This window comes from Paractinoplanes polyasparticus (assembly GCF_019710575.1).
Classification (GTDB): domain Bacteria; phylum Actinomycetota; class Actinomycetes; order Mycobacteriales; family Micromonosporaceae; genus Actinoplanes; species Actinoplanes polyasparticus.
The window spans coordinates 1-53,361 of record NZ_JAHWFK010000012.1; the positions used below are offsets into that span (position 1 = coordinate 1).

A 53,361-nucleotide genomic window follows, 5' to 3' on the forward strand; every position below is an offset into this window, starting at 1 on the left:
CCAGCTGAGGATTAGCCGGAATGAGCTGGTTGAACGGGCTCGTCGAAGAGTAGAGACGACCACCAATACGCGGATCCGCTGCGGCCGACTGGAATTGCGACCCCGCGGCCGCAGTGCCGGCGCCGGCCGCCTCGGCGCTACGAGGGACGAAAGTGGCCGCGCTTGCCACTGCGAGCATGGTTGCCAGCACCGGGCGAATCTTGTGCAGCCTCTGACGACGCAATTCGTTACCCTCCCCCATTCCAGCCGCGACTCGGCTGGGCATGTGAAAGAGATTCAGGGTCGGGCGGTGCACCTGCGGTTCCCCGCCGGGTGCGCTCCGGTAGCAGCAGACGCCGTCCCGTCACCTGGCCTGCGGAGGCTTCGTTGATCAACGGTGACGCTTACCGTTCGCCGGATGACAACTGGCCGCCCGCGCCTCGGCGTATACGTTGACGCGGTGGTCGACGTCGACCACGGCACTGTCCGGACCAATGGGCCCGCCCTGGGGTTTCTGACGTTCGTCTGCGAGGTCGGATCAGATTTCCCCGGCCTGACGATATTTGCGCGGCAGTCGAGCAACGGCGGCGCCGATTTCCCGCTGCCGACCAATCCTGCCGTCGCCGGCCTGCCCTACTATCCAGCCGTTTCACCGGGTGCCCTGGCGACCAACGCCCTGGCCACCGCCCGCGCGATGTGGCGGCATCTCGACAATGTCGATCACCTGTGGGTGTTCGGGCCGCATCCCTTCGGGATCCTGCTCGTGGCCCTCGCAGCTGTCCGGCGCCGGAGGGTGACGCTCGGCGTTCGGCAGGAGACCATGCCCTATTTCGTCAGCCGCATGCGGCCGGGAGCCCGCCACACCGGGCTGACGCTCGCCTTACGGATGATGGACGCATGTTGGCGGCTGCTGGCGCGAAAGCTGCCGACCACGGTCGTCGGCCCAAGCCTCGAGGAGGAGTACGGAGGACCGCGGGCGAATCTGCACCAGATGAGCGTTTCGCTCATGCGACGCAGCGACCTCCGGCCGGCCGTCCCCCTGCCTCGGCTGACCGGTCCGATCAATCTCCTGGCGGCGAGCCGGCTGGCACCGGAGAAAGATCCGATGATCATGCTCGACGCGCTCGCCATGTTGCACTCGCGTCACCCCGGACGGTTCCGGCTCACCTGGGTAGGCGACGGCGAGATGCGGTCGGCCATCCTCGAGAGGGCGGCCGAGCTCGGTCTCGAGAATGTCCTTTCGCTTCCGGGTTTCGTGCCGATCGGCCCGGAGCTGATGGAGTATTTCCATCGCGCCGATCTGTTCGTCCTCTCCTCGATCACCGAGGGCCTGCCCCAGGCGCTCATCGAGGCGCAGGCGAACGCCCTCCCCATCGTGGCAACGGATGTCGGCGCGGTCGGCGTGGTTCTCGACAACGGCCGGGCCGGCGTCGTGGTGCCGTCCGGCGACGCGGCGGCGCTGGCCGAGTCGCTGGAAAAACTGGTCGACGACCCCGACCGCATGTACGGACTGGTCAAACGGGGGCGAGAACTCGCGGAAATGCGAACCTTGGAAAAGACTTCCGCGGCGGTGGCCGCCTTCCTCGCCGCAGACACCCGGACACATGCTGAGGTCTGAGACCCGACCTCCTCGGGCGAAGAATATCGGGACGCTCAGCCACGACGAGGGGTTCCTCGATCAACTCCGATGAGCTGCGATCGGTAGCCGTACGGCGAGGTGTGCGAAGGCGCCGAGGGGCGGGCCGAACCGGCCACAACCAACCAGAAAACCCACACCCCAGGCCAGCTGCATAACGGCGAAGACCACGGGCAGCAGCGCACAGTCGCGCAGGCGCCGGCCGCGACCGATCTCGCGGCCGGCGATCATCGCCGCGGCCGCGATCCAGATCGCGACGCCGGCCCGCGGCAGTAAGCCGTAGGGTCCAGGCAGGAACGCCAGGACGGTGACGAGCGCGAACGCCGGTGGCAGGACGTGTGACCGGCGCATGCTCGTCGGATGGCGACGACTGGTTTTGGCCCGGTACTGCCCGTAACGCCAATACTGACGAGCCAGTGACGGCAGGCTGTTCCGGGGAACGTAGGTAGCCGCCATCTCGGGAAGACACACGATGCGGCCGCCGGTTGCCCGTACGCGGGCGGCGAGTTCGCCGTCCTCGTTGACCGGCCAGTCTTCGTCCCATCCCTGGACGTTCTCCAGGGTTGTCCGGTGCAGGATGCCGGTGAACCCGGTGTCGACCTCCCGTTCCGGGCCGGCCTTCCGGAAAGTGGCGCCGCCGATACCCATCGGGGTGTTGAGCGCGATGCTCACACGCCTGGACCATCGGCCGTCGCCGGCCGCGAGCGCGGGTCCGCTCACCCACGCGACGTCCCCGGCTTGCAGGCGACTCACCCCGACCGCCAGATACTCCGGTGGATACAGGGAGTGCGCATCCATTCGCGCGATATAGCTACCTCGGGCCGCCCGTAGACCGATGTTGAGCGCGGTCGGAATCTGCCGGGCCGGGTTGGCCAGAACCCTGATGCGCTGATCCCGGGCCGAGACCTTCTCGACGATCTCACGGCTCCCGTCGGTGGATCCCCCGTCGATGACCAGGATCTCAAGTCCGCCAGGCACCTTCTGGTCGCAGATCCTCGCGAGCGAGGCCTCGATGTGTGACGCCTCATTGAAGACGGGCACCAGCACCGATACCGCCGGATCGCCATCGCTCCGGAGCATGTCATCCTTTCCGTCTGAGTAACGCCTGTTGCAGATTTGCCGTGTCGGACCACCGCGGCAGAAGCGATTGGTACGGCAGGCCGAAGGTTCGGTGGACGAGTGCGATGGCCACGGCTCCGCACAGCAGATAAGAGATCGCCGAGGCGAGCGATGCCCCGGACGCGCCGAACGGCGGGATCAGCACCACGTAGAGGACGATCGCGACAGCGAATCCGACACCGTTCACCGCCGACTCGAGAGTCGGCCGCCGCTGGGCGACCAGAGTGGTGCCGAAGATGTTCAACGCCATCACTCCGAAAGCGCCAACGGCCAGGATCCGAAGGTCGAGCACAGAATCTTCGAATTCGGGGCCGAAGACCATCACGCAGAGCACCGGGGCGGCCAGTACGGTGCCGACCGTGACGATCAGCACGAGGACGGCACAGATCCGGAAGATGCGAGCCGCCTGCCGACCGGCGTCCTCGGCCGAGGCCCGCAGCAGGTCGGGCCGGAAGGTCAGGCTCACCGCCCGGGACAGGTGGAGAATGGCGTCGAACCAAGCCACGGCGACGCTGTAGGTGCCGACATCGCGGGCGCTCCCGAGCACGCCGAGCAGCCAGTTGTCGATCCGGTAGGTGCCGGTCATCATGACGCCGCCGAGATGGCTGCGGACTCCGAACCTCAAGATCTCCCGGAGCAGTCGCACCGATGGAATGGCGAATCCGGATGTACGGCCGACCTGGATGACGACCAATGCGGCGGAGACGGCGAGTCCGATGACCCAGTCCATGACGGCGACGCGCATCGTCATGCGGTCCGCCACCACAAAAAGCACGTTGCAGGCCAGGGTCGCCAGCGGTGCGCTGACCCACGCGACGGCGGCCACTGCCAGGTCGTACGAGCCTCGGGCCAGATACAAGAAGTTGAGCTGCAGGATCCAGATCGGTATCGCGCTGATCGCGAGCAGGATGTCGGTGTTCTCCAACGGAATCCCGGCGAGCGGGACGGCTCGGAAGACGATCCAGGCCGTGATCGCGCCGAGCGTGCCCAGCACCACCGCGAGCAACACACCGGCACCGGCGAGAGCAGCTCGCTCGCCCGGGCGCGCCCCACTTATGTTGATCAAGGCCTCGTTGGCGCTGAGGCAGGCCAGGAACGCGATCAGGCCCGTGGCGCTCATGAGGAAGGCGAGCTCGCCGCGGCCGCTGACGCCGAGCATGCGCGCGGTCAACACCACGTTGATCAATCCACCCGCCGACGCGGCGATGTACGACCCGTACGTCTGAATCGCCGCGCGCAGCATCGGCGGCCGGTGGTCCACCACCGGGGTCTGTGCGCTCTTCACGAAGCCGGGCACGATTCGGTGACCGGCATGCTTTCCACCTGGTGTCCGCGAAACCGCTGTGTTCCGGCCCGGGCCAGCGACAGCAGGATCGGTCCGAGGGCCAGCAGAAGCCACAGCCGGAGGTCGCGCGGAATGGTGATGAACGCGGCCGACCCGAGCATCGACACGGCGGCGACCGCCGCGGTGCGGCTCAGCACCGCCAGGTCGCGACGACCGGCAGCGACGAATTCGCGAGCGGCACGCGGAAAGCACCAGATGCAGAACACGGCAATCGCGAGGAACAGCACGAGGCCGATCACTCCGGTATCCGCCCAGAGCTGCAGGTAGGTGTTGTGAGCCACCAACGGTTGTTCCGCGAGAACGGAAGAGTTCTTCACCTCGCCGATCTGCAGCGCGACGGCCGGTTTCCGAACTTGAAAGTTGGCTACCCCCACACCCACGATCGGGTTCTCCTGCGCCAGGTGGATCGCGGCCGCCCACAGATCTTCACGACCGTTGCCACCGTCGCCGGACGCCTTTATCCGCTCCCAGGCCGGCGGGAAGCAGAAGAACCACAATCCGGCCGGGAGGATCACGCACACCGACGCGGCAAGCACCCGTCCGATCACGTGTCTGAAGATCACCAACGCCGCGACCAGCGCGACGCCGGCCGAGATCGGCACCATCCGCGACGCCGTTCCGGCCGCGGCCACCGCCATGACCAAAATCGCTACGACGGTGGCGGACCGGAGCCAGACCCGGCGGACCGCACAGGCCAGACCGAAAGCCAGGATCACCGCAGCGACGAGGCCCGCACCCAGATAGTTGGGGTCCCCGGCGCCGCCCGACACACGATTGTCCAGACTGGTCAAAGAGTTCGCCGATGCGGAGGCGGTCGATCGCAAAACGACCAGACCGGTCACGGCGGCCAGCGTCGCCGACGCGACAAATGCGCCGGCCACGAGCAGCACATGCCTGGTGGCGGTGATACGGGTCAGGAGCAGTACGAAGTAGGCCAGCGGGATCGGCCACCACCGGTACTCCTGGAAGGCGGCCGTCGTGTCCGAGGCCCAGAGCATGGTCGCCCCGAACCACAAGAACATCGCGACGATGAGGGCGAGCAGCCAACGGAATTCGCGAAGCCGTTCGTCCGTGATCGACCGGCGCCGGATCGCGTCGAAAGCCCACGCCGCGACAGACAGCAGGAAGCCCGCTCTCCACAGCGCGCCACCGATTGCGCTGGCGGGGACGAACACGGCCGGCATCCAGCACAGCAGGCCCGCGGTCGGCTTCAGGAAGCAGCAGGCCGCAAGGGCCAACGCGCCCACTGCACCGAACGCGATCCGCTCATCGAACCCGACCAACCCGCCGAGGGCCACCGCTGCGCAGGTCACGACGGCGGCCGAAGCCACGCCCTGGAGTTGTGCGGGACGCCAGCTGAGAGCCGACGTCACCTGTTCCAACCATTGTCGTCCGGCGCCTGGGCCGGCACCCGCATTCCGTCGTCGGGCCTGCTCCCGCGGGCTCGGGCCCATACTGCGGCGATCGCCAGGCAGAGTCCGAGGACGACCGACAGCGCAATCTTGTACTGCGTCGGCAACCCGACCGGAGAAGTCGGCGGAACCGCGGGCTGAGCCATCGACAGCGAGGGATCGCCGCCCCGGGCGATCATCTGGAGCCGCGTCCCGGTGATCGGATTCAGTTCGCTCCTCGTGCTCGCGGGCAGACTGGTGCGCAGCGCGAGAAGGGCAGTGGCCCGCTGCTTGATCGTCGAATTCCTTGTTGCAAGGGCGCTCTCAACGTACGTCGTTGCCAGACGGGCGGCGGCAGAGGGCGAATCCGCCTGCGCCTTCACGTTGACGACATAGCTCTCTCCGAGCGGCTCCAGAACGATGCTTCGATCGACGGATACAGAGCTCCAGGGCGAGCCCAACCTGGCGGCAGCAGCAGCGTTGGCAGCCGGTGTGTCGAGCAGCGCGACGGCCGTCTGCAGCGATCGTGCGGGATCGGCGGACCCGCTGATCAGTCCCAATCCGGCCAGGTCAGCATCCGCCCCGGCCGGCGCGACCAGGACGCGAGCGGAAGCCTCCCACCGCTGCGGCACGATGTACACATAGCCGGCCGTCGCCGCGACACATGCCGTGACGATCACGGCAATGAACTTCCAGTGGCGGACGATCTCGTCCAGCAGCGGTGCCGACACCGGCGCCGTGTCAGGGTTCGAGACCGACCGGCCTCGAGCCACCGTACTCGGCTTGTCCTTGACTTGTTGGTTGATCACTAGGGCGCGCCTACTCGACTAGGTTCGGGGGGAAGGGGAGTCGTCTCGCTGGAGAGCACACCGGGGTTGCCCCGGAGGGCCAATGCTCGATAATCGCCGGCGTGCTGCCATTGACTATCGAATACCAAGGTCCGGAGGGTCTCCAACAGAATGACAAAATCAACGGAGAGCGAGCGATTCTTGATGTAGTAGAGGTCGTAGCAGACCTTCAATGCCGATCCGACTTCGGAACCCGCGTAACCGCCACGCACCTGGGCCCAGCCGGTCAGGCCCGGCCGCACCAGATGCCGTACGTCATAGTAGGGAATCGTCAGCCGCAAATTTTCAACCAGGTCCGGTTGTTCGGGTCGCGGGCCGACGATGCTCATGTCACCGCGAAGCACGTTGACGATCTGCGGTAGCTCGTCAAGGTGAGTGCGACGCAGGAACCGCCCGATCCGAGTGACCCGCGGATCCGACCGGGACGACCATTGCTGGCGCTCGCCGGCGGAAGGCGTGGAGCGCATGGAACGCAGTTTCAGGATCTCGAAAGGCCGTCCCCGCTCACCGACCCGGATCTGACGGTAAAGGGCTGGACCGCCGTCGAGTTTCACCAGAAGAACGAGAGGGATGACTACGGGTATGGCGACGAGGCCGGCGACGAGACAGACGACCACATCGATGATCCGTTTGCTCCAGGGGATTCCCTGTCGATAACCCGGGTGCAAAACCGATTCGAGCCAACGTGGCTCGATCGCCGCCAGCGGCGTCAGCCCGAACATGTCCTCGCAGAACGAGGCGAGTTCCAGCACCCGGACCTTCGGGTCGGGACAGCCGGCGGCCAGAAATTCGAAGACGGAGCGACGGGCTTCTTCCGAGGAAACCAGAAGGAGGTCGATCCCGTTCCTCTCGACAATCGCCGGCAACTCACTTCGGGGCCCCAGGTGGTAGTCGTCACCATCGACCGGATCGCCCGGACACTCACTGACGTACCCCACGATGTGCCCGGACGAAGGATGGACCGCCAGCTCTTGCGCCAGCACCGCCGCCAACTCCGGGTGGCCCAGGAGCGCGATGCGGACCGCCTTGCTTTTCGGCTGCCGGCGGAAAGACAGCAGGACGATGCCCAGGCTGCCGACCAGGCAGAGCAGCGCGAGCTCGCGCGACGGAATGTGCACCCGCTGCGCGAAGAGGCCCGAGAACAGCGTCATCAGCAGGATCATCATCGGCGCGCTGGCCGGCACCAGCCGCTTCGCCAAGGGCAGGAAATAGGCGAAGGGACGACCCCAGCGAATGATCAAGACGGATGCGCACATGGCGGCCGTGACAGCCGGAGTCTCGTACCAGGTCAGCGATTGGGTCATGGCGGCCAGCCCGATCGTGACCACCGAGACGAGCGGCGCCATTTCGATGCCTTCCACGCCCAACGCACTGCGGAATCGTTCTCGCAAAGCGATGTACTCCTGGTTCCGATTCTGGGGCACGGCTCGATGAATGGCTTACGAGCCGGGCGTCGACGCTTTCGAGGAATTGTGCATGCCGACGCCGCCGGCAATAGCCAGGTCGCCTCATGTTCACTCGGCCGGGATCAGCCGAACCGCCGACTCCACCCATGACCGCTTAGCGCCTTGAGCGCTTGACTCCGGCCGACGGGTTACGGTCGCCGGTAACGCCCGGGGTGTGACCAGCCATGTCGGTTAAACGCGAGCAACCGCCGTCGGCAGAGACCGGACGGAATTTCCGAGGCTGAACCAGTCGATCGTCGCCCGGAGTCCGTCATCCAGTGCAGAATCGCGGGCTTCGGGCATCAGCGCGCGCAACCGGCTGTTATCCGCCTGCGAATTTTGGACATCGCCCGGCCGGGGACCGGAGAATTGGAGATCAATTGATCGTCCGATGATCGATTCAATCTTCTTGGCGAGGTCGATAATTGTCGTTCGATTGCCGAAGGCCAGGTTGACCGGCGACGGGCTGGCAACTTTCTTCAGAGCCGCGTCAGCCAGAACCTTCACCAGCGAGCCAACGTACGTGAAGTCCCTGGACTGACTCCCGTCGCCATAGATGACGAGGGGCCGTCCGTGAAGAGCCGCGTCGATGAAGGACGGGATGACCGCCGCATACGGATGATCCGGCGTTTGAAGCGGGCCATAGACGTTGAAGAATCTGAAGGCAGCTACGGGGAAATGGTATGTCGAGGCGTACGCCAGCGCGTACGACTCCGCGGCCAGTTTGTTGGCAGCATAGGGACTCGCCGGCGCCGCCGCGTCATCCTCGTTGATGGGCAACTTCTGGGTCTGGCCGTACACGGCCGACGACGAGGCGAAAATAAAAGCCTTGTGGAAGTTGCGACAGGCTTCCAAAATCCCGACAGTCCCGTTCATGTTCACTTCATGACTCGAAACGGGGTCCATGATTGAAAGAGGAACAGAGGGTTGCGCGGCGAGATGAACAACGGCGTCGCTCCGACTGACGAGTTCAGCCACGGTGTCCCGACTGAGAATGGTGTCCTTGACCACCTCGACACGAAGAAAATCGATGTTGGAGGCGTTTCCGGTACTGAAATCATCGAGAACCGTGACGCCTCCGACTTCGGGTCTCGAAAGAAGCTCGTTGCACAGATTGGCACCAATAAACCCGGCCCCGCCAGTTACCAGAATTCTCATTCTTCAATCCCCCGTCGAAGCTTCAAAGGTCGAGCCCTGACCCGGAGTAGATCATTCTGATCGCACCGGGCCGTTACTATTCAGGTGCCTTTGCCAGTCATATTCGCGACAGCTCTTTCCAGACCTCACCGACCGAGAGACGGGTGGTAATCGCTCACGGACGGTCTACTTCAAAGTTGATCAACGAGGCCTCGCCAACCCGGTGACGGACGATACGGCCGAGCGAAGCGGAGCCGCCCGGAATACACCGGTGAGGGCTAACCCGACCATCTGCCCCGAAGGGCGCCACGGTCACAAAGCAAAGGCGTTCGGCCATCTCGGTCTCGACTCACCCGCGCGATCGGCGCCGACCCGTACAGACCAGGTTCACCACGGCCTCGAAGCCGCTGTGCCCACCGAGCTTCCGAACGCGTTTCGCAGATTCTTGTCGACGGCGCATGGGCCGGCCCGAGGCGGCGACCGATCTGCTGCTTGGCCAGGCTCGTGGCAACCAGGCGAGCTGCCCGGTGGCGGCTGCAGGGCGGTCGCGGCGATGGCCGACCATAACCGCCCGACGGCGCATCTATCGGGATCGAGGCTTCCAACAGGTAGCCGGCAACCGCCGATGCACGGCGCCGACCGTCAGACCGTGAGCTCGTCGAGGTGGGTGGTCATCTCGGCCGGGGTCAGATGGCCGACCAGCACATCTACGGAGAGACCACCGACCAGCGCGTGCGTTCGGCGGGCGCTGATCACGTCGCCGTCGCTGGAGTTCAGGCAGGCCGAACCCCCGAGCGGGGTCGCGCGGGCCAACGCCGCGCAGGCTGACCTGGACCTCCAGTATCTCGAGCAGCACGAGGCCCGGCACGCCGCCGCCCGCGCCTGGAAGCGGGAGGCCGAAGGCGCCGCTGCCGCCCGCGCCTGGAAGCGGGAGGCCGAAGGCGCCGCTGCCGCCAAAGCGGCCGCGGCGGTTCAGGCAGCCGGCGGGCGTACAAGCTCGAGACACAGGTGGCGGCCGACAAGAAGGCCGCCAAGGAACGCAAGAGCTGGAGAACGCCGGCCCCGTCGCATACACGGCCCGATCTCCTCGTGCTGGAGCTTCCTCCAGAACAACGGCCACTACTAACTACTTGACTGCCGTCCGAGGCTTCGCGTTCAGGGCGCGACCGGTCAGGGTGAGCAGGAGCAGGCCGACCAGCACCAGGGCGGCGACGATGCCGGCCAGGACGTAGGACCCGGCGGCCAGCAGCGCGGCGAAGGCGCCGACAGCCAGCAGTGAACCGAACGCGCCGACCGACAGGATCGAGCCGATCGACGCCACCGACAGGATCGAGAGCAGCGAGCCCACGGACGCGACTGAGAGGATCGAGCCGTAGGAGCCCACCGACAGGATCGAGTCCTTCGAGCAGACGCTCAGAATGGAATTGCTGGACCGGTACGACAGAATGTTTGTGATGCGCGTCATTCACCCATCATGATTCGCGCGGGCGTCCCGTAAAGCGCCGGAAAAGTCAGCGCGGCGGCCCCGGGATCCTGAAACAGCAGGTCACGAGCCTGAGGTGACGCAATAGCTGACTGCCGAATCAACCAGTTGGTGGATGCGGATTCCACCGGCTCTCGGCATTCCGGCGGCGCGGCGGCCCGGCCCACGGCGTGCCGGTGCCGTCCGATAACCATTCTTCGTGTTTCGATTACCCGCGCTACCACCTTGCGCAAGGCCAAGCTTTCGATGCCGAAATGAGGTCCGTCGGGTCGTGAACACACGATTGCAGGCCACGCCTGCTCTCCAGCGGTTGGCACGTCCGAGCGGAACCCGTACGAGTAAACGTGAAATTCTTGCCTGGGCGCTGGCCGCTGCGGCTTTTCATGCGGTAATGCTGCTTGTCGTGGGGCAGCCACTGCTCTCCAACGACAGTTACCAATACTTCAGTGTCGCTTCCAACATCCTGGGCGGACACGGGGTGACGACCGACATCCCGTTCTTCGAAAGCGAGCTGCGGCACGGGGTGATTCCGGCGCCCGTGACGACGGCCCCGCCCGGCTATCCGATCGCCGTCGCCGCCCTGCAGGCCCTCGCTCTGGGGCCCCGATCGGCGGCCGTGGTCGTGTCGATCGTTTCCGGCGCCCTGACGGTGGCGACGCTCGGCCTCATCTGCCGGCGCCTGCAGATGGATTCGGTCGTAGCCCGCTATGTCCTGTTCGCCTTCGCCGCCAATGCCAGCACGCTGACGTACTCGATCAGCGCCCTCTCGGAGTCTTTGTTCACCCTGCTCGTCACCGTCGCGGTATTGGCCGTCCTGATCTCGCGCAGAGTTGCCGGCGACCGCACCGCCTACGCCATTGCTGCGTTGGGTGGCACGGCCGCGGGGGTCGCGACATGGGTGCGGTACGCCGGCCTGTTCGTCCTTGCGGGAATCGTCCTCGCCCTGTTGATCGTCCTGGCCACCGCGCGCACGCGCCGGGCCGTCAACAGTCTGCTGGCGGTGGTTCTCCCGGCCGGGTTGATCATCGCGCCGCTGATCGCCCGGAACGTCCTTCTCGCGGGCACCTGGCAGGGCGGGAACACAGTGGCCGGCGCGGACGGGGCCGCGCGGACGCTCCTGAAGACAGCCGCCGGACTGGTTCGATTGGCCGGCGGCGATGGAACGAGCACCGTCGCCGTGGTCGCACAAGTCACCGTCGCGGTATTCGCCGTCGCCGTCCTGGCGAAACTGCGCAATTGGCCCCGCGATCCTGACTTGAACGTGGCGGCGACGGTTATTGCCGTCTATATCGCGGCGATCGTTGTGGCCGCCCTGAGATCGCCGATCGATATCGGCGCCCGCCTGCTGTTTCCGGTGCTGCCGCTGATCGCGCTGACGGGAGGAATGCTGATGGGGCGCATGCCGAAACGGCGCCCCCGGCCGGCATGGGCAGCCCTTGGCGTCTGCGCCTACCTGGTTGCCGGTTGCACGACCATTGATTTGCCCTACCGTCCGCCCCACGACGGCGTGGACCAGAAATTGGCCGCACCGTTGGCGGACGGGTCGCGCGTCAGGGATTGGCTGGCCGCCCGAATCGGGCCGGAGGCGCCGGTGATGGCGGCGGACAGCCAGGCCACGTCATACGCCCTGCACCGGCCAGTCGTCGGCATGTCCGAGTCTCGATACAGCGCCTTCAGGTGGGACGAGGCAACCATTGCGAACGTGATGAGAAAATACCGCTGCCGGTACTTGATCCTGTACCCAGATCTTGACGAGGGCAGCGGAAAAACAGTCCAGTCAGAATCACCCTTCATCGAGTCCCTCCTGGCCGGTCGATCCGTGGCCGGATTTCCGGTCGCGACGCGAAGCCGGGAAGTGATCGTCTTCGAGCGCCGCGGGAGTTAGCGCCTCAGCATCCCTCCGGCGCCGTGGGCGGGCCGCCGGCCACCAGGTTCTTGTTGGTCTCGGTGGGGGTGGCGAGGCGGTCGAACGACGGCCCGAGCACCACGTCGACGGTCTTGTCCGTGCGGCGAGGGTCGAACCGCATCGCAACATCGCCGTGCAGCCCGGCCCGCACCAGCGCCGCCGCGCCGATCGAGGCCGGGCCGTAGCGCACGACGGTCGTACCGGCCGGATCGGTCGGGCCCTCCAGCACGGTGAAGGTGCGGGCGCGCAGATCGGCCATCGTTGCGGCCAAGCGGGCGGCGGGCACTCCCCCGTCGTGCACCCGCAGTTGCACCTCGGCGGGGCTGCTCGGGAGCGCCAGCGAACAGGTGAGCGACGGCGCGGCGGCCACCGGCAGCGGAATCGGCGTCGGCGTGGAGCGCGGCCACGCGAACGCCACGCCCGCGGTGGTAGCCACAACGGCGCCGGCCACAGCCACGGCGGCCAATTGGCGGCGGCCGCGCTGACGGCCGCGGGCACGTACGGAGACGGCCGGCAGCACGCGCAGGTCGTGAACCTCGGCTTCCAGGTCGCGCAGGCGTTCAGGTACGGGTCGGGGCATCGCTGATCTCCTGATCGTGGTCGTCGAGCAGCCGGGCGAGAGCGGTCCGGGCCCTGGACAGCCGCACCTTGACCGTGCCCTCCGGGGCTCCGATGCTCGCGGCGATGTCGTGGACCGGCATGTCCAGCAGGTAGTGCAAGGCGATGACCTGCCGCTGCGCCTTAGGCAGCTGCTGCAGCGCGGCGACGACGGCAACCCGGTCCGGCGAGGGACCGGCCGTCATCACGTCCGGCGTCCCCATCCGCGCCCGGGCGGTGAGCCGTCGACGCAGGCTGCGCCACCGGTTGACCAGCAGGCGCCAGGCGACCCGGCGAACCCAGGCCTCCGGTTCCTCGTACGCGCTGACCCGGCCCCAGTGTTGCCAGGCGCGCGCGAAGGCCTCCTGGGCGACATCTTGCGCCTCGGCCCGATCACCGCACGCGGCGTAGAGATAGAGCACCACCCGCCGGATCGTGACCGCGTAGAAGGCGTCGAAGTCGGCGCTGTCATTGGCTTGCACATCAATGAACACACCGCAGCCCTCGATCCGGTTACACCCGAAGTGAGGAAATCTCGCCGGGCACGCGCCACACCGCGGACGACTCCTCGCCGTCGACCCACACCTCGGCCACGAACAGGCCAGGCCCCACACCCAGAATCGAACTCAACTCGGACTCACCGTCCGGGGCCGGGTCCAACTCGAGCCAGCCCACCGGCTCCAGGTCAGCGGTGCACAGCAGTACGCCGTTCGCCTCGACCTCACCGGCCTGCAACACGATGTAGTCGTCGGAGACGAAGCTCCCGTACATGTCGATGCCACCGTCGTCGAAGTCGAGCTCCGCCCCGCTGAGCTCGGCGACCGTCCGCAGGCTCGGCCATTCCAGCACCGTCGCCACATCGTCGAAACTGGGGTGCGGCGTCAACAGCAACCGCGAACCCGACGGATCGAACCCCGAGACAACCACATCTTCCCGCAGCGGCTCGACCACCAGCCGATCCCCCGAAACCCGCACCACGAAGCTGGCGCTGCCGTCCTGCCCCATCCCCGCATCAAGCACGATCGACCCGTCATGCGGATGCGGCACCGCGAAGATCCCGGCGTCGGCCACACCCAGCACGACGGTGTCCACCATGGCGCCACTGCTCAGGTCAACGAGCCGAACGAGATGGTCACCCTCAGAGTCGTACGAGGTGCCCTGATCCTCGACACTCTCGTCCACCGGCGCCGTGACCACCAGCCGCCCGTCCCCCGTGAACACCGCAGCGTCAGCGGACCCGATGCCAACTTCGAGTGCCCGCCCCTCGAGCTGAACCACCAGCCGGTCGCGGTAGCCGAGCACCACCACCCCCAGATCCGGAGTGGCATTCAACAGCCCGGCATCTTCCACAGCCTCGACGTCCCGCCGCCGAACCACCCGCAACTGCCCATCCAGCGCACAGACAGTCCCGCCATCCAGCCGATACCGGGCCCCCACCCCCAAACCGACCGGCACCAGCTCATGCCCCGGCCGAAGCCCCTCGACCCGATGAACAAGTTCCGCGGAGATCCTTCGCACCGCCGCATTCTGCCCCACCCCACCCGCCGCCGGCACACCTGCAGAGGGCTCGACCCCTGGGCAGTAATACGAAATCGCGCTTTCCGCGAACAGAGGGCCGCCAGAGTAGTCCTGCTGTCGGCCTATTGGACCCCGGTGAGGACGCCTTTCATCCAGCGAGGCGCTCGCCGAACTGCAATCTCACAGCCTGCCGGCAGCGTGGTTGCCGAACCTTCGCCACCGTAGGACAGTGAGCGTTCACCACCGCTCCGAGTTGGCCGACGAGTTGCCGTAGGAGATGCGGTGGACGACGTCGACTTCGTCGTCGTTCAAGCCGCTGACGCTGCCATGGTGACCGAGCGCTATGCGACCGTAGGTGAGCTTCCAGGACGCGGATTAACGCTGAGGGTTTGCCCATCATGATTCGGCTGGCATCGTGTCGGCATGAGCGAGCGTCTGTACGACCGAACCAGCCGAACGATCGCCGTGAGCGACATCCGGCCCGACGTCCTGGCCACGATCGAAGCCCACACCGCCGAGCGGCTGTTGGAACCCGTGGCGGAGACGGCCGTCGCGTGCGTGGCGACGCACTCGGTGAGCTCGCGCAAGCCAAGCTTCCTCGCCCGCTTCGGCGGCCGGAAGTCCGAGGCTGAGCACCACACCTTCGCCGTACTGACGCCGACGACCTTGATCGCGGCGACCACAGGCGAGCAACGCGGTACCACCGTGCTGTCGACCCGGCTGGCCGACGTAGACCTCATCGAACAGACCGACCCGGCGTACGCCATCGACTCCAGCATTCATGTACGGGCGCGCTGGAGTGGATCGGACGCCTCGTCGTACGTGATCGCCTTGGGCGATGACCCGGCGGGGCAGGCATTCCACGCCGCTCTGCGCACGGCCGTCGCCGCCGTCAAGCGCTCCTGACCAGTCACGAGTCGCCTGATTGGCTAGGTTGCTCTCACCTCATCCGATCCTCGTAGGGGAGTGGCAGTCGTGCGGCAACAGCGCAAAACCTTCCAGGCGATCGAGGTCGGCGACGGCGGCGACGGGCGGTGGGCCGCCCATGCCCGTGGCCTGTGGCAGGAGATGGAGGGCCTGCTGACCGAGGAGGGCCGGACTCCGGAGGGCGCGGATCGTGTTCGGGCGCTGTTCCGTACGCACATGCCGGAACTGGTCCCGGTTCTGGACCGCCTGGCCGGTCAACTCGACCGGCCCGAGGCGGAAGCCTTCCTCAGCCACGCGGCACTGCGGCCGTTCTCGCAGGGCTGCACCCAGATCGGCAGGAACGGCACTCTGCTGCGCAACTACGACCTACGGCCCGACCAGTGCGAAGGGACCATCGTCTCCTCCTGCTTCCTGCGCCCCGTGATCGGGATGCAGGACATGCTGTGGGGGTTGCTGGACGGGATGAACGACGCCGGTCTCGCGGTCTCGCTCACCTGGGGCGGACGTTCCGTCTACGGACGCGGCTTCGCCATTCTCATCCTCGTGCGCTACCTGCTGGAGACGTGCGACACCGTCGACGAGGCGGTCGACAGGCTGCGGTTCCTACCCGTCGCTGTCCCCCAGAACCTCACCCTTGTCGATCCCAAAAAGGCGATGACGGTGTTCGTGGGGCCGGACATCTCGCCGACGGTGGCACCGGACGCCTGCGCCGCCAATCACCAGCACCTGCCGGTGACCGACGAGCAGGAACGGGCCATGCGGACGCAGGAGCGGCTGCGAGCCATCCGCGCCGCGGGCACGGATGTGGCGGCGATGCTGAAGCCGCCGCTTTATCGATCCGTCGACGAACAGGGGTCGAGGACGCTCTACACAGCCCGCTACCAGCCCATCGAGGGCCGTGTGACGTACTACTGGCCCAGCGAGTCCTGGCCACAGTCCTTCGGTGACTTCGCGCCTGGATCCCGCACTGTGACTTTGGGCCGGGCCGGCTGAGAGGCTTTCCGCCCGCGACATCTGGGGCGACCTCAGCCTGCTCACTCTGGCCAGAGCCAGATTTGCCCTGGAAGACGGCAGACATTCCTGCGACGCGCGGGCTTGCTGACATTCCACCGATTGTTGAACGACTCCACCGCCATTGAGCTGGGGTTTGTTCACCCGACGCAACAGACCGCACCGTGGGGTTTCAGGGGGCTCGGCCCCCTGAGCAGATATGACGAGGCGACCTGGTTCGCGCTGTCCGCGAACACAGGCCGCCTCGACTGGTGGAGGTGCCGGGAATCGAACCCGGGTCCTTCGTTGTTTTGTCAGGGCTTCTCCGAGCGCAGCTCACTGTGCCTCTACTCGGCCCCTGGAATCACGTGAGCGAGTTCCTGTGACGGGCCCAGTCGCTGATTAATCTCGCCGCAAGGTCCCCGCGACCGGGACCTGTTGGCCAACCTCCTAGCTGATGCCGGAAATCCGGGACGGAGGTACTCCCGGTCCGACAGATTTAGCTACTCGCCTCAGGCGGCGAGTGCGAAATCGTTGCGCTTAGTATCGGCGCTTGTTGTTTTCCGACGACCGATTCTCGAGACGACGTCGGCTTCCTCGGCTCGCTTCCCCTGTCTCCACATTCGAAGTCGAAACCAGTCACCCCCTGGGACAATCCACTGCGTAACAACTGTGCCATCTTACCTGATGCGGCAAGTGCCGCCCACCGCATTACAGCCCGCCGGGCGGGCGTCGCCGCGGCCGTCCTTCGACGTTCGGAAGCCGAAGTCGGCGCTGCGGCCCGGGTCCAGCGTGCCTCCGGTGATAACGATGCTGTCGCCGGTGAGATTCCCGGTCGCGTTCCACACTCCGCGCAGCCTGAGGTCGCGCAGGTCGGCGTGGCTGACCGTGACCTTCCAGCGGACGGGGCGGTCGCCCTCGTTGGTCACCCGGCCCATCGCGACGTAGCCGGACTCCCAGCTCGCGGTCACGGCCAGGGTGGCTTCGACCTCCGTCGGCGGGGGCGGTGGCGTCGTCTTGACCGGGGGCTTGGTGGTCGGCTTGCGGGTCTTCTCCGGTACGGCCGTGGTGGCGCGCGTCGCCGTCGGCTTCTTCGACGGCGTGGGTGACTTGGACGGCGTAGGGGAGACGGAGGGCGACGGCGGATCGATCGTCACGCGCGCCACGGAGGGCAGCACGACCGTGGGCGGCTTGGCTGCCTCGGCCGGGCCGACGGCCCGTACGGCCGTCCACACGACCAGCAGCACCAGGACGGCCACGGCGAAGCTCAGGATGAACCGGGCTGTTCCGAACACGCGCACGGAGTGCTTGGCAGCCACCCTGTGATCCCTCCCCCACGACGGCACCGGCGATGATCAAAAGTGCCGGCGGGGAAGGGTACCTGCTACTCCATGCCTTTGGCACGCCTGCCCACGGCGCGACTGATTTCCTTCTGCGCGTCGCGGCTGGCCAGGTCCTGACGCTTGTCGTAGCTCTTCTTGCCGCGCGCCAGGCCGATCTCGACCTTGGCGTACCCGTTGTGGAAGTAGACCTGGAGCGGCACCAGCGTGACACCGTCGTCGCGCAGCTTGTTACGCATCTTCAGGATCTCGTCGCGGTGGAGCAGCAGCTTGCGGACCCGCCGCGGCTCGTGGTTGGTCCAGGTGCCCTGGGTGTATTCCGGAATGTGCAGACCGTGCAGGAAGATCTCGCCGTTGTTCTCGTGGCCGAACGCGTCGGTCATCGAGGCCCGCCCGGCCCGCAACGACTTCACCTCGGTGCCGGTGAGCACCATGCCCGCCTCGAACGTGTCGAGGATGGCGTAGTCGTGGTAGGCCTTGCGGTTGGAGGCGACGACCTTGCGACCTTGTTCGCGTGGCATGCCGCCGAACCCCCTGTGGATGAGTGATGGAACTTCACAATGCTACTGAAGACTCAACACAGACAGCGCGGCAGATAGTTCGCCGGGTTGCGGGGCGCTCCGTCGAAGCGGGTTTCGAAGTGCAGATGGTTGCCGGTGGAGGCGCCGGTCGTGCCGACCAGGCCGATCACCTCGCCGCGGCGCACGTACTCGCCGACTCTGACCAGGATCGCGGACTGGTGCCCGTAGCAGGTCTGGAAGCCGACGCCGCTGATCTTGCCGTGGCTGAGGCACGTGAAGTTGCCGTAGCCGCCGGCCCACCCGGCCCGGATCACCCGTCCGAAGGCAGCCGCGCGGATGGGAGAGCCGCCACCTGCGGCGATGTCCATGCCGGCGTGCAACTGCCACACACGGTAGTACGGGTCATAGCGCTGTCCGTAGTCGCTGGACTTCCAGCCGGTGACCGGCATGAGCAGCCGGCCGCCGCCGTACTTCGCGTCCCCGGATTTGAGCGAGTACCCGCGGAGCGCCGCCGCGATCCGCGCCTCCTCGGCCTTGGCCGCCTCGTAACGGGCCAGGACGACGGAGCGCTGGGCGTTGGCCACCTTCAGCGCGGCGTAGCGGGTCTGCGTGAGCTTCTCGAGGGCCAGGCGGGCCCGCTCGGCAGCCGACTGCGCTGCTCGGGCGGCGGTGAGGCGGTCGCGCGCGGCGGCCTCGGCCTCTTCGGCGGCGCGCTTGGCGAGTCCGGCCCGGTCCTGTTCCGTACGGGCCTCGCGCCTCGCCACGACCAGGGTGCCCACGTCCTCCTGCTGGCTCTGCATGATCTGTTCGACGATGCTGAGCCGGGCCATCATGTCGGCCGGGCCGGACGCGTCGACGAGGACGTTGAGCCGCGCGAAGTTGCTGCCCATGTAGCTGGCCGCGGCGATCTCGTCGACCCGCTCGCGGGCGTCGTCGACGCGCTCCCGGGCCTGGACGAAGCGGCCGGCGACCTTCTCGTAGGCCGCCCGGGCCGCCTTCGCCTTGCGGCTCGCGGACGTGGCCGAGGCGAGGGCGGCCGCGACCGCTCCGCGCGAGGTGGCGACCTTCCGCTGGGCCGCGGGCATCGCGGCGGTCGCAGTCTCGAGGTTGCGGGCGGCGGAGCGGGCCAGGTCGGTGGCGTGCTCGAGGACGGCCTCGGCGCGCTGGACTGCCTTGCCGGCACGGTCCCGGTCGTCGCCCGGGGCGGCTTGGGCCGGGTGGGGTGCGATCAGCAGCAGACCTGCGAAAAAAGCTGGAAGAGCATATTTCCGGCGATGTCGACGTTTGGGCCACACGAAGAGCACCGTAACCCTACCTTCGGCGTCTTACCTCCCAAAACGCCCAACGGCCGCGTCTCCCGGCAGGGAGGCGCGGCCGTTCTGTGAGTCAGCGTCGAGGGTGTCAGACCTTGAGGTAGAAGCGGAGCGTGATCCACGCCGTGGCCGCACTGACCAGAGCGCCGACGCCGGCCAGCAACGGCAGCATGAGCCACACGTTGCCGTTGTCGATCGGCGTCAGGATGTTCGTGAGTGCCTGGAGCTTGGTGTCCAGCAGCACGATCTTGCTCACGAACAGGAAGATGAAGCCGAGGACCGCGCCGATGATGCCGGCCACCACCGCCTCGAGCACGAACGGGGCCTGGATGAACCAGTTCGATGCACCCACCAGCTTCATCACCGCGACCTCGCGGCGCTTGCTGTACGCGGCGACCTGGATGGTGTTTCCGACGAGCAGCAGCGCGGCCAACGCCATCACCCCTGCGACCACCAGCGCACCCACCTGGATGGCGTTGAAGATGTTGAACACCTTGTCGAGCAGCGCACGCTGGTCGATGATGTCCTGAATGCCCTGCATCCCGGTCATCTGGTCGGTGAACGTCTTGTAGGTCTCCGGGTCCTTCAGCTTGACCCGGAACGACTCGGGCAGGCTGTTCGGGCCGACCGACTTGACGAACTCCGGCGAGTCCTTCCAGAGCTGCTGGAACCGCTCGAGGGCCTCTTCACGGGTCTCGTAGGTCTTCTGGGCGACCAGCGGGTTGGCCGAGATGGCGGAGTCGATCGCCGAGCGCTGGGCGTCGGTGACGTCCGAGCGCAGGAAGATCGAGACCTCGATCTCGCCGTAGTAGAAGTTCTTCATCTGGTCGACCTGCATGTAGAGCAGCACACTCGCGCCCAGCATGGTCAGCGAGACCGCCATGGTGATGATCATGGCGACCGTCATGGTGACGTTTCGCCACAGGCCCACCAGGACCTCGTTGAGGACGTACTTCAAGCGCATCGGGGGGTTCCTTCCGGGACTCCGCGCATTACTTCTTCAGGGGGAAACGGGCGGAGCTCAGCCGTAGACGCCGCGAGCCTGGTCGCGAACGATACGGCCGCTTTCGATCTCGATGACCCGGCGGCGCATCTGGTTGACGATGTTGGAGTCGTGCGTGACCATCACGACCGTCGTGCCCGTCCGGTTGATTCGGTCGAGCAGTCGCATGATCTCGATGGAGGTGTCGGGGTCGAGGTTTCCGGTGGGCTCGTCGGCGAGCAGGATCAGCGGGCGGTTCACGAACGCCCGGGCGACCGCGACACGCTGCTGCTCACCACCGGAGAGCTCGTGGGGATAGCGGTGTTCCTTGCCACCGAGACCGACCAGTTCGAGAACCTCGGGCACGACCCGCCGGGACACGGCCTTGGTCTTGCCGATGACCTCCAGAGCGAAGGCCACGTTCTCGTACGCGGTGCGGTTGGGCAGCAGACGGAAGTCCTGGAACACGCAGCCGATGGAACGACGGAAGTGGGGGATCTTCCACGACCGGATCGAGGTCACGTCCTTGGCGTTCACCATGACCTTGCCCTGGGTCGGGGAGACCTCATGCAGCAGAAGCTTGATGATCGTCGACTTGCCGGAACCGGAGGGGCCGATGAAGAAGACGAACTCACCCTTCTCGATACCGACGCTGACATCGTCCAGCGACGGCCGAGACGCCTTGGGGTACGTCTTCGTCACGTTCTCGAGCTGAATCACGGGAAGGCAGTCTACGCGGTGTAACGGAAACGCCAAGTCCGCCGGGTCCGCGAATCTGCATCAACAGTAAAGAAAACTTGGACCGTACGGACGGCGCCTGACCGAACGTTCAGGCGCCGTCGCCGTCCGTGCCGAGCCGGTCGCGGACCGGGTCTCAGACGGCCTTCTCGGTCTGCTTGCGCCAGCGGATGCCCGCCTGGATGAACTCGTCGATGTCGCCGTCGAAGACCGACGACGGGTTGCCCGTCTCCTGCTCAGTGCGCAGATCCTTGACCATCTGGTAGGGGTGCAGAACGTACGAGCGCATCTGGTCGCCCCATGATCCAGTGGTGTCCTGCTTGAGGCCCGCCATCTTGGCCTCCTCCTCCTGACGCTTGCGCTCGAGCAGCCGCGCCTGGAGCACGCGCATGGCCGAGGCCTTGTTCTGAAGCTGTGATTTCTCGTTCTGACACGTCACGACGATGCCGGTCGGAATGTGCGTGAGGCGCACAGCGGAGTCGGTGGTGTTAACGCTCTGTCCACCGGGACCGGACGAACGGTAGACGTCGACCCGCAACTCGTTCTCGGGGATCTCGATGTGGTCGGTCTGCTCGACCACCGGCATCACCTCGACGCTGGCGAAGCTGGTCTGCCGGCGGCCCTGGTTGTCGAACGGGCTGATGCGCACCAGGCGGTGGGTGCCCGACTCGACGCTGAGCGTGCCGAAGGCGTACGGGACCTTGACCGCGAAGGTGGCCGACTTGAGCCCTGCCTCTTCCGCGTACGAGGTGTCGTAGACCTCGGTGGGGTAGCCGTGGCGCTCGGCCCAGCGCAGGTACATACGCATCAGCGACTCGGCGAAGTCGGCGGCGTCGACACCGCCGGCGCCGGCCCGGATCGCCACCAGTGCCTCGCGGGAGTCGTACTCGCCGGAGAGCAGGGTGCGGACCTCCAGCTCCTCGACGGCCTTGTGCAGCGCGACGAGCTCGTTGCCGACCTCGTCGACCGAGCCCTGGTCGCCCTCGGCCTCGGCCATCTCGAGCAGGAGGGCGGCGTCGTCGAGCCGTGAGCGGAGGCGCTCGATGCGGTCGATGTCACCGGAGATGTAGGAAAGGCGGCTGTTGACCTCTTGAGCGCGGGCCTGGTCGTCCCACAGATCGGGCGCGGACGCCTGCTCTTCGAGGTCTGCCTTGTCCCGGCGCAGCTTGTCGACGTCCAGGACGTTCTCGATGTTGCGCAGGGTGGCGTCGAGTGTCTTGAGTTGCTCGGGATAGTCGGCAGCAGTCACAACACTCAAGACTACGCCGCCCCGGCCGGAAAGGGCCGGGGCGGGCGCACGTCCGTCAGGTCGTCGGGGCGACCTTGAGCCAGCTCAGTGCGGCCTTGTGATAGGCGACGGCAAACTCGAGGGCCGCGGCGCCGTACTGGTCGCCCGCCTTCTTTGCTTCCTTCGCCTGCTCCTTGGCCATCGCCATGGCCTCGGAGTGGTACTCGCTGGCACCGGTGTAGAGGGTCTGCAGCTGATTGCCGCTGTGCTGCTCGCCGAAGGCGACCCGCAGCGCGATCGGGTTGCGCAAGGCGTCCCGGCCCGCGGGCTCGGCAAGCCACCGGCTGAAGGCTCGTTTGCCGGCGGCTGTGATGGCGTAGGGCTGGCTGGATCTGGGGCCGGGTTTGCCGAGACGGACGTAGCCCATTTCGGCGAGAACCGGCAATTCGCGGTAGACCTGGCTCCGCGTCATCGACCAGTATGGCCCGAGGCGGCGTTCGGCAGCCGCCATTAGCTGACCGCCGGTCATCGGCCCCTCGTGAAGCAGGCCGAGCAGAGCGGCAGCCGTGGGATTGATTTGAGAGTCGGGCATGCCTTCTAAGCTGCCACTTTGTCGCGCCGACGTCCAGGATTTCGCCCGATCCGTCCAGTTTGCGTCTCCACAAGCGACTGTCCCGCACAGACTGTCCGACCACGAGGGTCGAGACGGCGCGTTCTGCCGAAAAAATGCAGCCTGAGCAGCTAAAATGGCCCTAGCCAAACGGTCAGACGGCGATGCCGGGCATGAACCACCCGAAAAATGGACAGATCAACAGTCGGAAACGGCAGCGTTCCCCTTAATTCCGACAATCGACTCCGTTTCGCCGCGCGAGTGCCCTGTGGACGGCCGTCCGGTCGCGAAGAATCGCCGCGTACCCTGAGCCGCATGACAGAGCAGGAGGTCGCACCGGCCCCGCAACCGTCCGCGGCCGCCTCGTCGAGCGGTCTCGTGCTGGCCGGCGTCACGCTGGTGTGGATGGCCGCCATGTTGTGGTCGGCCCGCGCCACCATCACCGGCCGGGTCGACGTCGAGATGGAGGTCACGTCCACGGCGTACGCGTTGCCCGGCGCCATCTCGGCCAGCCTCATCACCGGGTCCACGGTGGCGCTGGCCGCACTCTCCCTGCTGGGCCGCCGGCGCGAGACCGGTGCGAGCACCCGCTTCGCAATCGCCACGGGCAGCGGCCTGATCATCGGCGTGCTGGGCGCGCTGACCATCGTCACGATCAACACCGAGGGCTGGCTGTACGCGGTGGTCGGCGGCACGGTGGCGGCCGCGGCGACCATCGGCGGCGCGCTGGCCGGCTTCCGCATCCCCCGCGTCGTCACCGCGATCGGCTGGGCCTCGGTGGCCGTCTTCCTCGTCGGGCTCGTGCTCAACCTGTTCCAGGGCCCGCTGCTCGACGCGTTCAGCTCCAGCCAGGCACAGTCCCGGGCCGACGCGTCCCAATGGCTGTCGTACGGCCAGGGGTTCCTCAGTGGCCTCGCGGCCGGCCTGATCGCCTACTTCGTGCTGCGCCGCGCTCGCCGGCGCTCCGACGGGCTCGACGTGCCGTGGCCGCTCTACGGCCTGGCCGGCGCCGGCGCCGGGCTGCTGCTGGTGATCGCCGAGATCCTGACCCGCACCGCGGGCAGCCGCGTGCTCGACCTGGCCGGCAAGGTCAGCGAGCTGGAACTCGTGGTGCAGCAGATGCTCAGCGGCGCCCGCCTCAACAGCGCTCTGATCGTGCTGTTCGTCGGCGCGATCACGGCGACGATCGCTGTAGGCCGCACCATCGCGCCCGCGCCGGACGACGCGGAAGAGGAGGGGACGCCGGCGGCGGCGTCCCGGGAAAAGCCCTAGACGAGCTCGTCCAGCTCCGACACGGCATACCACTCCAGCTCGTGATCCTCGGCGCTGTCGACCGTGAACTGGGCGTCCGGGTCGCCCGCGGCCGCCTCGTCGACCACCTCGGCCGCGGCGCCGACCGTCTCGGCGGCGTCCGCACTGTCCACGTGGATCGCGGCGACCTCGCTGAGCGACACCGGCTGCGGCAGCCGCACGGTACTCGAACCGAGCTCGACATCCTCCCGCACCAGCGCCGTCGACGGCACGTCGGCCGAGATGACAACGCGGCGGCGCGGGGCGCGCGGATCGAGGCGCAACAGGTGCAACGCGCCCTGGGCGGCCCGGGTGAAGGCGACGTACTCGAGCTCTTCCTCGTCGCCCTCGGCGTACCACTCGCGGAGCGCCGGCGTCACGGCGTGCGCCTCCAGCGGGCCGGAGCCCAGCCGGCCGTCGGCCCGCAGGGCCGTGAGCATCGGCACGGTGGCCGGCACATAGACCCGGACCAGCTCGGTGATCGGCACGTCTCCTCCAGCGGTAGAACCGTCCCCGTAGTACACCGTCGCCGCGGCGCGGGGAAGGACCATTCCACCAGTCGTGCCCGGATCGTGGCCCGCCGGGTCAGCAGCCGCAGGCATCGGCCACGGGCGCCGTGCGGGGGTCGGCCGCAGCGGTGACGTCGCCGGCCGGGGTGCGCAGCGGGAAACCCTCGCGGATCCAGTACTCGACGCCGCCGATCATCTCCTTGACCGAGAAGCCGACCTCGGCCAGGGCCAGGGCGGCTCGGGTGGCGCCGTCGCAGCCGGGGCCCCAGCAGTAGGTCACCACCGGGACGTCCGGGTTCAGCAGGGCGAGGGCGCGCGCTGGGATCTGGGCGGTGGGCAGGTGGACCGCGCCGGGGATGTGACCCTGCTCCCAGGCCGCTTCCGAGCGAGAGTCGATCAGGATGAAGCCGGGCTGGGTTGTCGACAGCGCCGCCCGGACGTCGGCCACGTCGGTCTGGAAGGCGAGCCGGGCCGCGAAGAAGGCGGCAGCGGCGCGGGCGTCGTTCCGGGTGGCCGGTCCCACAGGGGTGATCGTCATGACACACCACGCTAGGTGCGAGAACGCCGCCGTTACATGGCCGTTCCCCGGCACATCTGGCGCCCGGCCGGGGAAACGCGTTTACTTGGCCGCCATGACCACGGATATCGCGCTGGACCGTACGGACTGGCAGCTGCTGACCGAGCTGCAGAAGGACGGCCGGTCGCCGTACGCCGAACTGGCCCGCGCCGTCGCGATGTCCCCCAGCGCCGTCGCCGAGCGCATCCGCCGGCTCGAAGAGGCGGGCGTGATCGCCGGCTACCGGGCCAGCCTCGACCCGGAACGACTGGGCCTGCAGGTGATGGCGTTCGTCCGGCTGCGCTACCCGACGGGCAACTACCGGCCGTTCCACGCGCTGCTCGACAGCACGCCCGAGATTGTCGAGGCGCACCACGTGACCGGCGAGGACTGCTTCGTGCTGAAGGTGCTCACCCGCTCGATGCGGCACCTCGAAGAGGTCACCGGGCGCATCGCCGGGCTGGGCGCGGTCACCACCAGCGTCGTCTATTCGAGCCCGCTGACCGGACGCGCCATTTCCGCTCCCGGGTGACGCCACCGCGGCCGATCGGTGGCAAACTGAAGCATACCGAGTCCACCGGAGGTGTCATGGCCGAGCCGCGCTTCCTGCCGCTGCCCGACGTGGCCACCGAGCTCAACGTCTCGGAGTCGCAGGTCTATCACATGGTGCGCAGCGGTGAGCTGCCGGCGATCAAGATCGGCGGCCGCGGTCAGTGGCGGGTCGAGCGCGTCCGCCTCGAGCAGTACATCGAGGAGAAGTACGCCGAGACCGCGGCCTGGGTGGCGCAGAACCCGCTCATCACGCCCGATCCCGAGTAGCCACCGCGTTCGCGCGTACGCCTGACAAAGCCCCCAGGCCTGCCGCCCGACGCCCGACGCCCGACGCCCGACGCCCGACGCCCGATTCTTGGGCGCGCCGGCTCCGGCCAGCGCCGACGCCGACGCCGACATGGCGCACCGCCAACCACTCGATGCGGCCTTCCCGCTGCGGATCGCTGCCAGGTTTGTCCGTCTTCTCGCCTGGTCCGGTTCGATCTCGCCGCTCGTTGACGCTCGAATCGGGCCCGGCAACACTGGCTGTCACAGGCAAACGAAGGCAAACGCAAGATCAACGGATGAGGTGGTGCCGCGATGCGACGGACGCTGGAGGCGACCCGGCCCAGGGCGCCTGAGTCCCCGCCCACGATCAGCCTGCGTCCCACCCCACGCTGCGAGCCGCCCTTCGACGACGAGCTCGAGCCGTCGTTCTGGGCCACGGCGCATCAGTTGTCGCTCAACTGGCCCTCGCGGCGCCCGCCGCCCGGCCCGCCCGAGGGTGAGCCCGGGTTGCCGCAGCACTCCCCCGCCGCCGGCGTCTCGGCCGAGGCGAAGCTCGCGGTCAAGCGCTTCGTCCGTACGTGTGTCGAGGTCATCGACGGCCACCGCCCGGCCGCCCATCTGCGGCGGCTGTCCCACCCCATGGAGGCGTCGGCGGTCGTCGCTCAGGGCGTGGCAGCGGCCCACCGGGTGCGAGAGATCCGCGAATCGGTCAAGCGGCCGGCGCGACGCGCCGCGAGCCGACGGGCCGGCGACCGCCCGTCGCCGGTGGCGGTGCTCCGCATCCGTCTGTGTGAGCCCGGCCCGGGCGCTGTGGAGGCCGCTGTGGCCCTGTTGACCGCCGACCGCACCTGGGCCCTGGCTCTGCGGCTGGAACTGCACGAGGACGACTGGCGGGCCACCATCCTCCGGCTGATCTGACCTGGACCCCCGGGGCGCCTGCCGACCACGCCCACAGCGGGCGTCCCGGGCCTGACCCTCAGCGGGCGACCGCCAGCACCCGATCAACGCCGGGCGCCGCGGCGGCCGGCCGCGACGGCGGCTGCTGGAACGACGGCGACTGCAGCGGCGGCTGCGACGGCGACGGCTGCGACGGCGACGGCTGCGACGGCGACGGCTGCGACGGCGACGGCTGCTGTTGGAACGACGGCGACTGCGGCGGCTGCGACGACTGAGGCGGCGGGCGACTGCGGCGGCGACGGCGACTGCGGCGGCGACGACGACTGCTGGAACGACGGCGACTGCGGCGGCGACGACGACTGCTGGAACGACGGCGACTGCGGCGACGACGACTGCCGGAAAGACGGCGACTGCGGCGGCGACTGCGGCGGTTGGAAACGCCGGCGGCCCGCCGGCGGAGTTTGTCCGCCGGCGGGCCGCCGTTGAAGGGTTGGTCAGACTGCTCCGGGAGCTCCGTGGCAGCGCTTGTACTTCTTGCCGGAGCCGCAGTAGCACGGGGCGTTGCGGGACGGGCCGTTCGACTCGGCGGCCGGCTGGGACTGGCGGCGGCCGGTGGTGTGGGCCGGGCCGGCCGGAAGCGGGGAGCCGCCGGGGCCGATGCCCAGCGCGGGCGCCTGCTGTTGCTGCTGCGCCGGCTGGATCACCGGGGAGCCCTCGCCGGCCTCACCGTCGATGGCGGGCGCGGTGTATTGCAGGTTCTGTGGGCGACGGCTGCCGCCCAGGCCCTTGGCCCGCACCTCGATACGGTCGGAGTCGGTCGTGTTCTCGCCGGCCTCGGTCAGCACGCCGGCGGCCGGCAGGGGCACCGCCTTGCTGGGGTCGACGGTCACCGTGGGCTGCTCCTCGACCTGGACCTCCAGGTTGAACAGGAACCCGACCGCCTCCTCCTTGATGCCCTCCATCATCTGGTTGAACATGTCGAAGCCCTCGCGCTGGTATTCGACCACCGGGTCGCGCTGGGCGTACGCCCGCAGGTTGATGCCTTCCTGCAGGTAGTCCATCTCGTAGAGGTGCTCGCGCCACTTGCGGTCGATGACGCTGAGCAGCACCTGACGCTCGAGCTCGCGCAGAGCCTCCGGCCCGAGCTCTTCCTCGCGCGTCCGGTAGGCCGCCAGCGCGTCCTCCCTCAGCTGCGCCGAGAGGAACTCCTGGTCGACCGCCTGACGGTCGCCGCCCGACTCCTCGATCAGGTCGTCGATGGTGATCGAGACGGGGTAGAGCCGCTTCAGGTTCGCCCAGAGCTGGTCGAGGTCCCAGTCCTCGGCGTAGCCGTCGGTGGTCGCGGCGACCACGAAGTCGTGGACCACGTCGTCGATCATGTGCTCGACCTGGTCGTGCATGTCCTCGCCGTCGAGCACGCGCTTGCGCTCGGCGTAGATGACCTGGCGCTGCTTGTTGAGCACCTCGTCGTACTTGAGGACGTTCTTGCGGATCTCGGCGTTCTGGCCCTCGATCTGGGTCTGGGCCGACCGGATCTGCCGGGTCACCATCTTGGACTCGATGGGCACGTCGTCGGGGATGTTGAACCGCTCCATGACGGCCTCGACGGCGCCCGCGCGGAACCGCTTCATCAGGTCGTCCTGCAGCGACAGGTAGAACCGGGACTCGCCCGGGTCGCCCTGCCGGCCGGAACGACCGCGGAGCTGGTTGTCGATCCGCCTCGAGTCGTGCCGCTCGGTGCCGAGCACGTAGAGACCACCGGCCGCCGTGACGTCGGACGCCTCCTCCTCGCAGGCTTCCTTCCACACCGGCAGGACCTCTTCGAGCGCCTTCGCGTACTCGTCGGGGTTCTCGACCGGGTCGAGGCCACGCTGGTGCAGCTCGTTGGCCGCGAGGAACTCGGGGTTGCCGCCGAGCAGGATGTCGGTGCCGCGGCCGGCCATGTTGGTGGCCACCGTGACGCCGCCCTTGCGGCCGGCCTGCGCGATGATCGTCGCTTCCTGGGCGTGGAACTTCGCGTTCAGCACGCTGTGCGGGATGCCGCGGCGGCGCAGCAACGTCGAGAGGATCTCGGAGTTCTCGACCGAGACCGTGCCGACGAGGACGGGCTGGCCGGTGGCGTGCCGCTCGGCGATGTCCTCGATGACGGCCTCGAACTTGGCCTTCTCGGTCTTGTAGATGACGTCGGGGTGGTCGATGCGGATCATCGGCCGGTGGGTCGGGATGGACACGACGCCGACCTTGTAGACGCTGTTAAACTCGCCGGCTTCGGTCTGCGCCGTACCGGTCATGCCCCCGAGCTTGTCGTAGAGCCGGAAGTAGTTCTGGAGCGTGATGGTGGCCAGGGTCTGGTTCTCCTGCTTGACCTCGACGCCCTCTTTGGCCTCGATGGCCTGGTGCATGCCCTCGTTGTAGCGACGGCCGTGCAGGATGCGACCCGTGAACTCGTCGACGATGAGGACCTCGCCGTTGTCGTCGACGATGTAGTCCTTGTCGCGCTTGTAGAGCTCCTTGGCCTTGATGGCGTTGTTCAGGTAGCCGACCAGCGGGGTGTTCACCGACTCGTAGAGGTTGTCGATGCCGAGCCGGTCCTCGACCTTGGCCACGCCGCGCTCGGTGATCGCGATGGTGCGCTTGGCCTCGTCGACGTCGTAGTCGGCCTCGCCCTCCTTGCCGCGCTGGAGGCGGCCGACCAGCGCGGCGAACTCGCCGTACCAGCGGGCCGAGTGCTCGGCCGGGCCGGAGATGATCAGCGGGGTGCGGGCCTCGTCGATCAGGATCGAGTCGACCTCGTCGACGATCGCGAAGTTGTGGCCGCGCTGCACCAGCTCGTCCTTCGACCACGCCATGTTGTCGCGCAGGTAGTCGAAGCCGAACTCGTTGTTGGTGCCGTACGTGATGTCGCACATGTACGCGGCGCGGTGCTCGGCGGCGGGCCGGTTGGGCAGGATCACGCCGACGGTGAGGCCGAGGAACACGTGCACCCGGCCGACCCACTCGGCGTCGCGCTGGGCGAGGTAGTCGTTGACCGTGATGATGTGCACGCCCTTGCCGCTCAACGCGTTGAGGTAGGCCGGGAACACGCCGGTCAGGGTCTTGCCCTCACCGGTCTTCATCTCGGGGATGTTGCCGAAGTGCAAGGCGGCGCCACCCATCAGCTGGACGTCGTACGCCCGCTGGCCGAGAACGCGCTTGGCACCCTCGCGAGCGACGGCGAACGCCTCCGGCAACAGCGAGTCCAGCGACTCGCCGTCGGCGACCCTCTCCTGGAACTGCTGGGTGCACTCGCGCAACTCGTCATCGGTGAGGTCGACGTAGTCGTCCTCGATCGAGTTGACCGCGTCTGCGATCGCCTTGAGCCGGCGCACCATGCGGCCTTCGCCGGCACGTAGGACCTTTTCCAAAATCGACACGGGTCAGCGCTCCCCTAGACAGTCTGCCGAACCATCGTAGGCACCCCTCGGCCGGAGCTGTGACCCGAGCCTCGGGTTAACCGCACAAACGGTGGGAAACTTCGCATCAAGTTCGCTCAGAGCGGAGCCATTCCGGCAGGATAGGCCGGGAGAACGAGAGAGGGCGAGACCATAGCGAAGATCAACGGCACCGGCGTGCGCCTTCGGGCGTTTCGCGCCGACGACGCCGACGCGCTGGCCGCCGCATTCGACGACCCGCTCTCGCGGCGCTTCCTGCCGCCACTGCCGTCGCCGTACACGGTCGCGCATGCCGAGCGCTACCTCGCCGAGCACGTCGTGGCCACCTCGGCCGAGGGCGGCGCGCTCTACGCCATCGCCGATCCGGAGACCGACGAGCTGCTCGGCGGCATCGGCGTCGACAAGGTGGTGCCGATCCGCCGGCAGGCCGAGGTCGGCTACTGGGTGGGACCGTGGGCGCGGCAGCGCGGCGTGGCCACGGCGGCGCTGCGGGCGCTGAGCACGCATGCGCTGGGCCACGGCTTGGAGCGGCTCGAGCTGCTCACCCACCTGGACAACCCGGTCAGCCAGCGGGTCGCCATGGCCGCCGCCTTCCGGCGCGAGGGGCTGCGCCGCGGCGCTCAGCCCGGCCGCGACGGCGCCCGGGACGACATGGTGGTCTTCGCCCGCCTCGCCGGCGACCCGGAGACGCCCGAGCCGCGGCTGCTGCCGGATCTGCCCGGCGGTGAGCTCTCCGACGGCGTGGTGCGCCTGCGGCCGCTCGGGCCGGGCGACTACGACTTCCTCACCGAACTGCTCAATCTGCCCGAGGTGATCGCGACGAGCGTGCCGCCGGACCCGCCGACTGCGGAGCGGATCCGCCGGCGGTGCGACCGGGCCGAGACACAGTGGCTCGGCGGCACACGCGCCGACCTGGTGATCGAGGACGCGGTCACGGGCGAGCCGGTCGGCGACATCGGGCTCTTCTACGACGACCCGTTCACGCAGCAGGCCATGATCGGCTACAGCATGCTCCCGGCGTACCGCGGACGAGGTTTTCCGACCCGGGCCGCCCAGCTGCTGTCGCTGTGGGTCTTCGCCGAGACCGACGTGGTGCGGCTGATCGCCGGCGCGGCGCCGGACAACGTGGCCTCGCAGCGCGTGCTCGAGAAGGCGAGATTCCACCGGGAGGCTTACTTACGGGCGCGGCTGCCCGGCCCGGCCGGGAAGCGGGCCGACGACGTGCAGTACGTCCTCCTCGCCGAGGACCTCCTGGACTGAAGGCCCCCGGCTGATTCGGGTGACTAGCCCGTGGTTCCGAGCGACAGGATGCCGTAGTCGTAGCCACGCCGGCGGTAGACGACGCTGGGGCGACCGCTGTCCTTGTCGAGGAACAGGTAGAAGTCGTGGCCGACGAGCTCCATCTGGAAGAGGGCGTCGTCGACGGTCATGGGATCAGCGGGATGTTCCTTCTCCCGCACGATGCGCCACGGCAGGTCCTCGTCGTGTTCCGCGAGGGCGGTGGCGACCGTTGAGGTCTCCTCGGCCGTTTGGGCCAGGCTCAGATCGGTGGGCAGACCGGCGGTGGCCGCTGCGACCGAGAGGGGCGCGTGACGCCCTCGGTGCACCCGGCGGCGGTCGGCGGAACGCCGCAGCCGGCCGTCGAGTTTGGTGATGGCGCAGTCCAGGGCTGCGTAGAAGTCCTTCGCGCAGGCCTCGGCTCGAATGACCGGGCCTTTCGTCACGACGGTGATCTCAACTCGCTGGCAGTTGTCGGACTGGCGCGGATTGCGCTCGTGAAACAGTTCGACGTCGGCCCGGATCAGCTTCTGGTCGTAACGCTCGACCTTGCTCAGCTTGTCGGCGACGTGTTCCCGATAGTGGTCGGGAACCTCTACGTTGCGGCCCTTGACGACAATGTCCACTCGTGACCTCCCCCAACGTTTCTGTCTTGCAGGCGCCCGATCGACGGGGTGCCGGGGGCGCCGAACTGCGACGCGGTGGTGATGATGCCGTGGTGATGATGCGGCGGTGAATTCTGCGCGGTGACGCCGTGGTCGGCCTGATGGTCAACTCACCGTGCGTGACCAATCGCGAAGGGGACGACTCCTTTCCGGTGCGGCGGATCGCGGACGCGCTGCGCCTGGAGGATGGAGCGGGTCGAGACGGATCTCATACCCTCGTCACCAAGACGCTAACGTGCCGATGCTCCCGCGTCACCCCTCGTTCGGGATACCAGATGCCCGAGGTTCACCTTTTCTGTGCCGTCAGGCGGGAAACCGCCGAAACCGGAAGTAGACGTTCCGCGGAGTTGTGTCGCGGCCAACACCGCAGCCCCATCGACCTGCATCTTTGCCTCCTCGAGCCGACGCGTCACCGCGGCCAGCGTGGCTCCGGTGGTGACGATGTCATCGACTACCACCAGCGTGCCTTTCCGGGGCGCGGTGCGCCGCGGAACGCCGATTCGGGCCCGCCGAATTCGCAGCGAATCCTCAGCTGCGGCGCGCCGACCAGCCACGCTCAGTGACGTAGAGTCGGGACGAGGTAACGCTTCGAGCTGAGGACTGATATCAGCCTCCCAACCGGCGGCGCGTAACCGCCGCACGGTGTGTGCGGCCAGACGCAACATGTGATCGCCGTGCCTCTCGCGCGCCGCGGCGGCCGTCGACGGCACGGGCACGAGTGTCACCGGCCGGTTCCTGGGCGCGAGCCGGGTCACCGCCACGGCCAGCAGGCTGCCGAGTGGCTGGGCGAGCCGATGCCGGCCCTTCTCCTTGTAGGCCAGCAGCGCGCCGCGCATCGGGCCCTCGTACGCCCCCACCGCCACACAGGCGGGCAGTCCGGACGACGCCGGCTCCGGCGCCCGCCGGAAGGGCCGCAACGCCTCGAGCCCGGCGGCACAGGCCGCGCACACGCCGTACCGCAGGGGCACCCGCTCGGCCGCACAGCCGGCGCACGGGGCCGGCAGCACGAGATCGGCTAGATCGCCCAGCAGGCCGGCCATGCGCACGTCCGGCTCAGTCGAGGAAGAACGGGGCGGTCGGGACGGCGTCGGACTGGGGTGGCACCGGCGGGCCGGCCAGACGCGACGAGGTGATGCGGTCCGGTGCGCTCAGCACATCCCAGGCCTCGCCGCCCGCCACGTACGACTCCGACGAGGAACGCTCGGTGCCGTTCACCGGATTGGAGGGGTACGCCGACAGGAACGTCACCCGCTCGGCGCCGATGTCGTCGAGCCGGACCGTGGAGAGCGCCCCGTCGACGGTCACGTCGAGCACCGCATAGCGGTTGTCGCGCCGGGCGCCGGCGACCACCAGGTAGTCCTCGCTGCTCCAGGCGACCGCGGTCACGACCCTGAGGGTGGGCGGCAGAACCTGTTCGGGCAGGCCCAGCGTGATGCCGTCGCCGCTGGTGTTGAGCGCCGCGCGATAGAGCCGCCCGCCGCTGACCACGGCCAGCCGGTGCCCGTCGGGCGCCACCGAGAGCGCGGTGACCGGGCCGGGATCGCCCTGCCACTCCACCCGCTGGGCCCGCGAGCCGGCGCCGCCGAACGCGTAGACGTGGCCGTTCATCGTGATCAGCCCGATCGTCCGGGTGGCCTCGCCACCGGCGGGCAGCTGGGCCCAGACCGGGGTGCCGAGCCGGCCGGAGAGCCCGACCACCTCGGTGATGTCGGCCTGCTCACCCAGCGGGGCGTCGGCCACCCGCAGCCTTCGCTGCCCCTCGGGGCCGGTCACCACGGCGATGTAGGCCCGGGTCGGCGACGCGCTGATCGCGGCCGAGGCGATGTCGCGGTTGGCCGCCGGCTTGATCACCGGCACGTCCTCGTCGGCCCGCGGCGAGCCCTTCAGCCGCCGGATGCCGCCGCCCAGGATCGCGAACCGCTCCGGGTCCTCGTCGAGACGGTACGCCCGGTTGCTCTCAAAGAATTCACCATCGGTGACGGGCACCGGCTCGTTGCGGCCGATGGCGATCGAGATCGTGCGCGGCACCGGCTGCATCGACCACTGCAACTGGCGGCGCAGCCGGTCGAGGGCCTCCGGGTCGGCGCCCTGCGGGACGGCCTTGTCGTTGAGCCTGATCTCCAGCGTGTCGTTGGTGATCGCCGGGACGTTGTCGGCGGCCTGGGTGCCCGTGGGCAGACTGTTGACGGCGTCGCTGAGCCAGGGCGCGGGCGAGCCGGTGAGCCAGCCGAGGATAGTGGTGGGCTGCTGCACGGTGGGCACGCTGCGCGGCATATAGCGCAGGTCGGGCACGAGCGCGGTGTTCTCGTTGTTCCACCAGTAGATCGTGCGGCGCTGGTAGAACAGGTTGAGCGTCTCGTCGGTCATCAGCATGGCCTGCGGAGCGTTCAGCACGAACAGCCCGTCCTCGCCCGCGATCTCGCCGATGCGCAGCTTGTACTGGGTGGGGGACGACGTGGTGTCGGCCGGCTGGAGCACGCCGTTGGCCCGTAGCGTGCCGACGACCTGCACGATGAACGTGATCTCGGAGTCGCCCGGCGAGTAGAGCGGTCGTTCCGTCTCGCGGATGACCTTGATGTCGTTGCCGGTCGGGAACCGGTTGGCCAGTTCGGGGGCCTGGAACGCCTTGACCCGGTTGAGCGCCGTCTCCGGGTCGCCGGCCGCCGCCTCCAGGTAGTTGTCGGCGAACTCTTCCAGGTCGGTGGTGTCCTGACGGGCGTACTGGACAGGCGGGCTGCCGTCGTCGTCGACCGACACGCCGCTGGGCGGGCCGTCGCCGAGGATCGTCACATCGCTCTCGGCCGGGATGCCGCAGCCACCGGCCAGCATCGTGGCCACCACCGCGACCGTGCAGAGCAGGCGCCTCATCAGACCACCTCCGCCTTCACTTCCTCGGCCGCCGCCTCTTCCGGCGCCGGCAGCGCCGAGGCCCGGTCGCGCGGGATCAACGGGAGCGGCGCGGCCAGCAGCCTGTCGCCGGAACGCACCGGCAGGGTGAGCCGGAACTGGGCGCCCTCGCCGGGCGCGCCCCAGGCCTCGAGCCAGCCGCCGTGCAGACGCGCGTCCTCGGCGCTGATCGACAGGCCGAGGCCGGTGCCGCCGGTCTGCCGCGCCCGGGACGGGTCGGCCCGCCAGAACCGGTTGAAGACCAGGCGTTCCTCGCCCGGCTTGAGACCGATGCCGTGGTCGCGCACGGTGACCGCCACCGCCGCGTCGTCGCTGGCCAGGGTGACCTGCACCGGCTTGGCCTCGCCGTGCTCGACCGCGTTGCCGACCAGGTTGCGCAGCACCCGCTCGACCCGGCGGGGATCGACCTCGGCGATGACCGGCGTGTCGGGCAGGCGCAGCTCGATCTCGACCCCCACCCGCTCGGCCAGGCCGGTCAGCCGGTCGGCGACCCGCTCGACGATCGGCACCAGGTCGGTGTGCTCGGCGTCGAGGGCGGCGAACCCGGCGTCGAAGCGGCTGATCTCGAGCAGGTCGGTCAGCAGGCTTTCGAACCGGTCGAGTTCGGCCTGGAGCAGCTCGGCGCTGCGGGCCACCGCCGGGTCGAACTCGTCGCGCTCGGAGAAGATCAGGTCGGCCGCCATGCGGACGGTGGTCAGGGGCGTACGCAACTCGTGGGACACGTCGGAGGTGAACCGGCGCTGGAGGCGGGACAGCTCTTCCAGCCGCACGATCTGGCGCTGGAGGTTGGCCGCCATCTGGTTGAAGGACGCCGCGAGCAGGGCCAGATCGTCCTCGCCGTCGACCTTCATACGCTGGTCGAGCAGGCCGGCGCTGAGCCGCTGGGCCGTGCGGGCGGCGACCCGGACGGGAGTCACGACCAGCCGGGTCACCAGGCCGGCGATCACCCCGAGCATGATGACCAGGGCCAGACCGGTGGCCAGCACGGTCGTGCGGATCTGGTTGGCCGCGCTGTCCTCAGTGGTCAGCGGCACCATGTAATAGAGCTCGACGTGGCCGAAGCTGGTGGGCACGGGCGAGCCGGTGACCAGGTATTTCGTAGTGTGCCCGTTGACCCGGGCGGTGACGATCTGGTTGGCCACCTTGCCGTCGTCGGAGACCCGGCGCACCAGGTCGGCGGTGATCAGCTCCTCGGTGGGGACGTTGGGCGAGGTGATCGACGGCAGCTCCGGATTCTGGCCGGCCCGCATCGACACCACCGAGCCGCCGGACTCGGCCGGGTCGCCGTCGGCCAGCTGCCCGACGATCGTGGTGAAGGTGTACGGCAGCCGCGGATCGCGCGCCTGCGGGTGCACGGTGAGCTGCTGTTCCGCGTACCCGACCTTGTTGCGCATCGAGACCTGGACCTCGTCCTGGGCCCGGCTGAGCAGGATCTTGGCGCTGCGGTCGGCGATGAACCAGCCGAACGCGGCGACCAGCAGACTGGACGCGACCAGGGTGAGCGTGACGACCCGCAGCTGCAGCGAGCGGCGCCAGGCGCGGTGGGCCGGGGACGCCCAGACCGAGAACCGGCGCACGAGGACACGCCAGTAACGCCGCACCACCCGCAGGATGCGGCGGACCGGAAGCGGAAGCCAGGCCGGAGCGCGCACGCGGCAAGGTTAGCCGCTCGCGCTGCTTATCCGGTGCCGGCCTTGTACCCGACCCCCCGGACGGTCAGGATGATCTCCGGTCGTTCCGGATCCGGCTCGATCTTGGCGCGCAGCCGCTGCACGTGGACGTTGACCAACCGGGTGTCGGCGGCGTGCCGGTAACCCCACACCTGCTCGAGCAGCACCTCGCGGGTGAAGACCTGACGTGGCTTGCGGGCCAGGGCCACCAGCAGGTCGAACTCGAGCGGGGTGAGCTTGACCTCCTCGCTGTCGCGGGCGACGGTGTGCGCCGGCACGTCGATGGTGATCTGGTTGCCGGGCGGGCCGATGGTCAGCATCTCGGGCGCCGCGTCCTCGCCCCGCCGCAGCCGGGCGCGCATGCGGGCCACCAGCTCCTTGGGCTTGAACGGCTTGACCACGTAGTCGTCGGCGCCCGACTCGAGGCCGAGGACCACGTCGACCGTGTCGCTCTTGGCGGTCAGCATGACGATCGGAATGCCGGACTCGGCGCGGATCGCCCGGGCCACGTCGATCCCGCTCATGCCGGGCAGCATCAGGTCGAGCAGCACGATGTCGGGCCGATTTTCCCGGAAGGCGGCCAGAGCGCGTTCCCCGTCGGCCACGAAGGAAGGCAGGAAGCCCTCGCTCCGCAGGACGATGCCGAGCATCTCGGCCAGCGCTGGATCGTCATCGACGACGAGTACCCGGGCTCTCATGCGGTCCAATATTGCACTGTCCTCCCGAACCCCACGTACCCCGGGGGCGATCTTGCGTAAAACAAGTCTCAGCTTAAGGGACCGGAAGTCGGGATACATGCGGCAGGCCGGACTAAAAGGGCGGCCCCGGCAGGAGGCCGCCCTTCATGGTCAGGCGCGGGGCCGGTCGAACTCCCCGTCCCGCACGCCGGCGATGAACCCGGCCCAATTGGTGTCGCCGAACGCGAGCACCGGGCCGGCGACGTCCTTCGAGTCGCGCATCAGCACGGTCGACGGAACGGTCGCGACCTCGACGCAGTGGCCGGCGGCTCCGCTTCGAGTGCTCTTGCGCCAGGTGAGAGTGGCGTCCTGCATCGTGGGTCCCCTTCCAGGAGGTTGTGCGCCTCCATTTCAGCTCACGATGCGGTCTGAAGGCGGAGCGCTTCCTCCCTTTCAGCGATGGCCGTTCGGCTCATCTCTGCCGACATCGCGCGTTCCCGCAGGTCGGAGAGGGCATCGCGGTAGACGTCGACATCGGCCGGCTTCACCCGGAAGAGACCGCCCGTGAGGCCCTCGCTGTGCACGACCGAGGCCCGCGTGCCCGCCTCGAACTCGAGAACCATGAACGGCTCGGTCATGCCCGCGTGGGCGCCGGCGGTGAACGGGAGCACCAGGAGCTCGACGCCGGGGCGCTCGCTCGCCTCGATCAGCCGGGCCAGCTGGCGGCGCAGCACCTCGGGGCCGCCGACCTCGCGGTGGAGCACGGCCTCGTCGAGAACGATGCGCAGGACCGGGGTGGGGTCGCGGGTCAGCACGGCCTGGCGGGCCATGCGCAGCGCGAGGCGGCGCTGGATGGTCTCGGCGGCGCCGACATCGGCCCCGACCTCGATCACGGCGCGCGCGTACTCGTCGGTCTGGAGCAGGCCGGGGACGACCTGCGGCTCCCACTCGCTGATGAGCACGGCCTCGGCCTCGAGGGCGACATATTCGTCGTACGGGTCGGGGACCGAGGACCGGTAGGGCGCCCACCAGGCGCGGGCGCGGCCCCGGCGGGCCAGCTCACGGAGGCGGTCACGGTCTTCCACGCGTACGCCGTACGAGGTGAGAAGACGGTCGAGGTCGGGCTCCGTGATGCCGGTGTGCGCCGTCTCGATGCGGCTCAGCTTCGACTCGGACCAGCCCAGCGCGGTGGCGACATCGGCCGCCCGGCGGTCGGCACGAAGACGGCGCAGCTCGTTCCCGAGCTCGCGTCGTGCGGTCGACGTCGCCCTAGCCACGAGAACACCATAACGGTGCACCCGTCGCTGTCTGCAACTTGCACCCCACCCTATGCACTTGCATGCAGGTCAGACATCGTGCCGTAATGGAAACGGACCACGGGCTCGGGGTGGCGGCAAACACCACCGACCCGGAAACGGGGCCCGCCCGCATCTCTGCGGACGGGCCCCGGCCCATGCTTGACCCACCCTGGCGGAACATAGCGAACGGGACGGCGGGCCTGGACCCACCGCCCCGTTCATCCCCCCGGTTTGGTACCGCGCGCGTCCGTGGGACCCCCCGATCACCAATGACGCTGCGTGTTTATAGATTCACACTCCGCACACATGCCTGTCAAGCAAATCCGGAAATTTCCTATTTTGAAGGGGTTCACGCGTAGCCAGCCGGTGCGCAGAAGCGGGGAGCGGGATCAGGCGGGGACGGCAGCCACGAAGGCCTGGCCGGTGCCGGCCACCTTGATGGCGCCGGCGCCGGCCGAGGCGTAGGCGGCCGTGCCGGGCGTCAGCTCGACCGGGGTGCCGTCCACGCTCTCCCCCACGAAGACGTCCCCCGCCGTGGCCAGGATGATGCGCGGGCCCGTGGCGGGCACCTCGACGGGCGGACGGGCGCCGTCGAGCTCGACCCGCAGCAGCTGGAAGTCGGGAATCGGCACCGGCCAGGCGGAGACGCCCGGGGCGACCTCGGTGCTGCGCAGGATCGGGTCGTCGAGGACCTCGAAGCGCAGCACATTGAGCAGCTCGTCCACGTCGACCCGCTTGGGCGTCAGGCCCCCGCGCAGCACGTTGTCGCTGGCCGCCATCAGCTCGACGCCGGCGCCCCGCAGGTAGGCGTGCAGGTTGCCGGCGGGCATCCAGATCGCCTCGCCCGGAGCCAGGCGCACGTGGTTGAGCAGCAGCGCCACCAGCACGCCGGGGTCGCCCGGATAGTGCTGAGCCAGATCGGCCGCCAGCGCCAGCGAGGCCGCCTGCGGGTGGTGGCTGCCGGCTCGCTGGGCTGCCGCCGCGACCACGCCGCCCAGCTGGTCACGGCCGTCCGCGGGCCACGTCAGCAGGCTCCGCACGGCGGTGCGCAGATCTCCGCCACGCAGCGCCTCGACCACCGGGGCCAGCGACGCGAGGCCGAACGCGTCCAGCGCCTCGGCCGCGACGGCGGGCTCACGGAAGCCGCACAGCGCCTCGAACGGTGTGATCGCCACCAGCATCTCGGGCTTGTGGTTGGCGTCGGTGTAGTTCCTGGGCAAGCTGGAATCGGCCTCCTGCCGGGCGTACGCCTGCTTCGCGTACTCCAGGTCGGGGTGCGCCTGCAGCGACAGCGGCGCCGCCGCCGCCAGTACCTTGAGCAGGAAGGGCAGGCGCGGCCCGAACGCCTCGAGCACCGGCTCGCCCAGCTGGCCCTTGGGGTCGCCCGCGATGAGCGCCTCCAGGCTGACGGGCCCGTCCTTGGCGGCGACTGTGGCCGGGTCGCCCGGGTGGGCGCCCAGCCACAGTTCAGCCTCCGGCTCGTCGGTGGGGGCGGGCCGGCCCTGAAGCTCGGCGATGAGGGTGCGGGAGCCCCAGGCGTACGGGCGGACGACCCCGGTCAGCGGAAGAACGCTCATGGTCGTGAAACTACCCGGGCGTGACCGTCGACTCTGCCGGACGGTAGATGTCCGGCTCGATGTAGATCACCCGGGCGATCGGCACCGCCTCGCGGATGCGGATCTCGGTCTCGTCGATGTGGCGGGCCACCTCGTCGGCCCGCTCCGAACCCGGCACGGCGATCTTGACGGCGACCAGGAGCTCCTCCGGCCCCAGGTGCAGCGTCTTCATGTGGATGATCCGCTCGATGCCCTCGCCGGCCAGCACGGCCGCTTCGATGCGCCGGGTGGCCTCGGGGTCGGCGCCCTCGCCCAGCAGCAGGCTCTTCGTCTCGACAGCCAGGATCGCCGCGATGCCGACCAGCAGCAGGCCGATGGCCGCGGTGCCCACGCCGTCCCAGACGCCGTTCCCGGTGATCAGGGTCAGCGCCACACCGAAGAACGCGAAGATCAGGCCGAGCAGCGCGCCCGAGTCCTCGAGCAGCACCACCGGCAGTTCGGGCGCCTTGGCCCGGCGCACGAAGTCGACCCAGGACGTGTTGCCCCGGGTGCGGTTGGACTCTCTGATCGCCGTCCGGAACGAATAGGTCTCGAGTCCGATCGCGAACAGCAGCACGACGATCGGCACCCACTGCCAGCTCTCGATGGGATGCGGCTCACTGATCTTGTGCCACGCCTCGTAGAGCGCGAACAGACCACCCAGGCTGAACAGCACGATCGAGACGATGAACGCGTAGATGTAGCGCTCGCGCCCGTATCCGAACGGGTGTTCCGGGGTGGCCTGCTTCTTCGCCCGCTTGCCCCCGAGCAGCAGCAGAAGCTGGTTGCCGGAGTCTGCGACCGAGTGGATCGACTCCGCCAGCATGGACGACGAGCTGGTCAGCAACCAGGCCACGAACTTGGTGGCGGCGATGCCCAGGTTCGCGACGAGCGCCGCCACGATCGCCTTGGTCCCACCTTCAGCGCTCATACCCCTACCCCGCAGTGACGTCCGCCGGAAGCGGTCACTGCATTCCCTCGGGCAACGGGTTTGAAAGCTCTTTCATCTCACTGATTGCCGGCACAGCCATCGGGTCGAGCCCGTGCGCGAGGGCCAGATAGAGCGAGGCGAAGTCGGGCACCGCGGTGAGCGAGGCGAGCCGCTCGATCGCGGAGCCACCCTCGGCGGTGAGCACGTCGCAGCGCACGCCCCGGCGCTCGGCCAGCGTCTGTACCGCGTCGGCCCGGCGTTCCTCGACGGCGACCGGCTCGTCCGCGTCCTCCTCGGGGTTGAGCCCGCCGTCGCGGAACAGCACGAGACGCAGACGGGTCGCGTCGGTCTCTTCCGTGTCGGAGTCGGCGAAGATGTCGCGGGACGACTCGGCGAGCCCGCCGAACACGCCGTCGAGCAGGCCCACCCGGCCCCGGCCGGCCTCGCCCAGCGCGCCCGCCATCACCGGATAGCGGGCGTTCGCGGCGAGCGTGTCGGCGAAGCGACGGGCGGCCACGGTGGCCAGCGGGGAGGAACCCCAGACGATCGGGATCGAGCCGGCCAGACCCAGCGCCAGCGCCTTGGCCGGGTTGACGAACGAGTCGGCGCCGGGACGGCAGCGCTCGGCGTCGGCGTCGAGCCGGGTCGCGGTCTCGGCCAGGTCGGCCTCGTTGACCTTGACCAGGCCGATCGCGCGGGCGGCGAGCAGCACCGGCACGGCGAGCCCCCACAGGCTTGCCCGGGCGGGTGCGCGGCGGGGAACCGCGAAGAACGGCGCGCGGGCCCGAGCGGCCATCGCCTCGAGCTCGGAATCGGGGTTGCCCACGGCGACCAGGCGGGCGCCGCGACGGGCTGCCGCCTCGGCCGCGGCCAGGGCTTCGGGACTGCGGCCGGAGGCGGAGACAGCGATGACCACGTCGGCCGCCCCGACCCAGCCGGGCAGGCCGGGGCTGCGGTGGCCGATGATCGGCACCGGGCAGCGCGGGCCGGCCACAGTCGACAGGATGCTGCCGGTGAGGCCGGCCGTGCCGATGCCGGCGACGACAACGGCGCGGGGCCGGCCCTCGTCAGCCAGCATGCTGAGGTCGGTCTCGGCGGCCAGCGCGGCCGCCTCGCGTACCTGGGCGCCGGCCGACGCCGTGGCCCGCAGCATGCCGCCCGGGTCGTTGGCCAGCATCGACTTCTCGTCGTCGAGCAGGGACTCGTCGGCGTGCCGGTGCCCGGCGACGCCGGCCGTGCCACCCTCGAGCGGGCCCGCCATCAGGCCACCCCGCCCGGGCCGGAGCCGTCGCCGGGCCGGCGCGCTTCGTCGAGCAACAGCACCGGGATGTCGTCGCGGATGTCGAAGATGCGCCCACACTCGGTGCAGGTGAGGGTCTGCGCGTCGGCGTCGTGGGTGAGCGGCGCGTGATGCGTGTCCGGACAGGCCAGAATGTCCAACAGCTGGGGATCGAGGGCCACCGCGCGGCTCCTTCTAGATATGCGGGCGTTACTGCGACCTGATCCTAACTACGGACGATGGCGAGCACTTCGTCGCGCAGGGATGCCATGCGGTCGGGCTTGGGGGCCTCGACGTTGAGCCGCAGTAACGGCTCGGTGTTGGACGCGCGCAGGTTGAACCAGGCGCCGTCGGGCAGCTGCACGGTGAGACCGTCGAGCTCGTCGAAGCCGGCCCCCGCGAAGTGGGCCCGCACCTCGGCGGTCTTGGCGGCGGCGTCGGCCACCGTGGAGTTGATCTCGCCGGAGGCGCTGTAGCGCTCGTACTCGGCGGCGAACTCGGACAACGGCCTGTCCTGGCCGCCGAGCGCGGCGAGCACGTGCATCGCCGCGAGCATGCCGGTGTCGGCGAACCAGAAGTCCCGGAAGTAGTAGTGCGCCGAGTGCTCGCCGCCGAAGACCGCGTTCGACCGGGCCATCTCGGCCTTGATGAACGAGTGGCCGACCCGGCTGCGCACCGGCGTGCCGCCCGCCTCGGTGATGATCTCGGGCACCGCGTGCGAGGTGATCAGGTTGTGGATGACCGTGCTGCCGGGGAACTTGGCCAGCTCGCGCCGGGCGACGAGGGCGGTGATCGCTGAGGGCGAGACCGGGTCGCCCTTCTCGTCGATGATGAAGCAGCGGTCGGCGTCGCCGTCGAACGCGACGCCGATGTCGGCGCCCTGCTCGCGGATGGCGTTCTGCAGGTCGACCACGTTCTTGGGGTCGAGCGGGTTGGCCTCGTGGTTGGGGAACGAGCCGTCGAGCTCGAAGTACATCGGCACGATTTCGAGCGGCAGTGCGGGCAGCACCTGGTCGCCCAGCACGGCGGGGACGGTGTAGCCGCCCATGCCGTTGCCCGCGTCGACGATGACCTTGAGCGGCCGGATGCCGGACAGGTCGACCAGCGAGCGCAGATGGGCCGCGTAGGCGCCGAGCAGGTCGCGCGTCTCGAGCCGGGACGGGCCGTCGGCCTCGGCGTTCAGGTCTTTGAGCAGGGCCTCGGCGCGCTGCCGGACGACCGCGAGGCCGCTGTCCTGGCCGACCGGCTTGGCACCGGCGCGGCACAGCTTGATGCCGTTGTATTGAGCCGGGTTGTGGCTGGCGGTGAACATGGCGCCGGGCAGGCCCAGCGAGCCGGACGCGTAGTAGAGCTCGTCGGTCGAGGCCAGGCCGATGGAGACGACCGCGGCGCCGGCGGCGTTGGCGCCCCGGGCGAACGCGGCGGCCAGGCCGGGGCCGGATTCCCGCATGTCGTGCGCGGTCACGATCTCGTCGGCGTTGTCGCCCGACTCGCGCAACATCTCGACGAACGCGGTGCCGAGAGCCCGGGCAACCGCCTCGTCGAACTGGTCCGGGACGACTCCCCGAACGTCGTACGCCTTGACGATCTTGGACAGATCAGACACTGCTCCCCCTCGAGCCCGTCGCCGGTGACCCGCCGAGATTACCGGAGGCAGGAGAACGGCATATCAGCAACGATGCAGCGTCAGCCGAACAAAGCTTGTCGTCGAGCGTGATGGGGGTCACGATGGGGGTCTGGAGGTGCCTCCGTGCCCAACCCGTGGCTCGCCCTCGACGCCGGCGCCGACCCCGTCGAGCGCATGCGGCAGGTCGGACGCGCCCACGAGCTGTTCCTGGCCGGGCAGAAACAGGACGGCCCGGCCATGCGGTCGGTGGTCGCGGAATCATGGCGGCGCTCGGCGGTCGCGCTGCCCGGGCCCGACGCCACCGCCCCGATCGAGCTGAGCGACGACGACCTCGAGACCTACCGCGCCGCGCACCCGCTGGCGCGCGTGCTCCCGATCTTCCGCGACCTGCTGGGCGGCCTGGCCGAGGACGGCGAGCACCTGATGGCCGTGTGCGACGCCTACGGCCGGCTGCTGTGGGTCGAGGGAACGGCGAAGGTGCTGCGGGCCGGCGAACGCATGAACTTCGTGCCGGGCGCCCGCTGGGACGAGGCCCACGCCGGCACCAACGCGCCGGGCACGGCCCTGGCCGTCGACCATCCTCTGCAGATCTTCGCGACCGAGCACTTCAGCCGGGGTGTGCAGCGCTGGACCTGCGCCGCCGCGCCGATCCACGACCCGGGCACCGGCCGGCTGCTCGGCGCCATCGACGTCACCGGCGGCGACCACCTGGCCAACCCGCACAGCCTGGCCCTCGTCCGCGCCACCGCGCTGGCCGCCGAGGCCTACCTACGCGGCCATCTCAGCGCGCCGGCGACCGCGGGCTCGGTGGTCGCGCTCGGGCGCAACGAGGCGTTGCTGACCTTCGAGGGCCGGCAGTGGCGCCTGGGCCGCCGCCACTCCGAGCTGCTGGTGATGCTGCTGGCCCACCCCGAGGGCAGCACGGGCGACGAGCTGGCGTTCGGGGTCTACGGCGACGACGCGAGCCCGGTGACCGTACGCGCGGAGTTGTCGCGTCTGCGCCGGGCGCTGGGCCCCGAGCTGATGGAGTCCCGGCCCTACCGGCTGCGGGCCGAGGTCGAAGCGGATTTCCGTACGGTCACCGCGCTGCTCGAGCACGGCCGGGTGGCGGACGCGCTGGAGGCGTACGCGGGACCGCTTCTGCCCAGCTCCGACGCCCCGGGCGTGGCGCGCCTGCGCCGCCTGGTCGACGACCGCCTCCGCTCCGCGCTGCTGGCCGCCCGTGACCGCACCCTGCTCCAGACCTGGCTGCACTCCCCGTGGGGCGCCGACGACCTGGAAGTCTGGGAGGCGTACGCACGCCTGCTCCCCCCGACCGCCCCAGCCCGCCCCATGGCGCTGACCCGCGTCCGCGAGCTTCACATTGAATTCGGACTGGGCCCGCCGGTGTCGGGGGCGCCGAAGATGGCGAGGCGAAGCTGAGGGCATTTTCGGCGCCCCCGACACCGGCCTCGTGGGGGCCCAGCCCTCGCGAGCCGGAGGCGAAGCCGGGTGCACAGTTTGCAACGTCGTTGCAACGTGGTCGTAACTAACGTCCTCCGTACCCAGAGGTACGGAGGCTGCCATGACCGTGTATTCCCCGCCCGGATCCGACGGCGCGATCGTCAACTATGAGTCCCGGTACGACCACTTCATCGGCGGCGAGTACGTGCCGCCGGCCAAGGGGCAGTATTTCGCCAACCCCAGCCCCGTGACCGGCCAGGACTTCTGCGAGGTGGCTCGGGGCACGGCCGAGGACGTCGAGAAGGCGCTGGACGCCGCGCACGGCGCCGCCGACGCGTGGGGCCGCACCTCCACCGCCGAGCGGGCGAACATCCTCAACAAGATCGCCGACCGCATGGAGCAGAACCTGGAGAAGCTCGCGGTCGCCGAGTGCTGGGAGAACGGCAAGCCGGTGCGCGAGACCCTGGCCGCTGACATCCCGCTGGCGATCGACCACTTCCGCTACTTCGCCGGCGCCATCCGGGCCCAGGAGGGCACGGCGGGCGAGATCGACGACGACACGGTCGCCTACCACTTCCACGAGCCGCTCGGCGTCGTCGCCCAGATCATCCCGTGGAACTTCCCGATCCTGATGGCGGTCTGGAAGCTCGCCCCCGCGCTGGCCGCCGGCAACGCGGTCGTGCTCAAGCCGGCCGAGCAGACGCCCGCCTCGATCCACTACTGGCTGTCGCTCGTGGCCGACCTGCTGCCGCCGGGCGTGCTCAACATCGTCAACGGGTTCGGCGTCGAGGCCGGCAAGCCGCTCGCCTCGTCCAACCGGGTCGCCAAGGTCGCCTTCACCGGTGAGACCACCACCGGCCGGCTGATCATGCAGTACGCCTCCGAGAACCTGATCCCGGTCACCCTCGAGCTGGGCGGCAAGAGCCCGAACATCTTCTTCGACGACGTCAGCCGGCTCGACGACGACTTCTATGACAAGTCGCTCGAGGGCTTCTCGATGTTCGCGCTCAACCAGGGCGAGGTCTGCACCTGCCCGTCGCGCGCGCTCATCCAGCAGGGCATCTACAGCGACTTCCTGGCCGCGGGCGTGAAGCGGGTCGAGAACCTCAAGCAGGGCAACCCGCTCGACACCGACACCCAGGTCGGCGCGCAGGCGTCCAACGACCAGCTCGAGAAGATTCTGTCGTACTTCGACATCGGCCGGCAGGAGGGCGCCAAGGTGCTCACCGGCGGCGCCCGGGCCGACCTCGGCGGCAGCCTGTCCGGCGGCTACTACGTGCAGCCGACGATCTTCGAGGGCAACAACGCCATGCGGATCTTCCAGGAGGAGATCTTCGGGCCGGTCGTGTCGGTGACCTCGTTCGCCGACTACGCCGACGCCATCAAGATCGCCAACGACACGCTGTACGGGCTGGGCGCCGGCGTGTGGACCCGGGACATCAACACCGCGTACCGGGCCGGTCGCGCGATCAAGGCGGGCCGGGTCTGGACGAACTCGTACCACCTCTACCCGGCGCACGCCGCGTTCGGTGGTTACAAGCAGTCCGGCATCGGCCGCGAGAACCACAAGATGATGCTCGACCACTACCAGCAGACCAAGAACCTGCTCGTCTCGTACAGCCCCAAGGCGATGGGCTTCTTCTAGGCCATGGCCACGCGCGTAGACGTGACTCCCGCGGCTGCCGACATGATGCGGCAGCTGCGGGGGCAGCACGGTCCACTGATGTTCCACCAGTCCGGCGGGTGCTGCGACGGCAGCTCCCCGATGTGCTATCTGGAGGGCGAGTTCCGCACCGGCCAGTCCGATGTGCTGCTCGAGTCCCTGAAGATCGACGGGGTCGACGAGCCGATCACGTTCTGGATGTCGGGCTCGCAGTTCGAGCTGTGGAAGCACACCCACCTGACGGTGGACGTGGTCCCCGGAAGGGGTTCCGGCTTCTCGCTGGAAGCCCCCGAGGGCGTGCGTTTTCTCATCCGTTCGCGCCTGCTCACCGAGCAGGAACTGATCGAACTCTCCTGAAAAGGGGGATTTCCCGGTCTTTGATCTCGGCCACAGACTGATCCGTGCACCGCCGTCGTCCCGTATCAATGAGGGGCGGCGGCGGTTCGCCGTCACTCAGCGCGGCCCTGTCGCCGGCCCGAGACCGTGTTGCCTACCCCGAGGACCCCGTGCCCACCCCCCTCCTTCGCCTCCTCCGCTTTCTGACCGCTCTCGACCAGCGGGCCATCACCTGGGCCCTCGGTCGTGTCTCCCCCGACCGTGCCGAATCGCTGCGAAGCGCGGCGATCCGGGGGTTCCGGACGGCAATGTCGGGAGCCGGTCGGTCCAGGGAGGGTTTGATGCGATTGTCGCGGGCCAAGAAGGCGGTCCTGCTCGGCGTGGTGCTGATCGCCGTCGGCCTGACCGGGCGCGCGTCGGCGGAGTCCGCTCAGGACAGCGTCGGCACGCTCACCGCTTCGTCAGTCGCGCCCTCGTCGCCGGCCGCCAAGCCGAAGCCGACGGTGAAGCCGACGGCCCGGGCGATCAAGAACCCGCGCTTCGGCGGTCCCGCCGGCAGCCACATGCTGACCGGCTCCAAGGGTGTCGCCCTCACCTTCGACGACGGTCCCGACCCGAACGAGACGCCCAAGCTGCTGGCCCTGCTGGCCAAGCACCACGTGAAGGCGACGTTCTGCCTGGTCGGCGTGCAGGTCGAGCGGCACCCCGGGATCGTTCGTCAGATCGTGGCCCGGGGTCACACGCTGTGCAACCACACCTGGAACCACAGCCTGAAGATCGGCAAGGACCCGGCGTCCAAGATCCAGGCCGACCTGGGGCGCACCAACGCCGCGATCCACCGGGCCGCGCCCGGCGCGAAGATCAAATACTTCCGGGCGCCCGGTGGCAACTTCACGCCGCGACTGGTCTCGACGGCCAGGCAGCTGGGGATGACCTCGATCTACTGGCGGGTCGACCCGCGCGACTGGAGCCACCGCAAGGGCGAGACCAGCGCCGCGCACCAGGCCAAGGTGGTCAGGCAGATCGAGAAGCACTGCCGGCCGGGCGCCATCGTGCTGTCGCACGACTACGCGCAGCCCGACACCATCGCCGCGTACAGGAAGCTCATTCCGTGGCTCAAGAAACGCTACACGCTGATCGCGTTGCCCTAGCCGGCCTCGGCCTCAGTGGGGCGGGGGGATGACCCTCAAGTGGCCTCTGCGGCCCGTCTGATGGCCCGGGAGTCGCTCTGTCTCGTCGGCCCGCGGGGGTGGCGCGGCCGGGCGGGCCGCCTCACGGACGGCGTCGGCCAGGGCGACCAGGTCGTCGGTGGTGGGCGGGGGCGGGGCGAAATCGCCGTCGTGCCGCACGAGTTCCCAGCCCCGGGGGGCGGTGAGGCTGCGGGCGTGCGGCTCGCAGAGGTCGTACGTGTGGGGTTCGGCGAAGGCTGCCAGGGGGCCGACAACCGCCGTGGAGTCGCTGTAGACGTAGGTCAGCGTGGCGACAGCCTGTCGGGGACAGCCGTTCCGGGAGCAACGCCGTGGTGACCTCACGGCGGCACGTTATCGCTCCGGCGGCCCGCACGGGCGCGGAAACCCCGCGACACGCCGACCCACGATGCATCACGATTCGGTCATGCCCACCCGACACGCGGCACCCGATGGGGCGAATTACCGCCGTATCGCCCCGAAGGGGCGAATCAACACGGCCGAAACACGTCTGACAACGTGTCACACCGTCGGAGGACTAGAGTTGCGGCGTGACCACCAGTCCCGAACGCCGCCGCACCGACCCGCGACCGGCGCGTAAGGCCGGCCCGGGGCATCCGGCCCGTCGCGACCGGCACGGCCGGGGCCTGCGGGGCCGGCTCGTCCCGGCCACAGTCCCCTTGGCCCGCACCAAGGCCGAAATCTTCGACGACTTGGTGCTCGACACGGTCGAGGGGCTCGAACGGCGCTACGCGAAAGAACTGGCCGGCGTCGAGTTCGCCGTCGAGGACGTGCCGCCCGACCTCAACGTCTACGACTCCGACGTGCTCGAGGACGGCGAGGTGCCACTGGCCCGCCTGCTTCCCGGCCGCCCCGGCCGGCAAGAGCTCCCCCCGCGGATCGTGCTCTACCGGCGGCCGCTGGAATTCCGGGCGATGGACCGCGAGGACCTCGCCGACCTCGTCCACGATGTGATCATCGAGCAGGTAGCCAACCTGCTCGGGGTGGATCCCGACGAACTGTCCTGAGCGCTGAGCGCGATCAGGCCACCCGTCGCTTCAGCTTGCGGCGCTCGCGCTCGGACAGTCCACCCCAGATGCCGAACCGCTCGTCGTGCCCCAGGGCGTACTCGAGGCACTCGGCCTTGACCTCACAGCGGCCGCAGATCCTCTTCGCTTCCCGGGTGGACCCCCCCTTTTCCGGGAAGAAAGCTTCCGGATCGGTCTGCGAACACAGCGCCCGTTCCTGCCACTCGGGCGCGTCCCCGAGCAGGTCGACCCCTTCAACCTGCGCTTCCATCGGCGTGCCTCCCAATTTCCGCGCCGGCAGCAATGCCGGCACTGACCCCCCACGCACGCAGCGTGTTTTTTGCGAGCGAACTTCGCATTTTGTTGCGCTTCAGCTCACAACCCCACCGAAATTACACGCGTGTAAGACGTGCGTCGTCAAGCCGAACCTGATAAATAGGCCCGTTTCCCTCATCGCGCCCGCGGGCGCGACAGGGTCCCGTTCCTGCCCTATCTCTCCGGAGCCCCGGTAGGTAACGCGATCCCGTTCCATCGCGTCCAATTTAACCCGTTTTGTGATCTACCGTCGACCGTAGGTCGTGGTCCGCTCCACCGCCGGGCGACCGGCCGCCGCCGCAAGTTCCTTGAGCTCAGCGACCGTACGAGCCGATCCGTGCTCGGAACCGGCCATGCGGGAGATGGTTTCCTCCATCAGGGTGCCCCCGAGGTCGTTGCAACCCCCGTTGAGCATCACCCGGGTGCCGTCGTCGCCCAATTTCACCCAGGAGCACTGGATGTTGTCGATGCGGCCGTGCAGCAGGATCCGGGCCATCGCGTGGACGACCCGGTTCTCCCGCCAGCTGGGACCGGCCTTGGCCAGGCCGGCCAGATAGATCGGCGCGTTGGTGTGGATGAACGGCAACGCCACGAACTCGGTGAAGCCGCCGGTGACGTCCTGGATGCCGGCCAGCACCCGGAAGTGGCCGAGCCACTGCCGCGGGTGGTCGACGTGCCCGTACATCATGGTCGAACTCGACCGGATCCCGAGCTGGTGGGCGTTGGTCACCACGTCGGCCCAGGCGCTGGTGGGCAGCTTGCCCTTGGTGAGCACCCAGCGCACGTCGTCGTCGAGGATCTCGGCCGCGGTGCCCGGGATCGTGCCCAGGCCGGCCTCCTTGAGCTCGGCCAGCCACTCGCGCACGGGCACGCCGGCCTTCGCCGCGGCGGTGACGATCTCCATCGGGGAGTACGCGTGGACGTGCATGCCGGGAACGCGCTGCTTGACGGCGCGGACCAGGTCGGCGTACGCGGTGACGGGCATCTTGGGGTCGATGCCGCCCTGCATGCAGACCTCGGAGGCGCCGTCCTGCCAGGCCTGTTCGGCCCGGTCGGCGACCTGGTCGACCGAGAGGCGGTAGGCGTCGGCGTCCCGCTCCCGCTGCGCGAACGCGCAGAACCGGCAGCCCACGTAGCAGACGTTGGTGAAGTTGATGTTCCGGTTGACCACGTACGTGATGTCGTCGCCGTTGACCTGCTTGCGGAGGTCGTCGGCGATGCGGGCCAGCTCGTCGAGGGCCTCGCCGTCGGCGTTGAACAACGCCATGGCCGCGTCCTCGTGCTGCTTCTCGAGGAGGGCGGCCGGGTTGTCCGCGGCGAGCTTGAGGCCGTTGAGCACATCCCTGGGCAGACTGGAAGGCGCCTCGGTGGTGATGTGAGCGGCAACCTCGTCCCAGTCGCCGTAGACGTCGTCGAAGTCGGACCGGCGGTCGCCCGAGCGGCCCTCGGTGTCGATCGTCGCGAAGAGATCGGTGCGGCCCGAGGCGTACGCGTCGTCGGGTTCCTGCCAGGGGCGGCCGACCACCTCGGCGTCCTCGCGGGCCAGACCGTCCTCGCCGGACAGCGCGGCCACGTGCGCGGCCAGACGCGGGTCGAGCCAGCCCTCGTTGCCGCGGCGGACGTACTCGGGATAGATCGTCAGGCGTTCGCGCAGCTCGAACCCGGCCGCCGCCGAGTGCTCGCGCAAGGAGTCGATCCGGGGCCACGGGCGCTCGGGGTTGACGTGGTCGGGGGTCACCGGCGAGACGCCGCCCCAGTCGTCGATGCCGGCCCGCAGCAACAGGCCGAACTCGGTGTCGATCAGGTTGGGCGGGGCCTGCAGCCGGCCCCGCGGGCCCATGATGATGCGGCCCACGGCCACCGTGGCGGCCAGCTCGCGCAGCTCGGCGTCGGGCATGCCGCGCATCGCCGTGTCGGGCTTGGCGCGGAAGTTCTGGATGATGATCTCTTGGATGTGGCCGTACTCACGGGCGGCACGGCGCATTGCGAACAGCGCGTCGACCCGCTCGGCCGGGGTCTCGCCGATGCCGATCAGGATGCCGGTGGTGAACGGGACGCCCACCCGGCCGGCGTCGTCGAGCACCCGCAGGCGTACGGCCGGCTCCTTGTCGGGCGAGCCGAAGTGCGGGCCGCCGGGCTCGGACCAGAGCCGGGTCGCCGTGGTCTCGAGCATCATGCCCATGCTGGGGGCGACCGGCTTGAGGCGCTGCAGCTCGGCCCAGCTCATCACGCCGGGGTTGAGGTGTGGCAGCAGGCCGGTCTCTTCCAGCACGGCGATCGCGCAGGCGCGCACGTAGTCGAGGGTCGAATCGTAGCCGCGCTCGTCGAGCCACTGACGGGCCGCGGGCCAGCGTTCCTCGGGGCGGTCACCCAGGGTGAACAGGGCTTCCTTGCAGCCCTGGGCGGCGCCTTGACGGGCGATCTCGAGGACCTCGTCGCGCTCGAGGAAGGCGGCGGGCAGCCGGTGCGGCACGGTGGCGAAGGTGCAGTAGTGGCATCGGTCCTGACACAGGCGCGTCAGGGGGATGAAGACCTTGCGCGAGTACGTGACGACGCCCGGCCGCCCGGCCTCGCGCAGGCCCGCGTCGCGGATACCGCCGGCGATCGCGAGCAGCTCGTCGAACTGCCCGCCGGTCGCGGCCAGCAGGGCAGTCGCCTCGCCGGCGTCCACTGCCTTGCCGTCGGCCGCCCGGCGCAGGGCACGCCGGATGCTCGCTTCCGTGGGCTGACTGTCGACCGTGTTGACCTCTGTCACCCCAGCAGCCTAGGCCGGAATGGCGCGCGTTGCCCCGACCGGGACGGGGTGCGCGCCGTGGTCTATCCCACTGCGCGCACCCCGTCGTCGGTGCTATCGCCTCGGCGCCACGATCCCATCGGCGTCAGAGCCTCGGGTTCATCGGCGTCAGA

51 protein-coding genes and 1 other RNA gene are annotated in these 53,361 nt (G+C 69.0%); 14 read left to right on the forward strand and 38 right to left on the reverse strand.

Annotation, left to right across the window (positions count from 1 at the left end; all coding sequences use genetic code 11):
• On the reverse strand, window positions 1–295 hold a 295-nt coding region (locus tag KXC43_RS14655), incomplete at its 3' end, for a hypothetical protein (RefSeq protein WP_221376610.1).
• A 144-nt stretch (window positions 296–439) separates the two neighbouring features.
• Between KXC43_RS14655 and KXC43_RS52700 the strand changes: the two genes are divergently transcribed.
• Window positions 440–1,597, forward strand: coding sequence for a glycosyltransferase (locus KXC43_RS52700; RefSeq protein WP_221376611.1), 1,158 nt, complete (start codon window positions 440–442; stop codon window positions 1,595–1,597).
• 60 nt (window positions 1,598–1,657) lie between these two features.
• Here the strand turns inward: KXC43_RS52700 and KXC43_RS14665 are convergent, their stop codons facing one another.
• From KXC43_RS14665 to KXC43_RS14700, 8 genes are all read right to left on the reverse strand, one after another.
• Complete coding sequence (locus tag KXC43_RS14665) at window positions 1,658–2,695, reverse strand: glycosyltransferase family 2 protein (protein WP_221376612.1); 1,038 nt, start codon at window positions 2,693–2,695, stop codon at window positions 1,658–1,660.
• A 1-nt stretch (window position 2,696) separates the two neighbouring features.
• Window positions 2,697–4,019 (reverse strand): lipopolysaccharide biosynthesis protein, encoded by a 1,323-nt coding sequence (locus KXC43_RS14670; RefSeq protein WP_221376613.1) that lies wholly within the window; start codon window positions 4,017–4,019, stop codon window positions 2,697–2,699.
• The gene (locus KXC43_RS52705) at window positions 4,016–5,452 is read right to left on the reverse strand and encodes an O-antigen ligase family protein (RefSeq protein WP_221376614.1); all 1,437 of its coding nucleotides are present in this window, start codon (window positions 5,450–5,452) and stop codon (window positions 4,016–4,018) included. Before KXC43_RS52705 ends, KXC43_RS14670 begins: the two co-directional genes overlap by 4 nt.
• Window positions 5,449–6,279, reverse strand: coding sequence for a Wzz/FepE/Etk N-terminal domain-containing protein (locus KXC43_RS14680; protein ID WP_221376615.1), 831 nt, complete (start codon window positions 6,277–6,279; stop codon window positions 5,449–5,451). The genes KXC43_RS52705 and KXC43_RS14680 overlap by 4 nt, the downstream gene beginning before the upstream one ends.
• A complete protein-coding gene (locus KXC43_RS14685) occupies window positions 6,279–7,679 on the reverse strand; it encodes an exopolysaccharide biosynthesis polyprenyl glycosylphosphotransferase (protein WP_221376616.1) in 1,401 nt (466 codons plus the stop codon). The genes KXC43_RS14680 and KXC43_RS14685 overlap by 1 nt, the downstream gene beginning before the upstream one ends.
• A 276-nt stretch (window positions 7,680–7,955) precedes the next feature.
• The gene (locus KXC43_RS14690) at window positions 7,956–8,921 is read right to left on the reverse strand and encodes an NAD-dependent epimerase/dehydratase family protein (protein ID WP_221376617.1); all 966 of its coding nucleotides are present in this window, start codon (window positions 8,919–8,921) and stop codon (window positions 7,956–7,958) included.
• A 621-nt stretch (window positions 8,922–9,542) separates the two neighbouring features.
• Window positions 9,543–9,713, reverse strand: a complete 171-nt coding sequence (locus KXC43_RS14695; protein WP_221376618.1) for a hypothetical protein — start codon at window positions 9,711–9,713, stop codon at window positions 9,543–9,545.
• A gap of 313 nt (window positions 9,714–10,026) precedes the next feature.
• Entirely contained in the window at window positions 10,027–10,365 is a 339-nt protein-coding gene (locus KXC43_RS14700; protein ID WP_221376619.1) for a hypothetical protein, read from the reverse strand.
• A 409-nt stretch (window positions 10,366–10,774) separates the two neighbouring features.
• On the opposite strand from KXC43_RS14700, the gene KXC43_RS14705 reads away from it, so the two are divergent.
• Window positions 10,775–12,268, forward strand: coding sequence for a hypothetical protein (locus KXC43_RS14705; RefSeq protein WP_221376620.1), 1,494 nt, complete (start codon window positions 10,775–10,777; stop codon window positions 12,266–12,268).
• 4 nt (window positions 12,269–12,272) lie between these two features.
• Here KXC43_RS14705 and KXC43_RS14710 read toward each other — a convergent pair whose 3' ends face one another.
• From KXC43_RS14710 to KXC43_RS14720, 3 genes are read right to left on the reverse strand one after another with little or no spacing between them, the layout of a single operon-like run.
• On the reverse strand, window positions 12,273–12,869 hold the full coding sequence (locus tag KXC43_RS14710; RefSeq protein WP_221376621.1) for a LytR C-terminal domain-containing protein: 597 nt from the start codon (window positions 12,867–12,869) through the stop codon (window positions 12,273–12,275).
• On the reverse strand, window positions 12,850–13,368 hold the full coding sequence (locus KXC43_RS14715; protein ID WP_221376622.1) for an RNA polymerase sigma factor: 519 nt from the start codon (window positions 13,366–13,368) through the stop codon (window positions 12,850–12,852). Before KXC43_RS14715 ends, KXC43_RS14710 begins: the two co-directional genes overlap by 20 nt.
• Before the next feature lie 31 nt (window positions 13,369–13,399).
• Window positions 13,400–14,422, reverse strand: coding sequence for a hypothetical protein (locus KXC43_RS14720; protein WP_221376623.1), 1,023 nt, complete (start codon window positions 14,420–14,422; stop codon window positions 13,400–13,402).
• Between the two features lie 405 nt (window positions 14,423–14,827).
• On the opposite strand from KXC43_RS14720, the gene KXC43_RS14725 reads away from it, so the two are divergent.
• Together KXC43_RS14725 and KXC43_RS14730 are read left to right on the forward strand one after the other, a co-directional pair.
• Window positions 14,828–15,310 (forward strand): hypothetical protein, encoded by a 483-nt coding sequence (locus KXC43_RS14725; RefSeq protein ID WP_221376624.1) that lies wholly within the window; start codon window positions 14,828–14,830, stop codon window positions 15,308–15,310.
• 69 nt (window positions 15,311–15,379) lie between these two features.
• Complete coding sequence (locus KXC43_RS14730) at window positions 15,380–16,324, forward strand: C45 family autoproteolytic acyltransferase/hydrolase (protein ID WP_221376625.1); 945 nt, start codon at window positions 15,380–15,382, stop codon at window positions 16,322–16,324.
• Window positions 16,325–16,591: 267 nt separating this feature from the next.
• Here the strand turns inward: KXC43_RS14730 and ssrA are convergent.
• From ssrA to KXC43_RS14770, 8 genes are all read right to left on the reverse strand, one after another.
• Window positions 16,592–16,968, reverse strand: a transfer-messenger RNA (tmRNA) gene (gene ssrA / locus KXC43_RS14735).
• Between the two features lie 33 nt (window positions 16,969–17,001).
• Window positions 17,002–17,640 (reverse strand): cellulose binding domain-containing protein, encoded by a 639-nt coding sequence (locus tag KXC43_RS52710; protein ID WP_221376626.1) that lies wholly within the window; start codon window positions 17,638–17,640, stop codon window positions 17,002–17,004.
• A gap of 65 nt (window positions 17,641–17,705) precedes the next feature.
• Window positions 17,706–18,182 carry an SsrA-binding protein SmpB gene (gene smpB / locus KXC43_RS14745; protein WP_221376627.1) on the reverse strand — a complete coding sequence of 159 codons (477 nt, stop codon included), beginning with the start codon at window positions 18,180–18,182 and terminating at the stop codon, window positions 17,706–17,708.
• A gap of 53 nt (window positions 18,183–18,235) precedes the next feature.
• Window positions 18,236–19,477 (reverse strand): peptidoglycan DD-metalloendopeptidase family protein, encoded by a 1,242-nt coding sequence (locus tag KXC43_RS14750; RefSeq protein WP_308129084.1) that lies wholly within the window; start codon window positions 19,475–19,477, stop codon window positions 18,236–18,238.
• 106 nt (window positions 19,478–19,583) lie between these two features.
• Entirely contained in the window at window positions 19,584–20,459 is an 876-nt protein-coding gene (ftsX, locus tag KXC43_RS14755) for a permease-like cell division protein FtsX (RefSeq protein ID WP_221376628.1), read from the reverse strand.
• 57 nt (window positions 20,460–20,516) lie between these two features.
• Window positions 20,517–21,197, reverse strand: a complete 681-nt coding sequence (ftsE, locus tag KXC43_RS14760; protein ID WP_203378949.1) for a cell division ATP-binding protein FtsE — start codon at window positions 21,195–21,197, stop codon at window positions 20,517–20,519.
• A 154-nt stretch (window positions 21,198–21,351) separates the two neighbouring features.
• Complete coding sequence (prfB, locus tag KXC43_RS14765; protein ID WP_221376629.1) at window positions 21,352–22,464, reverse strand: peptide chain release factor 2; 1,113 nt, start codon at window positions 22,462–22,464, stop codon at window positions 21,352–21,354.
• Window positions 22,465–22,519: 55 nt separating this feature from the next.
• Window positions 22,520–23,035 carry a PadR family transcriptional regulator gene (locus KXC43_RS14770; protein ID WP_221376630.1) on the reverse strand — a complete coding sequence of 172 codons (516 nt, stop codon included), beginning with the start codon at window positions 23,033–23,035 and terminating at the stop codon, window positions 22,520–22,522.
• 333 nt (window positions 23,036–23,368) lie between these two features.
• Here KXC43_RS14770 and KXC43_RS14775 point away from each other — a divergent pair, with 333 nt between their 5' ends.
• A complete protein-coding gene (locus KXC43_RS14775) occupies window positions 23,369–24,325 on the forward strand; it encodes a hypothetical protein (RefSeq protein ID WP_221376631.1) in 957 nt (318 codons plus the stop codon).
• Here the strand turns inward: KXC43_RS14775 and KXC43_RS14780 are convergent.
• Entirely contained in the window at window positions 24,322–24,783 is a 462-nt protein-coding gene (locus KXC43_RS14780; protein ID WP_221376655.1) for a DUF6912 family protein, read from the reverse strand. The two genes, KXC43_RS14775 and KXC43_RS14780, sit on opposite strands and share 4 nt — an antisense overlap.
• A gap of 145 nt (window positions 24,784–24,928) precedes the next feature.
• Window positions 24,929–25,390 carry a rhodanese-like domain-containing protein gene (locus KXC43_RS14785; RefSeq protein WP_221376632.1) on the reverse strand — a complete coding sequence of 154 codons (462 nt, stop codon included), beginning with the start codon at window positions 25,388–25,390 and terminating at the stop codon, window positions 24,929–24,931.
• Between the two features lie 94 nt (window positions 25,391–25,484).
• On the opposite strand from KXC43_RS14785, the gene KXC43_RS14790 reads away from it, so the two are divergent.
• The 3 genes from KXC43_RS14790 to KXC43_RS14800 all read left to right on the forward strand — a co-directional run bounded on the left by KXC43_RS14790 (window position 25,485) and on the right by KXC43_RS14800 (window position 27,145).
• On the forward strand, window positions 25,485–25,940 hold the full coding sequence (locus KXC43_RS14790; protein WP_221376633.1) for an Lrp/AsnC family transcriptional regulator: 456 nt from the start codon (window positions 25,485–25,487) through the stop codon (window positions 25,938–25,940).
• Window positions 25,941–25,996: 56 nt separating this feature from the next.
• The gene (locus tag KXC43_RS14795) at window positions 25,997–26,227 is read left to right on the forward strand and encodes a helix-turn-helix transcriptional regulator (RefSeq protein ID WP_221376634.1); all 231 of its coding nucleotides are present in this window, start codon (window positions 25,997–25,999) and stop codon (window positions 26,225–26,227) included.
• 312 nt (window positions 26,228–26,539) lie between these two features.
• Window positions 26,540–27,145, forward strand: coding sequence for an Rv3235 family protein (locus KXC43_RS14800; RefSeq protein WP_221376635.1), 606 nt, complete (start codon window positions 26,540–26,542; stop codon window positions 27,143–27,145).
• A 473-nt stretch (window positions 27,146–27,618) separates the two neighbouring features.
• Here the strand turns inward: KXC43_RS14800 and secA are convergent, their stop codons facing one another.
• Window positions 27,619–30,537 (reverse strand): preprotein translocase subunit SecA, encoded by a 2,919-nt coding sequence (gene secA, locus KXC43_RS14805; protein ID WP_221376636.1) that lies wholly within the window; start codon window positions 30,535–30,537, stop codon window positions 27,619–27,621.
• A gap of 195 nt (window positions 30,538–30,732) precedes the next feature.
• Here secA and KXC43_RS14810 point away from each other — a divergent pair, with 195 nt between their 5' ends.
• Window positions 30,733–31,815: a GNAT family N-acetyltransferase gene (locus KXC43_RS14810; protein WP_308129085.1), complete on the forward strand. Its 1,083-nt coding sequence runs from the start codon at window positions 30,733–30,735 to the stop codon at window positions 31,813–31,815.
• Window positions 31,816–31,838: 23 nt separating this feature from the next.
• Here KXC43_RS14810 and hpf read toward each other — a convergent pair whose 3' ends face one another.
• From hpf to KXC43_RS14870, 12 genes are all read right to left on the reverse strand, one after another.
• Window positions 31,839–32,459, reverse strand: a complete 621-nt coding sequence (hpf, locus tag KXC43_RS14815) for a ribosome hibernation-promoting factor, HPF/YfiA family (protein WP_221376637.1) — start codon at window positions 32,457–32,459, stop codon at window positions 31,839–31,841.
• A gap of 269 nt (window positions 32,460–32,728) precedes the next feature.
• Window positions 32,729–33,538, reverse strand: a complete 810-nt coding sequence (locus KXC43_RS14820) for a ComF family protein (RefSeq protein WP_221376638.1) — start codon at window positions 33,536–33,538, stop codon at window positions 32,729–32,731.
• Between the two features lie 13 nt (window positions 33,539–33,551).
• Window positions 33,552–35,366, reverse strand: coding sequence for an LpqB family beta-propeller domain-containing protein (locus tag KXC43_RS14825; protein ID WP_221376639.1), 1,815 nt, complete (start codon window positions 35,364–35,366; stop codon window positions 33,552–33,554).
• Window positions 35,366–37,009 carry an MtrAB system histidine kinase MtrB gene (mtrB, locus tag KXC43_RS14830; protein ID WP_221376657.1) on the reverse strand — a complete coding sequence of 548 codons (1,644 nt, stop codon included), beginning with the start codon at window positions 37,007–37,009 and terminating at the stop codon, window positions 35,366–35,368. Before mtrB ends, KXC43_RS14825 begins: the two co-directional genes overlap by 1 nt.
• Before the next feature lie 74 nt (window positions 37,010–37,083).
• Complete coding sequence (gene mtrA, locus KXC43_RS14835) at window positions 37,084–37,773, reverse strand: MtrAB system response regulator MtrA (protein ID WP_221376640.1); 690 nt, start codon at window positions 37,771–37,773, stop codon at window positions 37,084–37,086.
• 150 nt (window positions 37,774–37,923) lie between these two features.
• A complete protein-coding gene (locus KXC43_RS14840; protein ID WP_221376641.1) occupies window positions 37,924–38,127 on the reverse strand; it encodes a DUF397 domain-containing protein in 204 nt (67 codons plus the stop codon).
• A gap of 41 nt (window positions 38,128–38,168) precedes the next feature.
• Window positions 38,169–39,029, reverse strand: a complete 861-nt coding sequence (locus KXC43_RS14845) for a DUF5753 domain-containing protein (RefSeq protein WP_221376642.1) — start codon at window positions 39,027–39,029, stop codon at window positions 38,169–38,171.
• Between the two features lie 410 nt (window positions 39,030–39,439).
• Entirely contained in the window at window positions 39,440–40,627 is a 1,188-nt protein-coding gene (manA, locus tag KXC43_RS14850) for a mannose-6-phosphate isomerase, class I (protein WP_221376643.1), read from the reverse strand.
• A gap of 10 nt (window positions 40,628–40,637) precedes the next feature.
• Window positions 40,638–41,576, reverse strand: a complete 939-nt coding sequence (locus KXC43_RS14855; protein WP_221376644.1) for a cation diffusion facilitator family transporter — start codon at window positions 41,574–41,576, stop codon at window positions 40,638–40,640.
• Between the two features lie 34 nt (window positions 41,577–41,610).
• Window positions 41,611–42,837: an SIS domain-containing protein gene (locus KXC43_RS14860; protein ID WP_221376645.1), complete on the reverse strand. Its 1,227-nt coding sequence runs from the start codon at window positions 42,835–42,837 to the stop codon at window positions 41,611–41,613.
• Entirely contained in the window at window positions 42,837–43,037 is a 201-nt protein-coding gene (locus KXC43_RS14865; RefSeq protein WP_221376646.1) for a Trm112 family protein, read from the reverse strand. The genes KXC43_RS14860 and KXC43_RS14865 overlap by 1 nt, the downstream gene beginning before the upstream one ends.
• Window positions 43,038–43,081: 44 nt before the next feature.
• Window positions 43,082–44,461 (reverse strand): phosphomannomutase/phosphoglucomutase, encoded by a 1,380-nt coding sequence (locus KXC43_RS14870; RefSeq protein WP_221376647.1) that lies wholly within the window; start codon window positions 44,459–44,461, stop codon window positions 43,082–43,084.
• Between the two features lie 144 nt (window positions 44,462–44,605).
• On the opposite strand from KXC43_RS14870, the gene KXC43_RS14875 reads away from it, so the two are divergent.
• The 4 genes from KXC43_RS14875 to KXC43_RS14890 all read left to right on the forward strand — a co-directional run bounded on the left by KXC43_RS14875 (window position 44,606) and on the right by KXC43_RS14890 (window position 49,075).
• Entirely contained in the window at window positions 44,606–45,904 is a 1,299-nt protein-coding gene (locus KXC43_RS14875; RefSeq protein ID WP_221376648.1) for a GAF domain-containing protein, read from the forward strand.
• A 142-nt stretch (window positions 45,905–46,046) separates the two neighbouring features.
• Window positions 46,047–47,570: an aldehyde dehydrogenase gene (gene adh / locus KXC43_RS14880; RefSeq protein WP_221376649.1), complete on the forward strand. Its 1,524-nt coding sequence runs from the start codon at window positions 46,047–46,049 to the stop codon at window positions 47,568–47,570.
• Window positions 47,571–47,573: 3 nt separating this feature from the next.
• Window positions 47,574–47,945 carry a DUF779 domain-containing protein gene (locus tag KXC43_RS14885; RefSeq protein ID WP_221376650.1) on the forward strand — a complete coding sequence of 124 codons (372 nt, stop codon included), beginning with the start codon at window positions 47,574–47,576 and terminating at the stop codon, window positions 47,943–47,945.
• A 320-nt stretch (window positions 47,946–48,265) separates the two neighbouring features.
• Window positions 48,266–49,075, forward strand: a complete 810-nt coding sequence (locus KXC43_RS14890; RefSeq protein ID WP_221376651.1) for a polysaccharide deacetylase family protein — start codon at window positions 48,266–48,268, stop codon at window positions 49,073–49,075.
• 12 nt (window positions 49,076–49,087) lie between these two features.
• Here KXC43_RS14890 and KXC43_RS14895 read toward each other — a convergent pair whose 3' ends face one another.
• Complete coding sequence (locus KXC43_RS14895; protein WP_221376652.1) at window positions 49,088–49,456, reverse strand: DUF3499 domain-containing protein; 369 nt, start codon at window positions 49,454–49,456, stop codon at window positions 49,088–49,090.
• Between the two features lie 206 nt (window positions 49,457–49,662).
• Between KXC43_RS14895 and KXC43_RS14900 the strand changes: the two genes are divergently transcribed.
• The gene (locus tag KXC43_RS14900) at window positions 49,663–50,139 is read left to right on the forward strand and encodes a metallopeptidase family protein (protein WP_438870892.1); all 477 of its coding nucleotides are present in this window, start codon (window positions 49,663–49,665) and stop codon (window positions 50,137–50,139) included.
• 13 nt (window positions 50,140–50,152) lie between these two features.
• Here KXC43_RS14900 and KXC43_RS14905 read toward each other — a convergent pair whose 3' ends face one another.
• A complete protein-coding gene (locus KXC43_RS14905) occupies window positions 50,153–50,410 on the reverse strand; it encodes a WhiB family transcriptional regulator (protein WP_014688021.1) in 258 nt (85 codons plus the stop codon).
• A gap of 288 nt (window positions 50,411–50,698) precedes the next feature.
• Complete coding sequence (locus KXC43_RS14910) at window positions 50,699–53,209, reverse strand: bifunctional FO biosynthesis protein CofGH (protein WP_221376653.1); 2,511 nt, start codon at window positions 53,207–53,209, stop codon at window positions 50,699–50,701.
• Between the last annotated feature and the right edge of the window lie 152 nt (window positions 53,210–53,361).

Excerpts from the sequence above, each read along its gene's own strand:
- KXC43_RS14665 (WP_221376612.1), bottom strand. The coding sequence starts at position 2,695 with ATGCTCCGGAGCGATGGCGATCCGGCGGTATCGGTGCTGGTGCCCGTC.
- KXC43_RS14690 (WP_221376617.1), bottom strand. The coding sequence starts at position 8,921 with ATGAGAATTCTGGTAACTGGCGGGGCCGGGTTTATTGGTGCCAATCTG.
- KXC43_RS14700 (WP_221376619.1), bottom strand. The coding sequence starts at position 10,365 with ATGACGCGCATCACAAACATTCTGTCGTACCGGTCCAGCAATTCCATT.
- KXC43_RS14705 (WP_221376620.1), top strand. The coding sequence starts at position 10,775 with ATGCTGCTTGTCGTGGGGCAGCCACTGCTCTCCAACGACAGTTACCAA.
- KXC43_RS14710 (WP_221376621.1), bottom strand. The coding sequence starts at position 12,869 with ATGCCCCGACCCGTACCTGAACGCCTGCGCGACCTGGAAGCCGAGGTT.
- KXC43_RS14725 (WP_221376624.1), top strand. The coding sequence starts at position 14,828 with ATGAGCGAGCGTCTGTACGACCGAACCAGCCGAACGATCGCCGTGAGC.
- smpB (WP_221376627.1), bottom strand. The coding sequence starts at position 18,182 with ATGCCACGCGAACAAGGTCGCAAGGTCGTCGCCTCCAACCGCAAGGCC.
- ftsX (WP_221376628.1), bottom strand. The coding sequence starts at position 20,459 with ATGCGCTTGAAGTACGTCCTCAACGAGGTCCTGGTGGGCCTGTGGCGA.
- KXC43_RS14770 (WP_221376630.1), bottom strand. The coding sequence starts at position 23,035 with ATGCCCGACTCTCAAATCAATCCCACGGCTGCCGCTCTGCTCGGCCTG.
- KXC43_RS14775 (WP_221376631.1), top strand. The coding sequence starts at position 23,369 with ATGACAGAGCAGGAGGTCGCACCGGCCCCGCAACCGTCCGCGGCCGCC.
- KXC43_RS14780 (WP_221376655.1), bottom strand. The coding sequence starts at position 24,783 with ATGCTCACGGCCCTGCGGGCCGACGGCCGGCTGGGCTCCGGCCCGCTG.
- KXC43_RS14785 (WP_221376632.1), bottom strand. The coding sequence starts at position 25,390 with ATGACGATCACCCCTGTGGGACCGGCCACCCGGAACGACGCCCGCGCC.
- KXC43_RS14790 (WP_221376633.1), top strand. The coding sequence starts at position 25,485 with ATGACCACGGATATCGCGCTGGACCGTACGGACTGGCAGCTGCTGACC.
- KXC43_RS14795 (WP_221376634.1), top strand. The coding sequence starts at position 25,997 with ATGGCCGAGCCGCGCTTCCTGCCGCTGCCCGACGTGGCCACCGAGCTC.
- KXC43_RS14800 (WP_221376635.1), top strand. The coding sequence starts at position 26,540 with ATGCGACGGACGCTGGAGGCGACCCGGCCCAGGGCGCCTGAGTCCCCG.
- KXC43_RS14820 (WP_221376638.1), bottom strand. The coding sequence starts at position 33,538 with ATGGCCGGCCTGCTGGGCGATCTAGCCGATCTCGTGCTGCCGGCCCCG.
- KXC43_RS14825 (WP_221376639.1), bottom strand. The coding sequence starts at position 35,366 with ATGAGGCGCCTGCTCTGCACGGTCGCGGTGGTGGCCACGATGCTGGCC.
- mtrA (WP_221376640.1), bottom strand. The coding sequence starts at position 37,773 with ATGAGAGCCCGGGTACTCGTCGTCGATGACGATCCAGCGCTGGCCGAG.
- KXC43_RS14840 (WP_221376641.1), bottom strand. The coding sequence starts at position 38,127 with ATGCAGGACGCCACTCTCACCTGGCGCAAGAGCACTCGAAGCGGAGCC.
- manA (WP_221376643.1), bottom strand. The coding sequence starts at position 40,627 with ATGAGCGTTCTTCCGCTGACCGGGGTCGTCCGCCCGTACGCCTGGGGC.
- KXC43_RS14855 (WP_221376644.1), bottom strand. The coding sequence starts at position 41,576 with ATGAGCGCTGAAGGTGGGACCAAGGCGATCGTGGCGGCGCTCGTCGCG.
- KXC43_RS14860 (WP_221376645.1), bottom strand. The coding sequence starts at position 42,837 with ATGGCGGGCCCGCTCGAGGGTGGCACGGCCGGCGTCGCCGGGCACCGG.
- adh (WP_221376649.1), top strand. The coding sequence starts at position 46,047 with ATGACCGTGTATTCCCCGCCCGGATCCGACGGCGCGATCGTCAACTAT.
- KXC43_RS14885 (WP_221376650.1), top strand. The coding sequence starts at position 47,574 with ATGGCCACGCGCGTAGACGTGACTCCCGCGGCTGCCGACATGATGCGG.
- KXC43_RS14890 (WP_221376651.1), top strand. The coding sequence starts at position 48,266 with ATGCGATTGTCGCGGGCCAAGAAGGCGGTCCTGCTCGGCGTGGTGCTG.
- KXC43_RS14905 (WP_014688021.1), bottom strand. The coding sequence starts at position 50,410 with ATGGAAGCGCAGGTTGAAGGGGTCGACCTGCTCGGGGACGCGCCCGAG.